This window comes from Limnohabitans sp. Rim11, assembly GCF_001269365.1.
Lineage (GTDB): Bacteria > Pseudomonadota > Gammaproteobacteria > Burkholderiales > Burkholderiaceae_C > Limnohabitans_A.
Genome location: NZ_CXOM01000002.1, coordinates 340,161 through 397,831, shown reverse-complemented (window position 1 = coordinate 397,831; position 57,671 = coordinate 340,161). Strand labels below are relative to the sequence as shown.

Annotated in this window: 50 protein-coding genes and 1 pseudogene (2 of these 51 cut by a window edge); 34 read left to right on the top strand and 17 right to left on the bottom strand. The window is 53.7% G+C overall.

The genetic code is table 11. From position 1 onward, the window contains the following. Window positions 1-399: the 5' portion of an NUDIX hydrolase gene (locus AMM03_RS06600; RefSeq protein ID WP_090129745.1), read on the bottom strand. 93 nt of this gene lie to the left of the window's left edge; only the first 399 of its 492 coding nucleotides appear in the window; it begins with the start codon at window positions 397-399; its stop codon lies off the left edge, out of view. A gap of 131 nt (window positions 400-530) precedes the next feature. On the opposite strand from AMM03_RS06600, the gene AMM03_RS06595 reads away from it, so the two are divergent. Continuing rightward, window positions 531-2,216: a long-chain-fatty-acid--CoA ligase gene (locus tag AMM03_RS06595; RefSeq protein ID WP_090129743.1), complete on the top strand. Its 1,686-nt coding sequence runs from the start codon at window positions 531-533 to the stop codon at window positions 2,214-2,216. Next, window positions 2,203-2,931 (top strand): 5'-methylthioadenosine/adenosylhomocysteine nucleosidase, encoded by a 729-nt coding sequence (locus AMM03_RS06590; protein WP_090129741.1) that lies wholly within the window; start codon window positions 2,203-2,205, stop codon window positions 2,929-2,931. The genes AMM03_RS06595 and AMM03_RS06590 overlap by 14 nt, the downstream gene beginning before the upstream one ends. Window positions 2,932-2,961: 30 nt before the next feature. Here the strand turns inward: AMM03_RS06590 and corA are convergent, their stop codons facing one another. Next, window positions 2,962-3,948 (bottom strand): magnesium/cobalt transporter CorA, encoded by a 987-nt coding sequence (corA, locus tag AMM03_RS06585; protein WP_090129740.1) that lies wholly within the window; start codon window positions 3,946-3,948, stop codon window positions 2,962-2,964. Between the two features lie 300 nt (window positions 3,949-4,248). On the opposite strand from corA, the gene AMM03_RS06580 reads away from it, so the two are divergent. From AMM03_RS06580 to hprK, 4 genes are all read left to right on the top strand, one after another. Next, a complete protein-coding gene (locus AMM03_RS06580; RefSeq protein ID WP_090129738.1) occupies window positions 4,249-5,478 on the top strand; it encodes an MFS transporter in 1,230 nt (409 codons plus the stop codon). A gap of 174 nt (window positions 5,479-5,652) precedes the next feature. Further along, window positions 5,653-5,982: a ribosome hibernation-promoting factor, HPF/YfiA family gene (hpf, locus tag AMM03_RS06575; RefSeq protein ID WP_090129736.1), complete on the top strand. Its 330-nt coding sequence runs from the start codon at window positions 5,653-5,655 to the stop codon at window positions 5,980-5,982. Window positions 5,983-6,083: 101 nt separating this feature from the next. Next, window positions 6,084-6,545, top strand: a complete 462-nt coding sequence (locus tag AMM03_RS06570; RefSeq protein ID WP_090129735.1) for a PTS sugar transporter subunit IIA — start codon at window positions 6,084-6,086, stop codon at window positions 6,543-6,545. A gap of 36 nt (window positions 6,546-6,581) precedes the next feature. After that, complete coding sequence (gene hprK / locus AMM03_RS06565) at window positions 6,582-7,526, top strand: HPr(Ser) kinase/phosphatase (RefSeq protein WP_090129733.1); 945 nt, start codon at window positions 6,582-6,584, stop codon at window positions 7,524-7,526. A gap of 47 nt (window positions 7,527-7,573) precedes the next feature. Here hprK and fur read toward each other — a convergent pair whose 3' ends face one another. Beyond that, the gene (fur, locus tag AMM03_RS06560) at window positions 7,574-7,996 is read right to left on the bottom strand and encodes a ferric iron uptake transcriptional regulator (protein WP_090130697.1); all 423 of its coding nucleotides are present in this window, start codon (window positions 7,994-7,996) and stop codon (window positions 7,574-7,576) included. A 104-nt stretch (window positions 7,997-8,100) separates the two neighbouring features. Here fur and AMM03_RS06555 point away from each other — a divergent pair, with 104 nt between their 5' ends. The 10 genes from AMM03_RS06555 (at window position 8,101) to AMM03_RS06510 (ending at window position 19,861) form a co-directional block, all read left to right on the top strand. Beyond that, the gene (locus AMM03_RS06555) at window positions 8,101-8,706 is read left to right on the top strand and encodes an outer membrane protein assembly factor BamE (RefSeq protein WP_228764594.1); all 606 of its coding nucleotides are present in this window, start codon (window positions 8,101-8,103) and stop codon (window positions 8,704-8,706) included. An 8-nt stretch (window positions 8,707-8,714) separates the two neighbouring features. Beyond that, complete coding sequence (dapB, locus tag AMM03_RS06550) at window positions 8,715-9,551, top strand: 4-hydroxy-tetrahydrodipicolinate reductase (protein ID WP_090129731.1); 837 nt, start codon at window positions 8,715-8,717, stop codon at window positions 9,549-9,551. 13 nt (window positions 9,552-9,564) lie between these two features. Next, a complete protein-coding gene (locus AMM03_RS06545) occupies window positions 9,565-10,209 on the top strand; it encodes a MotA/TolQ/ExbB proton channel family protein (RefSeq protein WP_090129729.1) in 645 nt (214 codons plus the stop codon). A gap of 8 nt (window positions 10,210-10,217) precedes the next feature. Further along, entirely contained in the window at window positions 10,218-10,658 is a 441-nt protein-coding gene (locus AMM03_RS06540) for an ExbD/TolR family protein (protein ID WP_090129727.1), read from the top strand. A gap of 93 nt (window positions 10,659-10,751) precedes the next feature. Further along, window positions 10,752-13,424, top strand: a complete 2,673-nt coding sequence (leuS, locus tag AMM03_RS06535) for a leucine--tRNA ligase (protein ID WP_090130692.1) — start codon at window positions 10,752-10,754, stop codon at window positions 13,422-13,424. A gap of 20 nt (window positions 13,425-13,444) precedes the next feature. Further along, a complete protein-coding gene (gene lptE, locus AMM03_RS06530) occupies window positions 13,445-14,002 on the top strand; it encodes an LPS-assembly lipoprotein LptE (RefSeq protein ID WP_369793670.1) in 558 nt (185 codons plus the stop codon). 49 nt (window positions 14,003-14,051) lie between these two features. Then, on the top strand, window positions 14,052-15,107 hold the full coding sequence (gene holA / locus AMM03_RS06525; protein ID WP_090129725.1) for a DNA polymerase III subunit delta: 1,056 nt from the start codon (window positions 14,052-14,054) through the stop codon (window positions 15,105-15,107). A gap of 165 nt (window positions 15,108-15,272) precedes the next feature. After that, window positions 15,273-16,526 (top strand): glutamate-5-semialdehyde dehydrogenase, encoded by a 1,254-nt coding sequence (locus AMM03_RS06520; RefSeq protein ID WP_228764629.1) that lies wholly within the window; start codon window positions 15,273-15,275, stop codon window positions 16,524-16,526. Window positions 16,527-16,543: 17 nt separating this feature from the next. Further along, a complete protein-coding gene (gshA, locus tag AMM03_RS06515; protein WP_090129720.1) occupies window positions 16,544-17,839 on the top strand; it encodes a glutamate--cysteine ligase in 1,296 nt (431 codons plus the stop codon). 153 nt (window positions 17,840-17,992) lie between these two features. Further along, window positions 17,993-19,861, top strand: a complete 1,869-nt coding sequence (locus AMM03_RS06510) for a potassium transporter Kup (protein ID WP_090129718.1) — start codon at window positions 17,993-17,995, stop codon at window positions 19,859-19,861. A gap of 7 nt (window positions 19,862-19,868) precedes the next feature. Here AMM03_RS06510 and asd read toward each other — a convergent pair whose 3' ends face one another. Together asd and AMM03_RS06500 are read right to left on the bottom strand one after the other, a co-directional pair. Then, on the bottom strand, window positions 19,869-20,711 hold the full coding sequence (gene asd, locus AMM03_RS06505; RefSeq protein WP_090129716.1) for an archaetidylserine decarboxylase: 843 nt from the start codon (window positions 20,709-20,711) through the stop codon (window positions 19,869-19,871). A gap of 64 nt (window positions 20,712-20,775) precedes the next feature. Next, window positions 20,776-21,831, bottom strand: coding sequence for a cupin domain-containing protein (locus AMM03_RS06500; RefSeq protein ID WP_090129714.1), 1,056 nt, complete (start codon window positions 21,829-21,831; stop codon window positions 20,776-20,778). A 136-nt stretch (window positions 21,832-21,967) separates the two neighbouring features. Between AMM03_RS06500 and AMM03_RS06495 the strand changes: the two genes are divergently transcribed. From AMM03_RS06495 to AMM03_RS06465, 7 genes are read left to right on the top strand one after another with little or no spacing between them, the layout of a single operon-like run. Next, the gene (locus AMM03_RS06495; RefSeq protein ID WP_090129712.1) at window positions 21,968-22,897 is read left to right on the top strand and encodes an ATP-binding cassette domain-containing protein; all 930 of its coding nucleotides are present in this window, start codon (window positions 21,968-21,970) and stop codon (window positions 22,895-22,897) included. Then, the gene (locus AMM03_RS06490; RefSeq protein ID WP_090130687.1) at window positions 22,897-23,709 is read left to right on the top strand and encodes an ABC transporter permease; all 813 of its coding nucleotides are present in this window, start codon (window positions 22,897-22,899) and stop codon (window positions 23,707-23,709) included. Before AMM03_RS06495 ends, AMM03_RS06490 begins: the two co-directional genes overlap by 1 nt. Window positions 23,710-23,759: 50 nt before the next feature. Next, entirely contained in the window at window positions 23,760-24,608 is an 849-nt protein-coding gene (locus AMM03_RS06485; RefSeq protein ID WP_090129710.1) for a 3-hydroxybutyryl-CoA dehydrogenase, read from the top strand. A 54-nt stretch (window positions 24,609-24,662) separates the two neighbouring features. Further along, a complete protein-coding gene (locus AMM03_RS06480; protein ID WP_090129708.1) occupies window positions 24,663-25,466 on the top strand; it encodes a crotonase/enoyl-CoA hydratase family protein in 804 nt (267 codons plus the stop codon). 4 nt (window positions 25,467-25,470) lie between these two features. Next, complete coding sequence (locus AMM03_RS06475; protein ID WP_090129707.1) at window positions 25,471-26,223, top strand: metallophosphoesterase family protein; 753 nt, start codon at window positions 25,471-25,473, stop codon at window positions 26,221-26,223. Next, window positions 26,220-27,686 (top strand): bifunctional serine/threonine-protein kinase/universal stress protein, encoded by a 1,467-nt coding sequence (locus AMM03_RS06470; protein WP_090129705.1) that lies wholly within the window; start codon window positions 26,220-26,222, stop codon window positions 27,684-27,686. The genes AMM03_RS06475 and AMM03_RS06470 overlap by 4 nt, the downstream gene beginning before the upstream one ends. Then, window positions 27,676-28,806 carry a serine/threonine protein kinase gene (locus AMM03_RS06465; RefSeq protein ID WP_228764593.1) on the top strand — a complete coding sequence of 377 codons (1,131 nt, stop codon included), beginning with the start codon at window positions 27,676-27,678 and terminating at the stop codon, window positions 28,804-28,806. The genes AMM03_RS06470 and AMM03_RS06465 overlap by 11 nt, the downstream gene beginning before the upstream one ends. Window positions 28,807-28,868: 62 nt before the next feature. Here the strand turns inward: AMM03_RS06465 and htpG are convergent, their stop codons facing one another. The 3 genes from htpG to AMM03_RS06450 all read right to left on the bottom strand — a co-directional run bounded on the left by htpG (window position 28,869) and on the right by AMM03_RS06450 (window position 32,561). Beyond that, window positions 28,869-30,836 (bottom strand): molecular chaperone HtpG, encoded by a 1,968-nt coding sequence (gene htpG, locus AMM03_RS06460; protein WP_090129703.1) that lies wholly within the window; start codon window positions 30,834-30,836, stop codon window positions 28,869-28,871. Window positions 30,837-30,966: 130 nt separating this feature from the next. After that, the gene (locus tag AMM03_RS06455; protein ID WP_090129701.1) at window positions 30,967-31,821 is read right to left on the bottom strand and encodes a pseudouridine synthase; all 855 of its coding nucleotides are present in this window, start codon (window positions 31,819-31,821) and stop codon (window positions 30,967-30,969) included. Next, window positions 31,818-32,561 carry a Crp/Fnr family transcriptional regulator gene (locus AMM03_RS06450; RefSeq protein WP_090129699.1) on the bottom strand — a complete coding sequence of 248 codons (744 nt, stop codon included), beginning with the start codon at window positions 32,559-32,561 and terminating at the stop codon, window positions 31,818-31,820. The genes AMM03_RS06455 and AMM03_RS06450 overlap by 4 nt, the downstream gene beginning before the upstream one ends. Window positions 32,562-32,728: 167 nt before the next feature. Between AMM03_RS06450 and AMM03_RS06445 the strand changes: the two genes are divergently transcribed. The 8 genes and pseudogenes from AMM03_RS06445 to AMM03_RS06410 all read left to right on the top strand — a co-directional run bounded on the left by AMM03_RS06445 (window position 32,729) and on the right by AMM03_RS06410 (window position 42,263). Continuing rightward, window positions 32,729-34,675 (top strand): AMP-binding protein, encoded by a 1,947-nt coding sequence (locus AMM03_RS06445; protein WP_090129697.1) that lies wholly within the window; start codon window positions 32,729-32,731, stop codon window positions 34,673-34,675. A gap of 31 nt (window positions 34,676-34,706) precedes the next feature. Then, window positions 34,707-35,489, top strand: coding sequence for an ABC transporter ATP-binding protein (locus tag AMM03_RS06440; protein WP_090129695.1), 783 nt, complete (start codon window positions 34,707-34,709; stop codon window positions 35,487-35,489). Between the two features lie 10 nt (window positions 35,490-35,499). Beyond that, window positions 35,500-36,429 carry a branched-chain amino acid ABC transporter permease gene (locus tag AMM03_RS06435; RefSeq protein WP_090129693.1) on the top strand — a complete coding sequence of 310 codons (930 nt, stop codon included), beginning with the start codon at window positions 35,500-35,502 and terminating at the stop codon, window positions 36,427-36,429. Between the two features lie 11 nt (window positions 36,430-36,440). After that, a complete protein-coding gene (locus AMM03_RS06430) occupies window positions 36,441-37,517 on the top strand; it encodes a branched-chain amino acid ABC transporter permease (protein WP_090129691.1) in 1,077 nt (358 codons plus the stop codon). 45 nt (window positions 37,518-37,562) lie between these two features. After that, window positions 37,563-38,900: pseudogene (locus tag AMM03_RS06425) on the top strand (ABC transporter substrate-binding protein). Window positions 38,901-39,042: 142 nt separating this feature from the next. Further along, window positions 39,043-39,852: an ABC transporter ATP-binding protein gene (locus AMM03_RS06420; RefSeq protein WP_090130675.1), complete on the top strand. Its 810-nt coding sequence runs from the start codon at window positions 39,043-39,045 to the stop codon at window positions 39,850-39,852. A gap of 28 nt (window positions 39,853-39,880) precedes the next feature. After that, a complete protein-coding gene (locus AMM03_RS06415; RefSeq protein ID WP_090129690.1) occupies window positions 39,881-41,143 on the top strand; it encodes a phenylacetate--CoA ligase family protein in 1,263 nt (420 codons plus the stop codon). Between the two features lie 136 nt (window positions 41,144-41,279). Beyond that, window positions 41,280-42,263: a tripartite tricarboxylate transporter substrate-binding protein gene (locus AMM03_RS06410; protein ID WP_090129689.1), complete on the top strand. Its 984-nt coding sequence runs from the start codon at window positions 41,280-41,282 to the stop codon at window positions 42,261-42,263. A gap of 81 nt (window positions 42,264-42,344) precedes the next feature. Here the strand turns inward: AMM03_RS06410 and AMM03_RS06405 are convergent, their stop codons facing one another. From AMM03_RS06405 to AMM03_RS06385, 5 genes are all read right to left on the bottom strand, one after another. Beyond that, window positions 42,345-43,310, bottom strand: coding sequence for a glucokinase (locus AMM03_RS06405; protein WP_090129687.1), 966 nt, complete (start codon window positions 43,308-43,310; stop codon window positions 42,345-42,347). A 19-nt stretch (window positions 43,311-43,329) separates the two neighbouring features. Continuing rightward, window positions 43,330-43,761: an ExbD/TolR family protein gene (locus tag AMM03_RS06400; RefSeq protein ID WP_090129685.1), complete on the bottom strand. Its 432-nt coding sequence runs from the start codon at window positions 43,759-43,761 to the stop codon at window positions 43,330-43,332. Window positions 43,762-43,774: 13 nt separating this feature from the next. Beyond that, complete coding sequence (locus AMM03_RS06395; protein WP_090129684.1) at window positions 43,775-44,188, bottom strand: ExbD/TolR family protein; 414 nt, start codon at window positions 44,186-44,188, stop codon at window positions 43,775-43,777. 23 nt (window positions 44,189-44,211) lie between these two features. After that, window positions 44,212-45,072, bottom strand: a complete 861-nt coding sequence (locus tag AMM03_RS06390; protein WP_090129682.1) for a MotA/TolQ/ExbB proton channel family protein — start codon at window positions 45,070-45,072, stop codon at window positions 44,212-44,214. Window positions 45,073-45,204: 132 nt separating this feature from the next. Beyond that, a complete protein-coding gene (locus tag AMM03_RS06385; protein WP_090129680.1) occupies window positions 45,205-45,855 on the bottom strand; it encodes an energy transducer TonB in 651 nt (216 codons plus the stop codon). A gap of 289 nt (window positions 45,856-46,144) precedes the next feature. Here AMM03_RS06385 and AMM03_RS06380 point away from each other — a divergent pair, with 289 nt between their 5' ends. Then, window positions 46,145-47,533, top strand: coding sequence for an MATE family efflux transporter (locus AMM03_RS06380; protein ID WP_090129678.1), 1,389 nt, complete (start codon window positions 46,145-46,147; stop codon window positions 47,531-47,533). A gap of 233 nt (window positions 47,534-47,766) precedes the next feature. Then, window positions 47,767-49,065 (top strand): hypothetical protein, encoded by a 1,299-nt coding sequence (locus AMM03_RS06375; RefSeq protein ID WP_090129675.1) that lies wholly within the window; start codon window positions 47,767-47,769, stop codon window positions 49,063-49,065. A gap of 87 nt (window positions 49,066-49,152) precedes the next feature. On the opposite strand, the gene AMM03_RS06370 is transcribed toward AMM03_RS06375, so the two are convergent. Next, window positions 49,153-51,258: an ATP-dependent helicase gene (locus AMM03_RS06370; RefSeq protein WP_090129673.1), complete on the bottom strand. Its 2,106-nt coding sequence runs from the start codon at window positions 51,256-51,258 to the stop codon at window positions 49,153-49,155. Between the two features lie 109 nt (window positions 51,259-51,367). Here AMM03_RS06370 and AMM03_RS06365 point away from each other — a divergent pair, with 109 nt between their 5' ends. Next, window positions 51,368-52,333 carry an AEC family transporter gene (locus tag AMM03_RS06365; RefSeq protein ID WP_090129671.1) on the top strand — a complete coding sequence of 322 codons (966 nt, stop codon included), beginning with the start codon at window positions 51,368-51,370 and terminating at the stop codon, window positions 52,331-52,333. A 10-nt stretch (window positions 52,334-52,343) separates the two neighbouring features. On the opposite strand, the gene priA is transcribed toward AMM03_RS06365, so the two are convergent. The 3 genes from priA to AMM03_RS06345 all read right to left on the bottom strand — a co-directional run. Then, complete coding sequence (gene priA, locus AMM03_RS06360) at window positions 52,344-54,446, bottom strand: replication restart helicase PriA (RefSeq protein ID WP_090129669.1); 2,103 nt, start codon at window positions 54,444-54,446, stop codon at window positions 52,344-52,346. Between the two features lie 430 nt (window positions 54,447-54,876). Next, a complete protein-coding gene (gene hemE / locus AMM03_RS06350) occupies window positions 54,877-55,992 on the bottom strand; it encodes a uroporphyrinogen decarboxylase (protein WP_090129666.1) in 1,116 nt (371 codons plus the stop codon). Between the two features lie 55 nt (window positions 55,993-56,047). Next, window positions 56,048-57,671, bottom strand: the 3' portion of a protein-coding gene (locus AMM03_RS06345) for a protein-disulfide reductase DsbD family protein (protein WP_228764628.1). Its footprint extends 416 nt past the window's final position; only the last 1,624 of its 2,040 coding nucleotides appear in the window; its start codon lies beyond the right edge, outside the window; its stop codon occupies window positions 56,048-56,050.

Below are 57,671 nucleotides of genomic sequence, written 5' to 3'. Positions count from 1 at the left end.
GCTGCGGTGCCTTTCAGCGCAGGCCCGCACTTCTTCTAAGCTGAGCCACAAAACGCGCACGATGCCTTGGTCTAGGGCTTGATCTTCAATCTGATTTGAAACGGGCCCCGAAAAGGCAAAACGGAGATACGTGATTTCTTCTGCGGCAAGGCCATTTTTGGCTTCCCGGTGAAATCTGGATTGGTAAACGCCGACCAAATGTTGGGGCTGAAACGGGTGTGCCGTTTCTTCTAGGCATTCACGCGCGCAAGCTTCAATGAGTGACTCTCCCGGGTCGAGGTGGCCAGCAGGGTTGTTAAGGCGCAGGCCTTCTTGGGTATGTTCTTCAATCAGCAGGTAGCGGCCGTCTTTTTCGACAATGGCGGCTACCGTGACACTGGGACTCCAACGATCACTCATATTTCAGAATACAAAAATAGGTTTCATCGACTTTGATAAATCTAGCAAGCCATACAGAACTAAAGGTTTATACAGCACAATAGCAAACATTGTAAGGATTGTAAGTTTTCAAGCACAGGGGGCAGTGAAGAATGACCGAAACGCGCATTTGGCTAAGCAGCTACCCGGAGGGTGTGCCTGCTGAAATAGATTCATCACAGTACGACTCTTTGGTCAGTTTGATGGAGGAAAGTTTCTCCAAATACGCTGACCGAACAGCTTACAGTTTCATGGGCCAAAACATCGGTTACCAAGAAACCGATGCCAAAAGCCAAGCCTTTGCTGCGTACCTCCAATCACTGGGCTTAGAGAAGGGCGACCGCGTTGCCATCATGATGCCCAACGTGCCGCAGTACCCGGTTGCTGTGGCTGCTATCTTGCGTGCCGGTTTGGTCGTCGTCAATGTCAATCCGCTTTACACACCGCGCGAACTTGAACACCAACTCAAAGACTCTGGTGCCAAAGCCATTGTCATCATTGAAAACTTTGCCATCACACTGCAAAAGTGCATGGCACAAACCCAAGTGAAGCACGTGGTGCTGTGCGCCATGGGTGACATGCTCAGCATGCCCAAGGGCGCTGTGGTCAACTTCGTGGTTCGCAATTTCAAGAATTTGGTGCCCGAATTTTTCTTGCCTGGCGCTGTGAAGTTCAATCAAGCCCTCCGTCGCGGCCAACGCGTCAAGTTTGTCAAACCCGTTGTGAACAGCGACGACATTGCTGTCTTGCAATACACAGGTGGCACCACAGGTGTGTCCAAGGGTGCCGTGCTTTTGCATCGCAATGTGATCGCCAATTTGTTGCAATCAGAAGCTTGGAACGATCCCGTCATGAAACGGGTGCCAGCCAACGAGCAACCCACGTCGGTGTGCGCTTTGCCGCTGTATCACATCTTTGCATTTACTGTGAACATGATGTTGGGCCTGCGCACAGGCGGCAAAAACATTTTGATTCCCAACCCACGCGATTTGCCAGCGGTGTTGAAAGAGTTATCCAAACAAACCTTTCACAGTTTTCCTGCAGTCAATACCTTGTTCAACGGTTTGGCCAATCACCCTGACTTTGACAAAGTCAATTGGAAAAACCTCAAGGTGTCGGTGGGTGGCGGCATGGCGGTGACCAGCGCAGTGGCCGCCTTGTGGTTGCAAAAAACCGGCTGTCCTATTTGCGAAGGTTATGGATTGTCCGAGACCAGTCCGTCGGCCAGTTGCAACCCCACCACCAGTACGCAATTTACAGGCACCATTGGTGTTCCTTTGCCCAGTACTTCCATGAAGTTACTAGACGATGAGGGCAATGAAGTGACCGAGTTGGGTCAGCCTGGCGAAATTGCCATCAAGGGACCACAAGTCATGGCGGGCTATTGGCAGCGCCCTGATGAAACGGCTCGTTGCATGACACCCGATGGGTATTTCAAATCAGGTGACATTGGCATTCGCGATGCGAGAGGTTTTTTCAAAATTGTCGATCGCAAGAAAGACATGATCCTAGTCAGTGGCTTCAACGTCTACCCCAACGATGTCGAAGAAACAGTTTCCTTGTGCCCAGGCGTTTTAGAGTGCGCAGCGGTGGGTGTGCCTGACGAAAAAACAGGCGAAGCTGTCAAGTTGGTCATTGTCAAAAAAGACCCTTCACTGACAGAGAGCGCAGTGCGAGAGTATTGCCGCGCCAACATGACAGGCTACAAACAACCCAAGCTCATTGAGTTCAAAACAGAACTCCCGAAAACTGCGGTAGGCAAAATCTTGCGCCGCGAATTGCGTGATGCACCTAAGTGATCGCGCGCCAAGCATTGCCCTGATGGGGGCAATGCAAGAAGAGTTGTCCGCTGTTCTGGCACTCATGCAAGATGCCAATTGCGAAACAGTGGCAGGCCGCCATTTTTGGCACGGCCATCTCCATGGCCATTCAGTGGTGGCGGTGTTGTCTGGCATTGGCAAAGTGGCCGCCGCTATCACAGCCACGGTCCTCATTGAAAAGTATCAAGTCCAAAAAATCTTGTTCACGGGTGTAGCAGGCGGCTTAGCGCGCCACGTCAAGATTGGTGATGTGGTGGTCGGTGCAGCGCTGCTGCAGCACGACATGGACGCTTCGCCTTTGTTCCCTCAGTACGAAGTGCCCTTGCTGGGCCGTGCACGTTTTGAAGCCGATAAGGACATGACGCAGTGTTTGATTGAAAGTGCCCAACAAGCCTTGCCTCAAGTCCAAGTGCATTCCGGCCTCATCATCAGCGGCGATCAATTTGTGTCCAGCGCATCTGAAAGCCAGCGCTTGCAAAAAGACATTTCAGATGCTTTGGCCGTTGAGATGGAAGGTGCCGCGCTGGCGCAGGTGTGCCATGCGTATGGCATGCCTTTGGCGGTGGTGCGAACCTTGTCCGACCGTGCTGACGACGATGCGCACACCGACTTCACGCAGTTTGTGAAAGACGTGGCCAGTCCTTATAGCGCGGCGATTGTGTCTGAGTTTTTGAGGCGCCTGCCCAAAGCTTGAAGCGCCTCTGGTTGAAGCGCTTCAAAGCTTTTACTTCAACCAACCGCGCCTGCGGAAATACCACATCGGCACCACTGCACTTGCCACCATCAGGCACAGTGCATACGGATAGCCCCAAGTTTGCGACAACTCGGGCATGTACTGAAAGTTCATGCCGTACAAGCTGGCAATGAGCGTGGGCGGCAACAATGCCACACTGGCCACCGAGAAGATCTTGATGATCTTGTTCTGGTTGATGTTGATGAAACCGACGGTGGCGTCCATCAAGAAGTTGATCTTTTCAAACAAGAACTCGGTGTGTGAGTCGAGCGAGTCAATGTCGCGCAAAATTTGTCGCGCTTCCTCAAACTGCTCGGCATTCAGCATCTTGCTGCGCATCATGAAGCTCACCGCGCGGCGGGTGTCCATCACGTTGCGGCGAATGCGGCCGTTCAAGTCTTCTTGGCGCGCAATGGCGCCAAGCACTTCACCGGCCATGGCGTCGGTCACGTCGCCTGACAGCACCAGCTTGCCAGCCGTTTCTAACTTGTCGTAAATGTTTTCCAAGGTGTCGGCAGAGTACTCGGCGTCGGCATCAAACAACTTCAACAAAACTTCTTTGGCGTCTTCCAGAAGGCCGGGGGCACGGCGTGCGCGCAAGCGCAGCAAACGAAACACGGGCACGTCTTCGTCGTGAATGGAGAACAACACACCGCGGCTGCGTAAGTCGGCATTGTGTTGGTTCAAGATGAAAGCACAGCGAACCGTCCGCGGCTCGTCTTCGTCGGCAATCAAGAAGTCTGAGCGAATGTGCAACTCGCCATTGTCTTCTTCGTAAAAGCGCGCAGATTCCTCGATGTCCTCGTCCATCGCATCTTCTGGAATGGACAGGCCGTAGTATTGTTTGATCCAGCGTTTTTCGTCCAAGGTGGGCGATTCAAGGTCCACCCAAATAGGCTGGAACTTAGACAGCTCTTCCAGAGATTCAATCTCTTCCTGGACGAGTCGGCCGTTGGCCAATGTAAAGATGTTGAGCATGGCAGATCTCCTTCAGCCCCAAATAATTCGGGGGGCCAAGTGTTCGATAAGGCGGCAATGGGGGCAAGCAGCTTTCGAACGACTGGCATGGCTACAGCAGGGTGTGTAGCAAAGAGACCATCTCATTCGAAAGCTACCAACTAGGGTGGCTTTCCACGGAGCAAACTCCAAAATAATGATGGGTCGGATTATGGCACCGAATCGGCGCTGTGCGGTATCTACCGTCTAGAGGGACTTCTTGCATGAAGTCATCAAGGTGATGGCGCGAATGATAGAGTCAGTGGTTCAGGAAAACCATTTATGACCACTCATTTGTCGCCCAAGCGCGAACGCTGGCTGCTGTTCACTTTGGCCGGCATCCAATTTACCAGTGTGCTTGATTTCATGATCATGATGCCGCTGGGCCCACAACTCACCCAACTCTTCAGTATTTCTGCAGGGGAGTTTGGATTTTTGGTGTCGGCCTATACCTTCTCGGCCGGCCTTTCTGGCTTGCTGGCCGCCACTTACATCGACCGCTTTGGCCGCAAGCGCATGATGCTGACTTTGTACCCCTTGTTTGGTGCAGCGGCCTTGGCCTGTAGCTTGGCGCCTTCCTATGCTTGGCTGATCGTGGCCCGCATCGCCTCCGGTTTTTTTGGCGGCGTTTTGATGGCCATCTCCCAGACCATCGTGGCCGAAGTCATTCCATTTGACAGACGTGGCCGGGCCATGAGTGTGGTCATGACCTCTTTCTCTGTTGCCACGGTGGCGGGTGTGCCCTTGGCGCTTTTCCTGGTCTCGCATTTCAATTGGCATGCGCCGTTTTTGGCCATCGCTGGCATGGTCGCCTTCTTGGTGGTCGTTGCCTTCAATACCTTGCCCAGCCTCAAGGGCCATTTGCAAGTCCAGGCGGCAGGAGATGCGGCGGTGGGTTTGTTCGCCAATTTGCGCTCGGTGCTGGTCGATCCCAACCACCTCAGAGCATTTGCCATGTCGGTCAGCATGGTTTTTGCTGGCTTTGTGGTGGTGCCTTACATCACGATTTATTTGCAAGACAATGCGGGCTTTAAAACCGAAGACATTCCCTATGTGTATTTGTTTGGTGGTGTCGCCACCCTCATTTCTGCGCGCTTGATTGGCCTTTGGTCAGACCGTGCAGGAAAGGCCCATGCCTTTCGCCGTTTGGCGCTGCTGATGCCGCTGCCCCTGCTGGCCATGACCTTGTCTGCGGGCTTGCCTCAATGGGCCGTCCTGGTCATTTCATCGGTGTTGTTCGTGGTCATGAGTGGGCGCATGATTCCTGGCATGGCGCTCATTGGCGCCTCTGCCGATCCACGCCGACGTGGCAGCTTCATGACCCTGAATTCAGCGGTTCAATCCTTGTCGATGGGTTTGGCGGCGATGGTGGGGGGACAAATATTGGGCAGAGATGGCGCGGGTAACCTGACCTATTACTGGGCGGCTGCGCTCATCGGCGGCAGTGCCAGTTTGTTGAGCTTTGTCATGGCTTCCAAACTCAGACTTCATGGGGCTAACCCAGCTTCTTGAAGTGCTTCAGGATGGGAATTTATCAGCTTTTCTCTTAAAAAAGCGGACTACTTGATGATTTCAGAGGGTTTATGCAGCTTGGCTTGCTTTTACGCGAGGCCAGGCGCATAGTGGATTCAACCCATCCCCCAAAAGGGGTGGTTGTTTAACCGAGAGTACATCAGGAGGCTTTTTATGAATTTGACAATCAGTGGTCACCACCTCGAAGTCACGCCAGCCCTCAGAAGCTACGTCACAGGCAAGTTAGACCGAATCACTCGACATTTTGATCAGGTGGTGGATGTGAAAGTTTTGCTCACGGTTGAAAAGCAAAAAGAGAAAGAAAAGCGCCAACGCGCAGAGTGCAATATCCATGTCAAAGGAAACGACCTGTTTGCGGAAAGTGCCCACGAAGATTTGTATGCCGCCGTGGACGATCTGGTCGACAAATTGGACCGCCAAGTGGTGAAGCACAAAAACCGCATCACTGACCATCACCACATCGCGCCCAAGCGCATGATGTGAAGTAAAGCATTCCTTTTTGTAACAAAGAAGACAGCCGCACCCTAGGGTGCGGTTTTTTTATTGGGGTTGCCCCTAACATGGGTGCATAATCCGCCCTCGATATGAACAGACTTGCAAACATCCTTCCCGTTGAACAAGTTCTGGTGGGCGTTGACGCCACCAGCAAGAAGCGCGCTTTTGAAGAGGCGGGCTTGTTGTTTGAGAATTTGCACGGTCTTTCTAGGGCGCTGGTCACAGACAGCTTGTTTGCGCGAGAGCGTTTGGGCTCGACCGGTTTGGGCCACGGCGTGGCCATTCCCCATGGCCGCATCAAGGGCCTCAAGTCGCCCATGGCCGCTGTTTTTCAGCTGGCGCAAAGCATTGGCTTTGATGCGCCCGACGAGCAGCCCGTCAAAATTTTGATCTTTTTGTTGGTGCCCGAGGCGGCCACCCAAAAACACTTAGAAATTCTGTCTGAAATTGCCGAGCTGCTCAGCAATGCTTCCGTGCGCGATGGCATGCTGGTGAGCCCCACGGCCCAAAGCCTGCATGCGCTCATTGCCCACTGGGCCCCTGCAAACTGACCCCCCGCATTAGCCTATCAACAAGTTGAGGTTGCGATGAAGCCTACCGCCGTCAGTGCCGACGCACTGTTTGAAGACCACCGAGGCAAACTCAAGTGGCAGTGGATCGCGGGCCTTGGCGCCTCAGAGCGCCGGTTTGACGAAGTCGCCGTTCGCGCCGCTAGGTCTGGCGCCGATTTGGTGGGCTATTTGAATTACATCCACCCTTACCGCGTTCAAATTTTGGGCGAACGCGAAGTGGCCTATTTGGTTCGCGGCAACGAAGAAGACTGCGTGCGCCGGGTCTCACGGATCGTGACTTTGGAGCCGCCAGTCTTGGTCTTGGCCGACGGACAAACCGCGCCTGAGGCATTGTTGAGGGTTTGTGAACGTGCCCAGATCCCCATGTTTGCGACACCTGAGTCTTCGGCTTTCGTGATCGATGTGTTGCGTGCCTATCTGTCAAAACACTTTGCCGACCGCACCACCATGCACGGTGTGTTCATGGACATTTTGGGCTTGGGCGTCTTGATCACGGGTGAATCTGGCCTGGGAAAAAGCGAGTTGGGCCTCGAATTGATTTCGCGGGGCAACGGCTTGGTGGCAGACGATGCCGTCGATTTATTCCGCATCAACCAAACCACCATTGAGGCGCGCTGCCCCGAGCTCTTACAAAACTTGCTGGAGGTGCGCGGCATTGGCTTGTTGGACATTCGGGCCATTTTTGGAGAAACCGCGGTACGCCGCAAAATGCGCCTGAAACTCATTGTGCATTTGGTCAGACGCGAAAACTTTGAGCGCGATTACGAGCGAATTCCGAGTGAGCCCCTGATGCAGGATGTGCTGGGCATTCCCGTACTCAAGGTGGTCATTCAGGTGGTGGCTGGCCGCAACATTGCTGTGTTGGTAGAGGCTGCGGTTCGCAACACCATTTTGCAAATGCGCGGCATTGACACTTACCAAGACTTCATGCAACGCCAGCGTTTGGCCATGGGCAACTGAGCCCAACAAAGTGCCGCGTTACTCAGGTGCCGTTACTTAGGTGCCGTTTAGGCAGAGTTTCTGTGTGGGCAAGGTTTGCGTGTGCAATGGGCGTACAAACTGAGGGCATGGTCGGCAATGACAAAGCCCTTGGCCAGCGCCACATCGTGCTGGCGCTTTTCAATTTCTGCGTCGTAGAACTCTTCCACTTTGCCGCAATCTAGGCAGACCATGTGGTCGTGGTGCTGCCCCTCGTTCAACTCATAAACCGCTTTGCCACTTTCAAAATGGTTGCGGCTTAGCAGCCCGGCCTGTTCAAACTGGGTTAGCACCCGGTAGACCGTGGCCAAGCCTATGTCGGCGTTGTCCTTGAGAAGGTGCTTGAAAACATCCTCCGCCGTCATGTGCCTTTGCAAGCCCTTTTGAAAGATCTCCAGAATCTTTTGTCGAGGAACAGTGGCTTTGAGTCCAGTGCTTTTAAGTTCGTCCATGAAAATTGGCTTGCAAATGAAAGAGAGGGGCTTTGGTGATTTTGACGCAACAGAGCCAAATGCTACCGCTACAATGACTTCATCATATGGCCTGCTGAGCATCCATGAACAAACAAACTCAAATTTCCCAGTCATTACACAGCCTTCTTGAAGGTCAATTCAGCGCTCTGCCCCATTCAGGCCTTGGCCTGCGCATGCTGTGTGTGCTTGGCCTCACTTGCTTGCTCAGTGCATGCAGTTTGCCGCGCTTCAACCTTCCATCGGCTGCAAGCTCTATCTTGTACATCCCCGAGGTGGTTCAGGGCAACTTTGTTTCCCGCGAACAAAAAGAATTCCTCAAGCCAGGGATGTCGCGTCAGCAGGTCAAAGAGGTTTTGGGTACGCCACTGGTCTCGAGCATCTTCCATGAGCAGCGCTGGGACTATGTCTTTACCATTCGTCGCCAGGGTGTGCCACCCCAAAGCTTCAGCTTGAATGTGTGGTTCAAAGGCGATGTACTGGACCGCATGACAGGCGATGAATTGCCCAGCGAAACCGAATTTGTAACCCAGTTGGTGGCCAAAAAAGAAGCCCCCAAAGTGCCTGAACTTCAGGCCAAAGAAGAAGACCTTCGCAAATACCCTCCCCCCGTGCGCAAAGCCGAGCCAACTTCAAACCCTGCGCTTCCTTTGCCCAGTTCGTACCCCCCGCTTGAACCAGCCGCACGCTAAGCACGCCCATGACATCCCTTTCCTCACTTTCCAAAGGCACCGCTTCGCACGCCATTGCGGTCGCTGGCGCCTCTGGCCGCATGGGTCAAATGTTGATCGAGGCCATCAGTCAGTCTGACGACTGCCGTTTGTCTGGCGCTTTGGATTTGGCCACCAGCCCATCCGTTGGCGCCGATGCTGGCGCCTCAATGGGCAAGCCAAGTGGCATCTTAGTTACAGGCGACTTAAAGCGCGGCTTGCAAAACTCTCAGTACCTGATTGATTTCACCCGACCTGAAGGCACGCTGGCGCACCTCAAGGTCTGCCAAGCTTTGGGCGTCAAAGCGGTCATTGGTACCACCGGTTTTTCCGAAGCCGAAAAAGCCGAAATCAAAGCCATCTCCAAAGACATCGCCATTGTCATGGCCCCCAATATGAGCGTGGGCGTCAACGTCACACTCAAATTGCTCGAAATGGCCGCCAAAGCTTTGGCGACGGGCTACGACATCGAGATCATTGAAGCGCATCACCGTCACAAAGTGGATGCCCCTTCCGGTACCGCGCTCAAGATGGGTGAGGTCATTGCCGACGCTCTGGGCCGCGACCTTAAAGATTGCGCCGTGTATGCCCGCGAAGGCGTCACAGGTGAGCGCGATCCCTCCAGCATCGGCTTTGCCACCATTCGGGGCGGCGACATTGTGGGCGACCACACAGTCTTGTTTGCCGGTACGGGCGAGCGCATCGAGGTGACTCACAAGTCTTCAAGCCGTGCTACCTACGCCCAAGGCAGTTTGCGTGCAGTTCGCTTCTTGGCAAGCCAACAAAACGGCCTTTTCGACATGTTCGATGTCCTGTCTTTGAAGTAACCGGACCCGACGCATGAGCCTGCTGACTTTTTGGCTGCAAGGTGACTTTGTCACTCGCTTTGTGGCCATTGCTTTGTTGGCCATGTCGGTCGGCACTTGGGTGGTCATCCTCTGGAAGTTCAGTTTGCTTCGGCGCGTCAAGGCCGATGTGCTCCAATCGACTGCGGCTTTTTGGCAGGCTGCTCAGTTTGAAGATGCGCATTCGCGTGTGACCCAGTTCGATCGCGACCGCTCTGTTTTGCCCATGTTGGAGGCCACCTTGTTGCCTTTGGGGGGCACCTTGGCGGCATCTGGCGAACGCCAACACCAGCTGACCCGCGTGCTTCGTGACAGCCTGCAAAACACCCTCAACCGCCTGCAATGGGGCCAATTGTTGTTGGCCACCACGGGTGCAATTTCGCCATTCATCGGTTTGCTTGGCACAGTTTGGGGCATCTTCAACGCTTTGAGTGGCATGGCCGAAGTTGGTCAAATTACTTTAGACCGCGTGGCGGGGCCCGTGGGCGAGGCTTTGGTCATGACTGCAGCAGGACTGGCTGTGGCCATTCCCGCCGTGTTGGCTTACAACGTGTTTGGCCGCACTGTGTCCCAAATTGAGGTGGTGCTGGAAGGCTTTGCCCAAGATCTTTTGAACCTGCTCACAGGTCGCCAAAGTTAAGCATCGCCATGGCATTTGGTCGCTTTCCCAGAACGCCTCAGGCCAAGCCCTTTAGCGACATCAACGTCACGCCCCTGGTCGATGTCATGTTGGTCTTGTTGGTCATTTTTATCCTGACGGCCCCATTGCTTACCAGCGCCATCCGCCTCGACTTGCCTCAGTCGCAGGCGGCCCAAGCTGGTGAGGCGCCAGAGTCCATCAATCTCAGCCTCAGTTCGGCTGGCGAGATCTTTCTCAACGACAAGCCTATCACCCTAGAAGATTTGCCCAACGCCTTGAACCGCGTGGCCATTCAAAAACCCCAGGTCGAAGTTCAGCTCAGGGCTGATCAAGCGGTGCCTTATGGCCAAGTCTTGAATTTGATGGGTTTGGCGCAACAAGCTGGCCTGTGGCGCATTGGTTTTGTGACGGCGCCAGGTGCCCCCCAAGGTGCATCTCAAAGCCCCTGAGCCACTTAGTTTCTGACGGATTCAGTCAGATCCAGTCATTTGCACACTGTCAGAGGCATGAGCCCTCTGCAAACCCCTACAATTTGCACCATCATGCAAGACAAGTACAACCACCTCGAAGTTGAGCCCGCGGCGCAAAGCCAGTGGAACGCTCGCGATGCTTACCGCGTTACCGAAGACGCCAGCAAAAAGAAGTTTTACGCCTGCTCCATGCTGCCCTACCCCAGCGGCAAGCTGCACATGGGCCACGTGCGCAACTACACCATCAACGACATGCTCACGCGCTATTTGCGCATGAACGGCTACAACGTGCTCATGCCCATGGGCTGGGATGCGTTTGGTTTGCCCGCCGAAAATGCCGCTTTGAAGAACGGCGTACCGCCCGCCAAGTGGACCTACGAAAACATCGCTTACATGAAGAAGCAGATGCAGGCCATGGGCTTGGCCATCGACTGGAGCCGCGAGGTGGCCACGTGTGATGCCAGCTACTACAAGTGGAACCAGTGGTTGTTCTTGAAGATGTTAGAGAAGGGCGTGGCCTATCGCAAAACACAAGTCGTCAATTGGGACCCGATTGACCAAACCGTGTTGGCCAACGAACAAGTGATCGACGGCAAAGGCTGGCGCACTGGTGCGGTGGTTGAGAAGCGCGAAATTCCTGGCTATTACTTAAAGATCACAGACTACGCCGAAGAGTTGCTCGACTTTGTCACCGGCGACAAGTTGCCCGGCTGGCCCGAGCGCGTGAAGCTCATGCAAGAAAACTGGATTGGCAAATCCACCGGTGTGCGCTTTGCGTTCCCGCACGACATTCGCGGTGCCGACGGTCAGCTCATTCAAGACGGCAAGATGTATGTGTTCACCACACGTCCCGACACCATCATGGGCGTGACGTTTTGCGCGGTGGCACCTGAGCATCCTTTGGCAGCGCATGCAGCGCTCACGCAACCCGCCTTGGCCACTTTCATTGAAACCTGCCAAAAGGGCGGCACCACCGAAGCCGAGTTGGCTGTCAAAGAAAAAGAAGGCATGCGCACGGGCTTGTCCGTTACGCACCCGCTTACAGGCAAGCCTGTCGAAGTGTGGGTGGGCAACTATGTGCTCATGAGTTACGGTGATGGCGCCGTGATGGGCGTGCCAGCGCACGACGAGCGCGATTTTGCGTTTGCCCTCAAATACCAATTGCCCATTCAGCAAGTGGTGGCCTCCAAAGGCGTGACCTTCAGCCACACCGAATGGCACGATGGCTTTGGCGACAAAGTCAACGGCGTGTTGGTCAACTCTGGCCAATACGACGGCCTGAATTTCAAAGACGCTTTAGAAACGGTGGCTGCCGACTTGGCTGCCAAAGGTTTAGGCGAGAAGAAAACCACTTGGCGTCTGCGCGACTGGGGCATTAGCCGTCAGCGCTATTGGGGCACACCGATTCCAATCATCCATTGCGATGAACACGGCGCTGTGCCCGTGCCCGAAAAAGATTTGCCCGTGGTGCTTCCGCAAGATTGCATTCCCGATGGCTCAGGCAATCCGCTCAACAAACACGATGGCTTCCACGCTGGTGTAGTGTGTCCTGTCTGCGGCAAACCCGCGCGCCGCGAAACCGACACCATGGACACCTTTGTCGATTCGTCTTGGTACTTTATGCGCTATTGCGACCCCAAGAACACCGAGCAAATGGTGGCCGAGGGTGCCGACTACTGGATGCCGATGGACCAGTACATTGGTGGCATTGAGCACGCTATTTTGCACTTGCTCTATGCGCGCTTCTGGACCAAAGTCATGCGCGATTTGGGCTTGGTCAAAGTGGACGAGCCTTTCACCAAGTTGCTCACGCAAGGCATGGTGCTGAACCACATTTACTCGCGTCGCACCGACAAAGGTGGCAAGGATTATTTCTGGCCCCACGATGTGGAGCACGTGTTGGCCGACGACGGCAAAGTGATTGGCGCGCGTTTGAAAAACGCTGTGGGCGAATTGCCTGTGGGCACCGCCATCGATTACGAAGGCGTGGGCACCATGTCCAAGTCGAAAAATAATGGCGTCGATCCGCAAGACCTGATTGAAAAATACGGTGCAGATACGGCGCGTTTGTACACCATGTTTACTGCGCCCCCCGAAGCCACGTTGGAGTGGAACGATGCAGCCGTGGAAGGCAGCTACCGTTTTGTGCGCCGTGTTTGGAACTACGCGGTCAAAGTGGAAGGCGCATTGAAAGTGGGCTTGGGCGTTGACCGCTCGCAGCCCATCACCTTCAGTGCCGAGGCCAAGAAGTTGCGTCTCGAAATTCACTCGGTGCTGCGCCAAGCCAATTACGATTACGAGCGCATGCAATACAACACCGTGGTGTCGGCGCTCATGAAGATGCTCAACACGCTGGAAGATTCTCCGCTGTCTAATTCAAGCGATGTGAATGACAACGCGGCCCTGGCCGAGTGCTATTCCATCTTGCTGCGCGTGATGTACCCCGCCTGCCCACACCTGGCTTTCCAGTTGTGGAACGAGTTGGGCTATGGCGCAAGTCAAGGCGATTTGCTAGATACGGCTTGGCCCGGCGTAGACGAAACTGCATTGCAGCGCGACGAGATTGAACTCATGTTGCAAATCAATGGCAAGTTGCGTGGCTCGCTCACGGTACCTGCCAATGCAGACAAAGCTGCCATTGAACAAGCGGCTGCTTCGCATGAGCAAGTGACCAAACAAGGTGCTGGCGCTGTACCCAAGAAAATCATTGTGGTGCCTGGGCGTTTGGTCAACGTGGTTCTTTAAGTTCACTTGCGAATCGACTGATGACCGTTCAACACAAGGCCAATCAAAACACATCGCAAGGTGTGAAGCGCCGCTTTGCGTTGCAAACTTTGATGGGAGCCTTGGGCACTTCGGTGTTGGCGCTTTCGGGTTGTGGGTTTCAGTTGCGACAAGCGGCCAGCCTGCCTTTCAAAACGGTGTTCTTGATCACACCGCGTCAATCCGCTTTGCAGGCTGATTTGCGCAGAGCCTTCACGGCCAATTCAGAACTCAAAGTCTTAACAGAAGCCAATGACATGGCGTCGGCCGAGGTGGTTTTGGATGTGATTTCGGAGCAGCGCGAACGTGTGGTGGTGGGCTTGAACGCATCAGGCCAAGTGCGTGAATTGCAACTGCGCTTGAAAGTGAAATTTCGACTGCGCACGCCACAAGGCAAGGACCTGATTCCAGAAGTTGAATTGCAGCAGCAACGCGATTTGAGCTTTTTGGAAACCGCCGCCTTGGCCAAAGAAATTGAAGAAAACATGATGTACCGCGACATGCAAATCGACATCGTGCAGCAAATGATGCGCCGCTTGGCAGCCGTCAAAACGCTTTGATGGCATGCAAGCACGCGTGACTCATGTTGATTTGAAGCGGCTTTAATTTATGCAATTGGCTTTGCCTCAACTTCAAGCGCATTTGCAAAAAGGCTTGCGCAGTTTGTACACCCTGCACGGGGATGAAGCCTTGCTTGTGCAAGAGGCTGCCGATGCCATTCGCGCCACAGCGCGTGCACAGGGCTACACCGAGCGCAGTGTGCATGTGGTCTCGGGTGCTCACTTCGATTGGAGCGAGGTTTTGGCGGCAGGTGGCTCTTTGAGTTTGTTTGCCGATCGACAGATGTTGGAAGTTCGCATTCCAACGGGCAAGCCTGGCAAAGAGGGCAGCCCCATGATTCAGCAGTTGGCGCAAAGTGCAGAGGGCAATGACAGCACCTTGACCCTGTTCATCTTGCCAAAACTGGACAATGCCACCAAGAAAGGCGCCTGGTTTGGCGCCTTGGACCAGTTTGGTGTCACCTTGCAAGTTGAATCTGTAGAGCGAGCGCACTTGCCACAGTGGATTGCCCAACGCTTGAAAATGCAAAATCAAAGTGTGGCGGCAGGCCAAGAAGGCCAAGCTTGTTTGCAGTTTTTTGCCGATCGGGTGGAAGGCAATTTGCTGGCCGCTCATCAAGAAATTCAGAAATTGGGCTTGCTGTATCCCGAAGGGGAGTTAAGCCTCGAACAAGTCGAAAGCGCCGTCTTGAATGTGGCGCGCTATGACGTTTTCAAATTGTCAGAAGCCGTTCTGTCTGGCCAAGTGGCCCGGGTCCAACGCATGTTGGATGGGCTTCAAGCCGAAGGCGAGGCCGCCGTGCTGGTGCACTACACCTTGGCCGAAGACATCCGGGCTTTAAAACGCGTCAAAGATGCCATTGCAGAAGGCAAACCGATGCCCATGGCTTTGCGAGAGCAGCGCATTTGGGGTGTTCGTGAAAAGCTGTTCGAGCGTGTTTTGCCCAGGCTGTCGGGCTCAAGATTGGCCCAATTGCTGCAAAACGCCCATCAGGTCGATGGCATTGTGAAGGGTCTGAAAGTAGCCGATTGGCCCGCCGATCCATGGCAAGCCTTGCAAAGACTGGCTTTGAGAGTGGCCAGTGCCTGCACAGCCAAGGTCTAAACCTAGACTTAAACTTAAACCTAGACCCCCATCAAAGACTTCACTCAAAGTCTGAAGGCCATTTCCCACATCTGCCCGCAAGAGTGCGAAAATGTCGGCATGAACGCGCCTTTAACTGCCACCCCCCAAACTGCCGATGTTTTGCATGGATCGGTGCAAGACCAAATGACAGCGCTGGGTCAACGCGCCAAAACAGCTTCGGCTGCCATGGCACGCGCCTCCACTGCGTCAAAAAATCTAGCACTCAAACGCTTGGCCGCATTGCTGTGCGACAACACCCAAGCCTTGCAGTCTGACAATGCCAAAGATTTGGCTCGCGCCGAAGCTGCAGGCTTGGCGGCACCCATGGTGGACCGATTGCGTTTAACACCCAAGGTGCTGGCCACCTGTGCAGAAGGCTGCGAGCAATTGGCCGCCATGCCCGATGTGATTGGTGAAATCATTGGCATGAAGCAACAGCCTAGTGGCATTCGGGTCGGTCAAATGCGGGTGCCCATCGGTGTGTTCGGTATGATTTTTGAGAGTCGCCCCAACGTCACCATTGAGGCGGCCAGTTTGTCGATCAAAAGCGGCAACGCATGCATTTTACGTGGCGGCTCTGAAGCCATTGAGTCCAACAAAGCCTTGGCTTTGTTGGTGCAGCAAGCCTTGCAAGAGTCTGGCTTGCCTGCCGATGCGGTTCAGTTGGTTCAAACCACCGACCGAGAGGCTGTGGGTCATTTGATTGCCATGCCCGCGTATGTCGATGTCATCATTCCTCGTGGTGGCAAAGGCCTGATTGAGCGCATCAGCCGCGACGCCAAAGTACCCGTCATCAAGCACCTCGATGGCAACTGCCACACCTATGTGGACGACCCTTGCGATGTGGCCATGGCCGTCAAAGTGGCCGACAACGCCAAGACCCACAAGTACAGCCCCTGCAATGCCAGCGAAGGTTTGTTGGTGGCCCAGGGTGTGGCAGCTGAATTTCTGCCGCTGATTGGCAAAATTTACGCCGACAAAGGCGTAGAAATGCGTTGCTGCCCCAAGTCAAAGGCCATCTTGTCGCAAGTCGCTGGCGCTCAATTGGTCGATGCCACCGAGCAAGATTGGTTCGAAGAATATTTGGCGCCCATCATCAGCATCAAAGTGGTGGAAGGCCTCGATCAAGCCATTGCGCACATCAATCACTATTCAAGCCATCACACCGATGCCATCCTCACGCGCCATCACATGCATGCGCAGCGCTTCTTGCGCGAGGTCGATTCAGCCAGCGTCATGGTCAACACCAGCACCCGGTTTGCCGATGGCTTTGAGTTTGGCTTGGGTGCCGAAATTGGCATCTCCACCGACAAGTTTCACGCCCGTGGACCGGTTGGTATAGAAGGACTCACTTCGCTTAAGTACGTTGTACTGGGCGAGGGTGAAGTTCGCAACTAATTAATTACAAGGCGCTTATGGTTCCGCACTTAGTCACGGCCTTGAATGGCCCCATCAACGAACTCGAGCAACGCGTGCTCGACTCCATGCCTGCCATTGAGCGCTGGTTTCGCCTTGAATGGATGGAGCACACGCCCCCCATTTACACCTCGGTGGACATTCGCAATGCCGGCTTTAAGTTGGCGCCTGTGGACACCAATTTGTTTCCAGGTGGCTGGAACAATTTGTCGCCCGAAATGTTGCCTCTGGCGGTGCAAGCAGCCCAAGCGGCCATTGAAAAAATTTGCCCCGAAGCCAAGAACCTTTTGATCATTCCCGAGAACCACACGCGCAATACGTTCTATTTGAGCAATGTGGTGCAGCTGCAGCGCATCTTCCACATGGCTGGCTTGAATGTGCGCATTGGCTCCATCAATCCTGAGATCAAAGAAGTCACCACCATTGACCTACCAGGTGGCGAGCAAGTGACCTTAGAGCCAGTGCTTCGCACCAAGCACCGCGTGGGCCTGAAAGACTTTGACCCCTGCACCATTTTGCTGAACAACGATTTGTCGGCAGGCGCCCCTGGCATTTTGGAAGAGTTGCACGAGCAGCACCTGCTGCCGCCTTTGCATGCGGGCTGGAGCGTGCGACGCAAAACATTGCACTTCCAAAGCTACGAAGAGGTGGCCAAACGCTTTGGCAAATTGTTGGGCATCGACCCATGGCTCATCAACCCCATGTTCAGCCAATGCGGCGATGTCAATTTTGCAGAAGGCATTGGCATTGAGGCCTTGCGCAGCAACGTCGATGCTTTGCTGACCAAAATCAAACGCAAGTACAAAGAGTACGGCATCAACGAGAAGCCCTTTGTGGTGGTCAAAGCCGACAACGGCACCTACGGCATGGGCATCATGACCGTGCGCGATGTGGCCGACCTCGATGTTTTGAATCGCAAGACGCGCAACAAAATGAGCGTCATCAAAGATGGCCAAGTGGTCAGCGATGTCATCATTCAAGAGGGCGTTCTAACCAACGAGCGCATGAACGATGCGGTGGCAGAGCCTGTGGTGTACATGATGGACCGCTACGTGGTGGGCGGTTTCTACCGCGTGCATGCCGAGCGTGGTGTGGACGAAAACCTCAATGCCCCAGGCGCCAGCTTTGTGCCCTTGGCCTTTGCTGACACGCCTCACTTGCCCCAACCTGGCATGAAACCCGGTGCCAGTGTGCCCAACCGCTTCTACATGTACGGCGTGATTGGTCGCTTGGCCATGTTGGCTGCCAGCTATGAGATGGAAGCCACCGATCCAGAGGCTGAAGTTTACGACTAAAGTATTCTGAATGGCTGTCAAGTTGCTGCGGTGCAACATTCCCAGACAGCGCTGTCTTTTAGAGCTTGGCCTCCATGGCAATCTTTTGAAAACAAGCGCAGAATCGCGGTCATTCTGAACAAAAGCCCAGACTTGCTGCTGGGCTGATTTTTTGTGTCTTCTAGCAAATCTTCTATCGCCGCTCTGACCCTGGGCGCCATCGGTGTGGTCTACGGCGACATCGGTACCAGTGTGTTGTATGCCATGAAAGAGGTCTTCGGATCTGGGCATGTGGATTTCACACCTGAAAATGTTTACGGCATCCTCTCGATCTTCTTCTGGACGCTGACAACCATTGTTTCGATCAAATATGTGAGCTTGGTTCTGAAGGCAGACAACCACGGCGAGGGAGGCTTGGTTGCGATGCTGGCACTGGCTTCTCAGTCTGTCAAAGACAAACCTAGATTGCGCAAAGTGCTTTTAATGGTGGGTATCTTTGGCACGTGTTTGTTTTATGGCGACGGCGTCATTACGCCGGCCATCTCTGTGCTGTCTGCGGTGGAAGGTTTGGAGGTCATTTCACCGGCCTTCAAGAAGGCTGTGATTCCGCTGACCCTGATCATTTTGTTTTGTTTGTTTGCGGTGCAAAAAAGAGGCACGGCGGGCATTGGCAAATTTTTTGGCCCCATCACGCTGGTCTGGTTTGTAGCCATTGCTGTTTTAGGCGTGTACCACATTGCTACCCAGCCTGAAATCTTGTGGGCCGTCAGTCCTCACTATGCCGTGATGTTCATGTGGGAGAACCCCGGCACCACCTTCATCATTTTGGGTGCGGTGGTCTTGTGCGTCACGGGCGGTGAAGCACTGTATGCCGACATGGGCCACTTTGGCAAAAAGCCTATTCGCATGGCTTGGTTCACTGTGGTGATGCCTGCGTTGACCTTGAATTATTTTGGCCAAGGTGCGCTGCTCTTGACCAACCCCGCTGCCGTTAAAAACCCTTTCTACATGATGGCGCCTGATTGGGCGCTCGTCCCCTTGGTCGGCTTGGCCACCATGGCTACCGTGATTGCGTCACAAGCTTTGATCACAGGGGCGTTCAGTGTGACCAAGCAGGTGATTCAGTTGGGCTACTTGCCCCGCTTGCAGGTTTTGCATACCAGCGTCAAAGAGATGGGCCAAATTTACATCCCGTTTGTGAACTGGGGCTTGTTTGTTTTGATCGTGTTGGCGGTGGCCTTGTTCAAATCGTCCAGCAATTTGGCGGCAGCCTACGGCATTGCGGTGTGCACCGACATGCTCATTACCACGGTGCTGACCTTCTTTGTGATTCGTTACAACTGGAATTTGCCGCTGTCACTTTGTATTGGCGCGACTGGATTCTTCTTTGTCGTTGACTTTGCATTCTGGGCCTCCAACTTGCTCAAGTTGTTTGAGGGCGGTTGGTTCCCCTTGGTCATTGGCGGTGGTATTTTCTTGCTCATGGTCACTTGGAGTGATGGAAGGCGCTTACTGAACAACTCTATGAAAGCGGACTCGTTCAGTTTGGTCGATTTCTTGGAAGCTATATTTGTGGCGCCACCGGTGCGTGTTGAAGGTACTGCGGTCTTTTTAACCGCTGAACCTGGCAACGTGCCCAATGCGTTATTGCACAACTTAAAGCACAACAAGGTGTTGCACCGTCAAAACTTGTTTGTGACCGTGCGCAGCCAAGAAGTGCCTTGGATTGGCATGAACAAGCGCTTGGAAATTGAACCGCTGGGCCACGATTGCTGGCAAGTGATTGTCAATTACGGTTTCAAAAATGATCCCGATTTGCCCAAGGCTTTAGAAAGTCTCAAAGGCCATGGTGCCGAACTCGACCCCATGACCACCAGCTACTTCTTGTCGCGCGACATTGTCATTCCCACCATTGGCGGCGGCATGGCCACTTGGCGTGAAAAGCTGTTTGCCCAAATGCACTTGAACGCCAGCGCGGCGGCCGAGTTCTTGAAGTTGCCCAACAACTCTGTGGTGGAGTTGGGTTCTAAGATCGAAATTTAACGGACCGTTAAACCGTGCTCATCGCCTCGCCCATGTTCAGTGGGCGGGTGCTGAGCCAATCAGTGGGAAACTGAATGCTGTTTTGTGGAAACAGCATCACCACGGTTGAGCCCAACAAGAAGCGGCCCATCTCTTCACCTTTTTGAAGCTGTACGTCTTGCGTGTCGTAGCGCCATTCACGCACCATGCCGGGACGAGGTGGGTTCACTTGACCATGCCACACCGTGGCCATGCTGCCCACAATGGTGGCGCCCACCAACACCAACACCATCGGGCCTTGCTCGGTTTCAAACTCGCAGACCACGCGTTCGTTGCGTGCAAACAAGCCGGGCACGCCGCGCGCGGTGGTGGGGTTCACCGAAAACAAATCGCCCGGCACATGAATCATGCGCAGCAACTTGCCAGCAATGGGCATGTGAATGCGGTGATAGTCGCGCGGGCTTAAGTACAAAGTGGCGAACTGACCATTTTGAAATTGCGCCGCCAAGTTTTCATCGCCACCCACCAAAGCGCGGGTGCTGTACTGATGGCCTTTGGCTTGAAAGATTTGGTCTTTGTCGATGGGGCCGCACTGGCTAATGGCGCCATCGACCGGGCAAACCCAAGTGCTGGAGGCCAAAGGACGTGCGCCATCTTTCAAGGGTCTTGTGAAAAACTCGTTGAAGCTTTTGTAATGTGCGGGATCGGCATGCACGGCTTCGGCCATGTTGACGTTGTAGCGCTTCACAAAGCGCTTGATCACCCAGGTGGTGAAACTGCCCCACTCGGCGCTGGCCAAACGGCCGGCCAGGCGGGTCATGGCCTGCTTGGGCATGAGGTATTGCGGCAGTACTGCCAGTTGATCAGACACAGGGGCTCCCTCGTTTCACATGGGGACCTATTGTAGAGAGGAAGATCGTGCGATCGATGGGCGCTCAGAACTCTTGGTAAAAGCCCAAGGCGCGATGTGTGGGGGCGTCGTCCACATGGAACAGATAGGCGTTGCCGTTGCTGGCGCGGTGCTTAATTTGGGCATGCGTGGGAATGGCCACCGTGTCGCCTTCTGACCATTTCAAAGTGAGGCCGTCAATGTCAGATTCACCGCAACCTTCAATCACATGCATGACCGAGCTGGCCGAACGGGGCCGTGGGCTGAAGTCCAAGCCATCTCTGAGCAGTTGTGCCGAGAAACCCAAAGTGGGCAAGCAGGGCGCGCCAGTTTCGGGGTTCACATAGGCCAATTGAACGGCTGCGTCTTTGGGTGTGCCCTTGTCGAGGGCATTCAAGGCCTCGCGCACATCCACCCAGGGGTAGCGAATTTGCGGATAGGGCGCGCGTGCTGCTTGGCTAAGTGAGCCAAAGGGCACCAAACCTGCACGGCGGTATTTGGTTTGGGAGGCGTCCAAATCGGGGCCAGCGTTTTGTGATGGGCCTTCAATGGCATAAGACGCTTCCATGCTGTAGACCATGGGCAAGTCGAGGGCATCTAGCCACACAACGGGGCCTGTGCCTTCGTGGCCATGCTCGTGCCACAAACCGGCAGGGGTCAGAATCAAATCACCCTTGTGCATGGGGCATTTTTCGCCTTGCACGGTGGTGAAGCCGCCTTCGCCTTCCACCACAAAGCGCACGGCGCTGGGGGTGTGACGGTGGTTGGGCGCTACTTCGCCCGGCAAAATCAGTTGCATGCCCACGTAAATGGTGGGCGTGGCCACCAGTTTTTCAATGCCGTGACCGGGGTTGCACAGCACCAAAACTCGGCGCTCGGCTTTTTCGATGGGGGTCAACTCACCAGCGCGCATCAGTTGGGGACGAACATCTTGGTAATGCCAAACGAAGGGCTGAGTCGCGCGGGATGGTTTTCCTCGGGGCAGTAGTCCGCGCAATTGAGGCCATAGGGGCGCAATCGACAGGGCCGTCATGTCAGCGATGTAATCGGCAGGCAGGTCTTCTAGTCGGCCTAAAGCGTCGGAGTGCTTGGTGGGGTTCATGGTATGGGCACGATTTTTTAATTTGTCTTTAATAAGTATACATATCGATTTCAAATTCACAAGCCCTTGAAACCTAGCGGACACAAAATCAGTCCGCGGTAGCCAAGCCGAAGGATGAGCGAGGCACAATCAAGGGATGACAGATTTACTCAACGTTAAAAACCTCGTTAAACGCTTTGGCGACAACACTGTGGTGAACGATTTGTCGTTTCACATTGCCCCTGGCGAATGTTTAGGCGTGATTGGCCCCAACGGCGCTGGCAAAACCACCACCTTGCGCATGTGCTTGGGCTTGACCACGCCCGATGCGGGCAGCATCACCTACTTTGACAACTTGTCGATGCCGAAAGATGCGTTGGCCATCAAGTCACGCTTGGGTGTTGTGGCGCAGATGGACACGCTAGACCCCGACTTCACGGCAGAAGAAAACTTGTTGGTCTATGGTCGCTATTTCGGCATGAAAGACCGTGACATCAAGGCACGCATTGCACCCCTGTTGGAATTTGGCGCCTTGACCAGCAAAGCCAAAGCCAAACCCGGTGAATTGTCGGGCGGCATGAAGCGTCGTTTGAGTTTGTCGCGTGCACTGATCAACGAACCCCAGATGTTGATGCTCGACGAACCCACCACAGGCCTAGACCCACAAGCTCGGCACTTGATGTGGGAGCGCTTGCAGATGCTGATGCAAGAAGGCAAATCGATTTTGCTGACCACCCACTTCATGGACGAAGCCGAGCGCTTGTGCGATCGATTGCTGGTGATTGACCACGGCAAAAAAATTGCTGAAGGCAAACCACGTGATTTGATCGCTCAGCATTTAGAGCCCGATGTGGTGGAGCTCTATGGTCAAGGTGCTTTGGCAATGGCTGCAGAAGATTCACCACTCAGAAAACACGCGGCGCGTGTCGAAGTCAGTGGCGAAACGGTATTTTTCTACACTTCACAAGCAGAGCCTTTGCTGGTGGCATTGCAAGCCTGGCCGCACATTCGCAGCTTGCACCGCCCCGCCAATTTGGAGGATTTATTTTTGAAACTCACAGGTCGACAAATCAGGGAGAACGCATGATGTCTCAACTACATGTGACCCCTTCTGTTTGGGCGCCACCGCAACTCTCGATGCGTTGGTGGCCTGTGTTTTTGCGCAACATGTTGGTGTGGCGCAAGTTGGCGCTTCCTAGCTTGGTGGGCAACATTGCCGAACCCCTGATGTGGTTGGTGGCCTTTGGCTATGGCTTGGGTGCTTTGGTGGGCGAAGTCAACACGGGCGGACAGCAAGTGTCGTATATCTTGTTCTTGGCCAGCGGCAGCATTTGCATGAGCGCCATGAATGCCGCTTCCTTTGAAGCTTTGTACTCAGCTTTCTCCCGCATGCACATGCAAAAAACCTGGGACGGCATCATGAATGCGCCGGTGCGCCTGGACGATGTGGTGATGGCCGAAATGCTGTGGGCCGCCTACAAGGCCTTGTTTACCGTGACGGCCATTTTGGGCGTCATGTTGGTTTTGGGTATCAGTCACAGTTGGAAACTGTTGTTGGCCTGGCCCGTCTTGTGGTTGGTGGGCGTGACTTTCAGTTGCATTGCACTCATTTTCAATGCCTTGGCCAAAGGTTACGACTTCTTCACGTATTACTTCACCTTGTTTCTCACGCCCATGATGTTTTTGTCGGGCATTTATTTTCCGCGAACGCAACTGCCTGAATGGTTGCAAGTGCTCACGTCTTTCTTACCCTTAACAGCCGCCGTTGAAATGGTGCGGCCTTTGTTTTTAGACCAGTGGCCGCAGCAGTTTGTGAGCAACCTCTGCTTGCTGTTGATCGTTGCGGTTGTGGCGTTTTGGGTGGCACTGGCCTTAACGCGCAAACGCTTTAGGGCATAAAGTAAGTCACTAGATTTTTTTCCTTTTCTTAACTTTTCACTTTTCAAATCATGATCATTCAAAAAGTAGGCATCATTGGCGCAGGCACCATGGGCAACGGCATTGCACAAGCATGTGCCGTGGTAGGTATTCCCGTGGTGATGGTGGACATCTCTGAAGCGGCTGTGGCCAAAGGCATTGCAACAGTTTCAGGCAGCTTGGACCGCTTGCTGAAAAAAGAAAAAATCACAGAAGCCGACAAAGCGGCAGCATTGTCCAAAATTCAGGGCAGTACAAAGTACGAAGACCTGATGAGCGCAGACCTGGTCATAGAAGCTGCCACCGAAAACCAAGACCTCAAAGTCAAAATCTTGAAACAGCTGGATGGCATGTTGGCGCCTGACGTCATCATTGCTTCCAACACTTCTTCTATTTCTATCACGCAGTTGGCTGCTGTGACCAGCCGTGCAGACCGTTTCATCGGCATGCACTTTTTCAACCCTGTGCCCATGATGGCATTGGTGGAAATCATTCGCGGTTTGCAAACCAGCGACGCAACGCACGATGCGGTGCATGCCCTGGCCACTGCCTTGGGCAAGACACCCATCACTGTGAAGAACGCGCCAGGTTTTGTGGTCAACCGCATCTTGGTGCCCATGATCAACGAAGCCTTGTTTGTGTTGTCAGAAGGCTTGGCCACACCCGACGACATTGACGCTGGCATGAAGCTCGGTTGCAACCAACCCATTGGACCTCTGGCTTTGGCCGACATGATTGGCCTCGATGTGTGCTTGGCGGTGATGGAGGTTTACCTCAAAGAATTTGGCGACAGCAAATACCGCCCTTGCCCCTTGCTCAAAGAGTTGGTGGCAGCCGGCCGTTTAGGCCGCAAAACGGGCCACGGTGTGTACCAATATTGATTTAAAGCAAGTTCGTTGAACGCGTGACTCTTTAATCTGCTGAGAAGGTTCTCTATGACAACAATTCACCCAGAAGGCAGCATCGACTTGGAATTACAAGACGGCGTGTTGTTGATCGGTATCAACCGACCCAACAAGCGCAACGGCTTTACGCCCAAGATGTACCGTGAGTTAGGTGAGGCCTACACACGCCTAGACGATGAGCCTGCCTTGCGTGTGGGTGTGTTGCATGCCATGGGGGACCACTTTACGGCAGGCCTTGATTTGCCAACCATTGCACCCCTCATGCAGCGCGGCGAAAAAGCCGTGCCGCTGGGTTTGGTTGACCCTCTCAATTTGGGCATGGAGGGCTATCGCCGCCGTACCAAACCCATGGTGGTGGCGGTGCAGGGCATCACCTACACCCTGGGCATTGAGTTGATGTTGGCCGCCGACATTGTGGTGGCCGCAGATAACTGCCGCTTCTCGCAATTGGAAGTGAAGCGAGGCATCATGGCCACCGGCGGTGCTACTTTGCGCATGGCTGAACGTGCTGGTATGGGCAATGCCTTGCTGCATTTGCTCACCGGTGATGAGTTCAACAGTGCAGAAGCTTTGCGTTTGAATTTTGTGCAGCGTGTGGTGCCTGCAGGTGAGCAGTTGAACGAGGCAATCAAGATTGCAAAAGCCATAGCCGCGCAAGCCCCACTGGCCATCGTGGCAACGCGTCAAAATGTGTTGAAGGCTGTAGAGCAAGGTCCTTTGGTGGCCATGCACGAATTTATTTCGGTACAAAAAACCTTGTCCAACAGCGAAGACGCCAAAGAAGGTGTGCAGTCGTTCGTTGAAAAACGCGACGCACGCTTCACTGGAAAATGATGTTGTGAAAATTGCATTGCTCTCGGATATCCATGCCAATTTGCAAGCCTTGAACGCTTGCATGGCACATGCCAAGACGCAAGGCATTGACCGTTGGGCTTTGCTGGGTGATTTGGTCGGTTATGGCGGCAACCCGCAAGAGGTGGTTGACGTCGCCATTCAGTTGGTCGATGAGGGTGCTTGGGTCATTCAAGGCAACCACGATGCCATGGCCGTTAAGCCGCCTGTCGATGATCAGAGCTTAGGCAGCAGTACGACACAGTGGACCTTTGATCAGCTGAGTGCCTCGCAGCGTGAGTTTTTAAAGTCTTTGCCTTTGACCGCTTTGTCGGGACCTTTGTTGTTGGTTCATGCCAGCGCGCATGCCCCAGAGCGTTGGCACTATGTCGACTCAGAGCGTGCGGCAGATATGTGTGCCGACCATGCGCTTCAAAACTTCGATGCACGCCATGTGGTGGTGGGGCATGTGCATCAGCAAACGGTGTATTACCGCGGCACGGGACACAGCATGATGCGCTTCGAGCCGACTGCGGGCGTACCTGTGCCCATGCCCTCGCATCGCCGATGGGTGGCCACTGTGGGGTCGGTGGGGCAGCCGCGCGATCACAAGCCGGAAGCCATGTATGCCCTCTACGATGATGTGGCGGGGCGCATGACGTTTCACCGTGTGGCCTATGACCATCAGGCGGCTGCAAATGCCATTCGTGATGCCTGCTTGCCCGAATTTTTTGCTGAGCGATTGGCGTTAGGGCGATGAAACTTTTAAATCCTGGCCATGTCATTGATGGCTTTGAAATTGAAGAATGCCTGCATGCCGGCGGTATGGCGCACATCTACACCGTTCAATATGCCTTGAGCGAAGACGGTACGCGCCGCGAATCAGAGTTTCCCATGGCCATGAAAATTCCGCGTATGACTGCGGGAGATGGCGCTGAGAACATCGTGAGCTTTGAGGTGGAGCATCAAATATTGCCAGCCCTCTCTGGCTCGCATGTGCCACGTTTTGTGGCGGCCGGTGATTTGTTGCGAACGCCCTATTTGGTCATGGAGTACGTGCAAGCGGCAACCCTTGAAACTTGGGCCGAAAACTTTCACAAAGAAACATTTCAAACCGGCTTGCATGACCGAGCCATTGCCCGCTTGGGGACTGAGTTGGCCCATGCGGTGCACAGCTTGCACAAACAAAATGTGTGTCACTTAGACCTCAAGCCAGCCAATGTCTTGATCCGCCCCAATGGCAAAGTGGTGTTGCTAGATTTTGGCTTGTCATGCCACGCACATTACCCCGATTTGTTGGCGGAAGAATTGCGCAAGGCTGTGGGTTCTCCCGCGTGGATTGCGCCCGAGCAAGTGGTGGGTGTGCGCGGCGACCCTCGCTCTGATATTTTTGCCATCGGCGTCATATTGTATGAACTGGCCACAGGCGAGTTGCCCTTCGGGGAGCCCGCCACAGCAGGGGGCATGCGTCAGCGTTTGTGGATGGACCCTGTGCCGCCTCGCAAGCGCAACCCTCTGGTGCCAGAGTGGTTACAAGAAGTGATTTTGAAATGCCTGCATCCCGAGGCGGTCAAGCGATACCCTTCGGCGGCGCACTTGGCCATGGACTTGAGTCACCCCGATCAAATTCGCATCACCGAGCGCGGTCGGCAAATCAAGGGTACTGGCTTCAAAGAACATTTCAAGCGCTGGCTGAAAGCCGCCGGCATGCACTACCAGCCTAGCCCGTTACCATCCCAACAAATCAAAGAAGTACCCATTTTGATGGTGGCCTTGCCGCACGCAGATGTGAGCGATGCCACTTGGTATTCCCTGCGTGAAGCGGTTGCCAGATCTTTGGGCATTCGGCCTGGCGCGCGCCTGGCGTGTGTCACCGTGATTTCCTCGGGTGACATCAGCAGCACAGAATCGAGTCAAAGTGAAAGCAGCGTGCACCGCATGCACTTGGCGCGCATGCAACAATGGTCGCAAGGGCTTGATTTGCATGACCATCAAGTTTCTTTCCATGTATTGGAGTCGGGCGATGTCGCCGATGCCCTGGTCAAGTATGCACAAGGCAACGAAGTCAGCATGATCATCATGGGCGCAGCCACCCATGGCTTGCAGATGCAACGCTTTGTGGCCACGGTGCCCATCAAGGTGGCCATGGAAGCGCCTTGCACGGTCATTCTGGTGAAGCAAGATGTGCCGTTTGAATTTTTAGGAACACTGAATGATGAATGATCTCCCACAAGGGCCTGCCGAGTGGGACGCTTTGCATCCTTATGCTTCGCTCACGCCCGACGCTGTTCTAGATGCCTTGGCCGACATTGGACTGATGGGAGATGGCCGCCTCACAGCGCTCAGCTCTTACGAAAACCGCGTCTATCAAATCCAACTTGAAACTGAGCGAGCCCCGACACAAACCGATGGCACGCCCGTGCCGGACAGCGTCGTTGCAAAGTTTTATCGGCCTGGCCGGTGGACTGATGCACAAATTCAAGAAGAGCACGACTTTGCGGCAGAGTTGGTTGCGGCAGAAGTTCCTGTTGTGCCTGCATTGAATTTGCAAGGCCGGACTTTGTATCACAAGCCTTTCATGGCAAGTGGCTCAAACGATGCTTCACATGATCCAGCGTTTCAAGGCTTCTCTTTTTCCGTCAGTGAGCGCCGCGGGGGACGCCCACCAGAATTGGATGACGACGAAGTGTTGGAATGGATTGGCCGATTTTTAGCGCGCATTCACACAGTGGGGGCTGCCAAGCCTTTTCACAACCGACCTACGCTCAGCATCGACACCTTCATGCAAGAGCCCAAGGATTGGTTGTTCAGCAACAAAGCCATTCCGATGGAAGTCGAGCGTGCATGGCAAGACGCGTGGCAGCAAGCCATGGAGGTGATGCACGCCGCTGGCTTAGGTTCTGCGCATGGCAGCGATTGGCCCCATTTTCAAATGCTGCGTTTGCATGGTGACTGTCATCCTGGCAATATTTTGTGGACACCTGCAGATTTGCCAGGCGGTGGTCCGCACTTTGTCGACTTGGACGATGCGCGCATGGGTCCTGCGGTGCAAGACTTGTGGATGCTCTTGTCTGGTGATCGCAAACAACGCTCAGGTCAGATGAGCATGTTGCTAGAGGGGTATGAGCAAGTACGCGATTTTGATCGGCGTGAACTGGCCTTGATTGAGCCTTTGCGCACCCTGCGCTTGGTGCATTACAGCGCATGGCTTGCACGTCGCTGGGACGATCCCATCTTCCCCATCAACTTCCCGTGGTTTGGTACGCCTGACTATTGGCGCGGGCAAGTTCAAATGTTGGAAGAGCAGATTGAACAAATGCAGGAGCCGCTGCTGGTGGTCTAAGCAGACATGAACAAGCCGCCTTCGGGCGGCTTGTTCATTGAAATGCCAATGGTTTAATTGAGTTAAACCAACAAAGCATTCACACGGCGCACATAAGCCGCTGGGTCTTCTGGCATGCCGCCTTCAGCCAGCAAAGCTTGGTCAAACAAAATGTTGGCCAAATCGTGGAAGTGCACAGAGCCCTCGAGCTTCTTCACCAACGCATGCTCAGGATTTACTTCCAACACAGGCTTAGACTCAGGCGCTTGCTGACCCGCTTGCTTCAGCATGCGCGCCAACTGCATGCTCATGCCGTTGTCCGTCACCACCAAACAGGCAGGTGAGTCCACCAAGCGGCTGGTCACGCGCACGTCTTCGGCTTTGTCTTTCAATGCTTCTTTTAGTTTGGCCAGCAAAGGCTTGAAAGTTTCGGCAGCTTCTTCAGCGGCTTTCTTTTCTTCTTCGTCTTGCAAGCTGCCCAAGTCAAACGCGCCTTTGGCCACGCTTTGCATGGGGGTGCCATCAAACTCGTGCATGAAGTTCAGAGCCCATTCGTCCACGCGGTCGGTCATGAGCAAAACTTCAATGCCCTTTTTCTTGAACACTTCCAACTGAGGGCTGTGCTTGGCGGCGGCCAGTGTGTCGGCGGTGATGTAGTAGATGGCTTCTTGGCCTTCTTTCATGCGGGCTTTGTAGTTGGCCAAAGACACACTCACTTCGTCGGATGAAGTGGAGGCAAAGCGCAAGAGTTTGGCCAAGCGTTCGCGGTTGCCAAAGTCTTCGCCCAAGCCTTCTTTGAGCACGGCACCAAACTCTTTATAGAAGTTTGTGTATTGGCCTTGCTTCGCTTTGTCTTCTTCACTCACCACGTCGGTGACACCGTCTTCAGAAGCCGCAGGTGCTTCATTGTGTTTGGCCAAGTCTTCAAGCATGGACAAGACACGCTTGGTGCAACCTTCGCGAATGGCTTTGACGTCGCGGCTTTCTTGCAGCAATTCGCGGCTCACGTTCAAAGGCAAATCAGCAGAATCCACCACGCCTTTGACAAAGCGCAAGTAGCTGGGCATGAGCGCTTCGGCGTCGTCCATGATGAACACGCGCTTGACGTACAACTTGATGCCTGCTTTTTTGTCGCGGTTCCACAAGTCTTGGGGCGCTTGCGATGGAATGTACAAAAGCTGTGTGTACTCGGTGCTGCCTTCCACACGGTTGTGCGTCCAAGTGAGGGGCTCGGCAAAGTCTTTACTGATTTGCTTGTAGAAGTCTTTGTACTGCTCTTCGGTCACGTCTTTTTTAGGACGTGTCCACAAAGCTGTCGCCTTATTGATGGCTTCCCACTCGCCGGTCTTCACCATGCTGCCAGGTTGACGGCCTTCACTTTCGTCTTTGCCAATCAGCTCGCCATCTTGCCACTCTTCTTTTTCCATCAAGATGGGCAAGCTGATGTGGTCGGAATATTTGCCAACGATTTCTTTCAGCTTCCAAGTGTTGGCGTATTGCAGCGCGTCTTCGCGCAAGTGCAAGATGATGCTGGTGCCGCGTGTGGCGCGCTCGATGGCTTCCACTTCAAAGTCGCCGGTGCCGCCGCTGATCCAGCGCACGCCTTCGGAGGTAGGCGCGCCTGCGCGGCGTGTTTCAACGGTAATCTTGTCGGCCACAATGAAACCAGAATAAAAGCCCACGCCAAATTGGCCAATGAGCTGGGCATCTGACTTTTGATCGCCCGACAATTTGCTCATGAAATCTTTGGTGCCACTCTTGGCAATGGTGCCCAAGTTGTCGATGGCTTCTTGCGCCGTCATGCCAATACCGTTGTCGGCAATGGTCAACGTTTTGGCTTCGGTGTCAAACGACAAACGCACTTCCAGATTAGGCTGGTTCTCGTAGAGCGCGTCATTGTTCAAAGCTTCAAAGCGCAATTTGTCGCAAGCGTCCGATGCGTTAGAGACCAATTCACGGACAAAAATTTCGGGGTTGGAATACAGGGAGTGCGTTACCAAGTGGAGCAGCTGGGCTACTTCGGCCTGAAAGGCATGGGTCTTTTTTGTCATTTTCAAATCGATACAAAGCGGTTAAAAAGAAAGCTTGCCCGTGCATTTACAAATTTAAAAGAGGGCAAAACAGGGCCGGAGCGGCCCACCACCTCCAGAATTGGGGGTGGGTTTTGAAATTTCAAGGGGCTTAAAAGGTCTCTTTGGGGCCTAGATAACGCCACTGCCCCACAGGCAATGCGCCCAAATGCACACGACCCATGCGAATGCGTTTCAGGCCCACCACTTTCAGGCCCACTTGCTCGCACATGCGTCTAATTTGGCGCTTCTTGCCTTCTTTTAAGACAAAGCGAAGTTGCTCGGGGTTTTGCCATTCCACTTGCGCGGGCTTGAGGGGCTTGCCATCCAAACTCAAGCCATGGCGCAAACGTTGCATTTGGGCCGCAGGAAAGTGAGCCTGCACATTGACAGCAATATCGCCCTGCGGGCCGGCACACGTGACCCGCACCAAATATTCTTTCTCCATGTCGGAGTCTTCGCCAATCAATTGGCGTGCCACTCGGCCGTCTTGCGTCATGACCAGCAAGCCCACCGAGTCAATGTCCAAGCGGCCTGCAGGTGCCAAGCCTTTGAATTGCGCGGGGCTAAAACGAATGCGGGTGGTGTCGCCCGACCACTGGTTGCGGGCTTGAAACAAAACCATGGCGGGTTCGTGACCATCCTCGGCTTGACCGCTCACATAGCCCATGGGTTTGTGCAGCAGCACCGTCACTTGTTGCTCTTGCTGCGCTTGGGCAGCACGCTCTACGGTGATGCGATCGGACGAGCCCACTTGCATGCCCATCTCGGCCACTTTGCCGTTGACCAACACCCAGCCTTGCTCAATCCATGCATCGGCTTCGCGGCGTGAACACAAACCCAATTCGGCCATGCGTTTGTTCAGGCGGACTGTGGTGGCACCCGTTGCGCTGGGGTGCGCGGTAGACACTGCGTTGGCAGGTCGGGGTGCGCGGGAGAAAGTAGGTTTGGCTGGAGGCTGGTTCATATCGCTTTTTCTTTGGACTGATTGTCCCTGTTTCTGCGGTCAATCATGCGGGTGCGCAATGCATGCAAGTCCAATATTCGCAAGCCGCCGTATTCCACCCGAATGAGTTCTTCTTCTTGCAAGTGAATCAGGGCTTCGTTCACGCGCTGCCTCGACAGGCCCACCAAATAAGCCAGCTCCTGCTGGGTAATGCGCAGCAGGTCGCCCACCCCCGAAAACAAAACGGGGTTGAACAGGGCTGCCAAGTTGCGGGCCACGCGCAAGTCGGGGTTGTTCAAGCGGTCAAACTCTCGGGCAGCAATGAACTGCGCCAAGCGCTCGTTCAATTGGTTCATCACAAAGCGGTTAAAGCCCAAAGAGTTGTCAATCAGCCAATGGAAGTTGTCCAAAGGCAAACCCGCCACCACACTGGCTCTGAGGGCTTGGATGTTGTATCTATAAACCTCGCGCTTGAGGGCGGTGCCTTCCCCAAACCAGCCGCCTGGTGGTACGCCCGTGAAGGTCATGGTTTGGCCATCTTCGTTGTCGCTGCTCATTTTGAGCAAGCCCGAAACGGTGCCAAACCAATAGGTGACAGGTCGACCGACTCGGCATACAAAATCGCCCTTTTTTGCGTCACCAACGCGCAAAGCATTGATGGCGCGGTCGCGCTCTTTGGGCAAGAGCAAAGCCAGCCAAGGAATGCTGGCCAATTCCTCTTCTGTGGGCGGTCGCCTTCTTTGATGCAGATCAGATGACATGTCAATTTGCTGTAAGACGTTGAAAATCCTAGGGAAAATCCTAGTGGGTGTCGCAACAGATTGTCGTCGAAACGACAACTTAACGTCAAATGAGAGTCTAGCATCCAGTCTAAGAAATCAACAAGTCTCTCTTTAGTGGATGAGACGGTGACTCAACCAGGACCCGTATGCAGACGACCTTTCCTCAATTGCTCCTGTCGCATGCCGCACAGCGCCCCAGCGCGCCGGCCATGCGTGAAAAAGAATATGGCATTTGGCAAACCATCAGCTGGCAAGATATGGCCACCATGGTGGCCAATATGGCCTGTGGCCTGCATCAGGCAGGTTTAAAGCGCGGTGAGCACATGGTCGTGGTGGGCTCTAATCGCCCCCGCCTCTATGCCACCATGTTGGCGGCGCAATCGCTGGGCGCCATTCCAATTCCCTTGTATCAAGACGCTGTCGCAGCCGAATGTGTTTTCCCCATGACCAACGCCGAAGTGCGTTTGTGTGTGGTCGAAGACCAAGAGCAGGTCGACAAAATGCTGGAGGTGCGCGAAACCTACGCCGCACTGACCCACATTTATTACGATGACCCGCGCGGTTTGCGCAAATACGACGAACCTGGTCTGGGCTCCGTCGATGAGCTGTTGGCTGCAGGCGAAGTCTTTGCCAAACAGCACCCTAACTTTTACAAAGAACAAGTGGAGATGGGGGCCAAAGAAGACGTAGCCGCCATGTTCTTCACATCTGGCACTACAGGCAACCCCAAAGGTGTGGTGCACACACACGGCACTTTAATTGACAGAGCGCAAGCTGGCGCAGAATTCGATCGTCTTACATCCAATGAAGACGTGTTGGCCTATTTGCCACCCGCTTGGATTGGTCAAAATATTTTCAGCTACGCGCAGTGGTTGGTCGCCGGTTATGTGGTCAATTGTCCAGAATCTTCGGCAACTGTCACCATCGACTTGAAAGAAATCGGTCCTACGTATTACTTCGCACCCCCCCGCGTTTTTGAAGGCATGCTCACCAGCGTCAGCATTCGCATGGAAGACGCCAGCAGCCTCAAGCGCAACATGTACAAATACTTCATGCGCTTGGCCAAAGAAGTCGGCCCTAAGCGCATGGATGGCGAGTCCATTGGTTTGTTCAATAGTCTGATGTATGGCCTCGGCAACTTGTTGGTCTACGGCCCCTTGCGTAACAATTTGGGATTTAGCCGTGTGCGCGTGGCATACACCGCGGGTGAAGCCATTGGTCCTGACCTCTTCACTTTCTACCGCTCCATTGGCGTGAACTTGAAGCAGTTGTATGGCTCCACAGAAACCGCCGTGTTTGTCTGCTTGCAACCCGACAACCAAGCGCGTGCCGACACCGTAGGTGTTCCTTGCCGCGGTGTTGAAATCAAAGTGGCCGACAACGGCGAAATCTTGGTGAAGTCGCCCGGCTTGCTCAAAGGCTATTACAAAAACCCAGAAGCCACAGCCGAAGTGTTGACGGCCGATGGTTGGTATCACACCAGCGATGCCGGCTTCTTAGACAGCCATGGCCATTTGAAAATCATTGACCGCGTCAAAGACGTGGGCCGCATCAAAGGCGGCAGCAACGACGGCGCCATGTTTGCGCCTAAGTACGTTGAGAACAAACTCAAGTTCTTCCCGCACATCAAAGAAGTGGTGGCCTATGGCGACCAGCGCGAAAAAGTATGCGTCATGATCAACATCGACTTTGATGCAGTGGGCAACTGGGCTGAGCGTCGCAACTTGCCTTATGCCGGTTACACCGACTTGGCGCAAAAGCCAGAAGTTTATGAGTTGATCAAAGAGTGCGTGGAGCAAGTCAATGCCGACTTGGCCGAAGACGATTTGCTGGCGGGCAGCCAGGTCAGCCGCTTCTTGGTCTTGCACAAAGAACTGGATGCCGATGATGGTGAGTTGACTCGAACCAACAAGGTCCGCCGCGGCTTCATTGCTGAGAAATATCTGCCCTTGGTGGATGCTTTGTATGGCGGCTTGACCACCCAGTTCATTGAAACCGTGGTGAAGTTTGAGGACGGTCGCACAGGCAGTGTGAGCGCGACCCTCAAAATTTCCGATGCCAAAACATTTGTCCCCGTGAAGGCTGCGGCTTGAACCCGTCGGGTCTCAACACAGAGAAATCAACATGAGCAAAAAAATCGGTGACGTCATATTGGATGTGAACAACATCAGCTTAAGGTTTGGTGGCGTGAAGGCGCTGACAGACATTTCCTTCAATGTCAAAGAGCATGAGATTCGCGCCATCATTGGCCCCAATGGTGCTGGCAAAAGTTCTATGCTCAATTGCATCAATGGTGTTTACACACCCCAAGAAGGCAGCATCACATTCCGTGGTCAAACCTTTGACCACATGGACAGCCGCCAAGTGGCCGAGATGGGTGTGGCCCGTACGTTCCAAAACTTGGCCTTGTTCAAAGGCATGAGCGTGATTGACAACATCATGACCGGCCGCAACTTGCGCATCAAAAGCAATTTGTTTTTGCAAGCTTTGCGAATTGGTCCTGCTCAAGCAGAAGAAGAACGCCATCGCGATTTTGTCGAACACATCATCGACTTCTTGGAAATTCAAGCCTACCGCAAAACACCCGTTGGCCAATTGCCCTATGGTTTGCAAAAGCGTGTCGACTTGGGTCGTGCTTTGGCCATGGAGCCACAAGTCTTGTTGCTAGATGAGCCCATGGCCGGTATGAACGTGGAAGAAAAGCAAGACATGAGCCGTTTCATCTTGGATGTGAACGACGAATTTGGCACCACCATTGTGTTGATCGAACACGACATGGGGGTGGTGATGGACATTTCAGACCGCGTGGTGGTGCTGGACTATGGCAAAAAAATCGGCGACGGGACTCCCGAAGAAGTGCGTAACAACGAAGAAGTGATCAGTGCCTACCTTGGCACCAATCATTGAGGAGAACAACATGGCATTTTTCTTGGAAGCTCTACTGGGTGGCCTGATGGCCGGCATGCTCTACGCTTTGGTGGCGCTCGGCTTCGTGCTGATCTTCAAAGCGTCTGGCGTGTTCAATTTTGCGCAAGGCGCCATGGTGCTGTTTGCGGCATTGGCCATGGCCAGGTTTGCTGAATGGGTTCCCGATATCTTGGGCCTGGACAACAAAATCCTCAGCAATACCATTGCATTTGTATTGGCCGCCGCTTTGATGTTTGTCTTGGCGTGGCTCATTGAGCGATTTGTGTTGCGTCACTTGGTCAACCAAGAGGGCGTCACACTCCTCATGGCCACACTGGGTATCACGTACTTCATCGACGGCTTGGGCCAAACCATCTTTGGCAGCGACATTTACAAAATTGATGTGGGCATGCCCAAAGAACCCATCTTCCTGTTCGAATCTGTATTCCCAGGGGGTGTGTTGGTCAACTTGGAAGACATCTATGCTGCGTTGATTGCTGCCTTGCTGGTAACCGCCTTGTCTTTGTTCTTTCAAAAAACCAGCACAGGTCGTGCCCTGCGGGCTGTGGCCGATGACCACCAAGCGGCCCAGTCAATTGGTATTCCTCTGAATCGAATCTGGGTCATTGTTTGGTTTGTGGCAGGCATCACCGCTTTGGTAGCTGGCATTATTTGGGGCTCCAAAATGGGTGTTCAGTTCTCCTTGACCACGGTTGCTTTGCGCGCACTGCCCGTCATTATTTTGGGCGGCTTGACGTCTGTGCCAGGCGCCATCATTGGTGGCCTGATCATTGGTGTTGGCGAAAAATTGTCCGAAGTTTTTCTAGGCCCTTATGTGGGCGGCGGCATTGAAATTTGGTTTGCGTATGTCCTTGCATTGGTCTTCTTGCTGTTCCGACCCCAAGGTTTGTTTGGCGAAAAAATCATTGATCGCGTCTAAGGAAAAACAACATGTTCTACAGAGAAAACGGTCAATTCAAAACTTCTTACAGAAGCGACCAACAAATTTTTGCGATTGCGCAAGATCGCTGGGCCATCTTGGCACTGATTGCATTCGCTTTCGTGGGTGTGCCATTTTTGGTCGATGAGTACATGTTCCGTGCCATCTTGATTCCCTTTTTGATTTTGTCTTTGGCGGCATTGGGTGTGAACATCCTGGTGGGTTACTGCGGACAAATCTCATTGGGTTCGGGTGCCTTCATGGCGGTCGGCGCCTACATGGCTTACAACACCTACATTCGAATTGATGGCATTCCCCTGATCGTTGCGCTTCTAAGCGGAGGCTTCTTTGCAACCTTGGTGGGTATCTTTTTTGGTATTCCCAGTTTGCGCGTGAAAGGCCTTTACTTGGCCGTTGCGACCTTGGCGGCTCAGTTCTTTTGTGATTGGGCATTCCTGCGCGTGGGCTGGTTCACCAACAACACAGCCTCAGGCTCCGTGTCTGTTTCTAACTTGAATGTGTTGGGCTTTGCCATCCAAACACCCGTCGAAAAATATTTGTTCTGCTTGGTTTTCTTGGTGGTCTTTGGTCTGCTTGCAAAGAACTTAGTTCGCTCTGCCATTGGCCGTGAATGGATGGCCATTCGCGACATGGACGTCGCAGCTGCGGTCATTGGCATTCGACCGATGTATGCCAAGCTCAGTGCTTTTGCTGTGAGCTCTTTCATTGTGGGCGTGGCAGGTGCTTTGTGGGGCTTTGTTCACTTGGGTTCTTGGGAGCCTGCTGCCTTCTCTATTGACCGTTCATTCCAGCTCTTGTTCATGGTGATCATCGGCGGCATGGGCTCCATCATGGGTAGCTTCTTTGGTGCGGCATTTATTGTGGTTTTGCCCATCTTTTTGAACCAGTTCTTGCCTTCGATCGGCGCGCTCGTAGGTGTCACCATTTCAACTGCCGCCATTTCGCACGCCGAGTTCATGATCTTTGGCGCCTTGATTGTTTGGTTCTTGATTGTTGAGCCACATGGCTTGGCCAAGCTGTGGTCCGTTGCAAAGCAAAAGCTTCGCCTCTGGCCTTTCCCTCACTGATTTTTCCCTAGTGCTTCACACTTTTACTTTTTACAGGAGACAACCATGAAGCTTCGTCAACTCGCTCTAGCCGTTACAGTGGCTGCTGCAGGACTTTCCAGCGCGCTGGTCAGCACTGTTGCAACTGCACAAACCAAAGAGCAATTCTTCCCAGTGCTCGTTTACAGAACAGGTGCTTACGCGCCTAACGGTGTGCCATTTGCCAACGGTTACGTTGACTATCTCTAACTTGTCAACGCACGTGGCGGTATCAATGGCGTGAAAGCAAGTTTCGAAGAATGCGAAACTGGCTACGCCACAGACCGTGGTGTTGAGTGCTATGAGCGCTTGAAAGGCAAAAACGGCGGCGCCACAGTATTCCAGCCTTTGTCAACCGGCATCACTTTTGCCCTGACTGAAAAAGCCCCTGGCGACAAAATTCCTTTGATCACTGCAGGCTATGGCCGCAGTGAATCAGCTGACGGTGGCGTCTTCAAATGGAACTTCCCATTGGCTGGCACATACTGGGTGGCTGGCGATGTGATCATTCAAGACATTGCCAAAAAAGTAGGCGGTGCTGACAAGCTCAAAGGCAAGCACATTGCCTTGGTGTACCACGACAGCCCCTTCGGCAAAGAAGCCATTCCAATTTTGCAAGAGCGTGCAGCCATGCACGGTTTCAAGTTGAGCTTGTTGCCCGTGACACACCCTGGTGTTGAGCAAAAATCTACTTGGTTGCAAATTCGCCGCGATCGTCCTGACTACGTCGTCAACTGGGGTTGGGGTGTGATGAATTCCACCTTGGTTAAAGAGGCTCAAGCCACAGGCTACCCCCGTGAGCAAATTTACGGCGTGTGGTGGGCAGGTGCCGAACCCGATGTCAAAGACATTGGTATGGGCGCTAAAGGTTACAACGCCATCACGATGCAACACGGCGCCGAAAAAGGTTCTGCTGTTGTGAAAGAAGTTTTGGAAAAGTTGCATGCCAAGGGCCAAGGTACAGGTCCTAAGGACGAAGTCGGTGAAGTGCTTTACATGCGCGGTTTGTTCAGCGCCATGTTTGCAGTTGAAGGCGTTCGCCAAGCCCAAGAAAAATACGGCAAGGGCAAAGTCATGACTGGCGAGCAAGCTCGTTGGGGTTATGAGAACTTGAACTTGACACAACCTAAGCTCGATGCGTTGGGCTTCAAAGGCGTGTTGCGCCCTGTCTCTACTTCATGCGCTGACCACATGGGTGCCAACTGGGCCCGTATCCACACATGGAACGGTAGCAAGTGGGAATTCACCAGCGACTGGTACCAGGCCGATGAGCAAATCATCAAGCCAATGGTCAAAGCCGCTGCTGACAAATACGCTGCTGAGAAAAAGCTGACACGCCGCACACCGGCCGATTGCCAGTCTTAATCAGACGCTGCTTGTAGCGATGCAAGTTTTGGCAACTGCTTCGGCAATTGCCAATTGAAAGTTTGGTAACTGCTTCGGCAGTTGCCAAATGAAAGCTTCGAAGCACACTCGAAGTTTTCATTTGGTCAAAGGGGCAAAGTCCATGAGCGAGAAAAAAATAGTTTTGAATGTCAATGGCATCGAAGTCATTTACAACCACGTGATCTTGGTTTTAAAAGGTGTTTCATTGCAAGTGCCCGAGCAAGGCATTGTGGCCATTTTGGGCGGCAATGGCGCTGGCAAAACAACCACCCTGCGGGCCATTTCCAACTTGCTCAAAGGCGAGCGTGGCGAAGTTACCAAGGGCAGCATTGAGTTGCGCGGCGAGCGTATCGAAAATTTGTCGCCAGCAGATTTGGTCAACCGCGGTGTGGTTCAGGTCATGGAAGGTCGTCATTGCTTTGCTCACCTCACCATTGAAGAAAACCTCATGACTGGTAGCTACACGCGCACAGACAAAGGCGAGATTGCAGCCAACTTGGACAAGGTCTACACCTACTTCCCCCGTTTGAAAACACGCCGCACCTCTCAAGCCGCGTACACCTCCGGTGGTGAGCAACAGATGTGTGCCATTGGTCGCGCGCTCATGACCAATCCCAACATGGTCTTGCTCGACGAGCCCTCTATGGGCTTGGCACCACAAATTGTGGAAGAGGTTTTCAACATCGTCAAAGACTTGAACGAAAAAGAAAAAGTCACCTTCTTGATTGCCGAGCAAAACACCAACATGGCTTTGAAGTACGCAGACTATGGCTACATCATGGAAAGCGGCCGCATTGTGATGGACGGCGCCGCCAAAGACTTGGCCACCAATGAAGACGTTAAAGAGTTCTATTTGGGCATGGGTGGCGGCGAGCGCAAGAGCTTCAAAGATGTGAAGAGTTACAAACGCCGCAAGCGCTGGTTGGCCTAATTCATCCAAACACATTCAAAGGATTTTTATGAATACGCATCTGGATGCATTGGAAAAACGCGCCCCTGCTGAACGTGAAGCCGCCTTGCTGGCGGCCTTGCCTGCGCAAATTTCACACGCACAAAAGAATGCACCGGCCTTTGCCGAGTCACTCAAAGGCATCAACGCCGTAGACATCACAACGCGTGCTGCCTTGGCTAAATTGCCAGTGGTGCGCAAATACGAATTGCTCGAAAAACAGAAGGCCTCGCGTGCTGCGGGCGCCAGTGTTTTCGGAGGCTTCAGTGCAGTTGCCTTTGGCAAGCACATGCCCCGCGTGTTCTCAAGCCCGGGCCCTATTTATGAGCCCGAGGGCGCGCGTGCAGATTATTGGCGCATGGCGCGAGCCATTGCGGCAGCAGGTTTTAAGTCTGGCGAGCTCATTCACAATTGCTTCAGCTACCACTTCACACCTGCAGGCTCCATGATGGAGACAGGCGCACATGCTTTAGGCTGCACAGTATTTCCAGGTGGCATTGGCCAAACTGAGCAACAAGTCCAAGCCATGGCCGAGTTGCAGCCAGCCGGCTACATTGGTACGCCCAGCTTTTTGAAAATCATCATCGAGAAAGCGGCAGAAATGGGCGTGGCCCTGCCTTCCGTCAAAAAAGCCTTGGTCTCAGGCGAAGCCTTTCCGCCTAGCCTGCGCGATTGGATGACCGCCAAAGGCGTCGATGCGTACCAGTGCTACGCCACAGCCGATGTGGGTCTCATTGCCTACGAAACCAGCGCACGCCAAGGTTTGGTGGTGGACGAAGGCGTCATTGTTGAAATTGTTCGCCCTGGCACTGGTGACCCAGTGCCCGAAGGCGAAGTGGGCGAATTGGTCATCACCAGCTTGAACCCTGACTACCCATTGATCCGTTTTGGCACGGGCGATTTGTCAGCCATTTTGGCGGGTCCTTGCCCTACAGGCAGAACCAATCAACGCATCAAAGGCTGGATGGGCCGCGCCGATCAAACCACCAAGGTGCGCGGTATGTTTGTGCACCCCGGTCAAGTGGCTGAAGTGGTGAAGCGCTTCCCCGCCGCCTTGAAGGCCCGTTTGGTGGTGCAAGGCGAGATGGCCAACGACAGCATGGCCTTGCACGTTGAAACACAGGCAGCAGGCAATGGCGAAGAACAGCTCAAAGCGCAAATTGCAGAGGCCATTCGGGACATCACCAAGCTGCGCAGCGACGTGCACTTGGTGGCGCCAGGCTCATTGGCCAACGACGGCAAGGTCATTGAAGACGCCCGAAGCTATCAGTGATTTAGTTTGATTTGACACAAAAGGGCTTCATTCTTTAAGGAATGAAGCCCTTTTTCTCTTTGGGCCTTAGTGTTTCTGCGGGGGTGCGGGGGATAATGAGCCGACTACACTAAACGTTCTAGATAAGGAGTTTTAGATGAAACGCATGCTCGTAATTGCAGCCGCCGCTTTGACGCTGGTGGCGCACGCTCAAAATTTCCCGGGTTCTAAGCCCATTTCCATTGTGGTGCCCTTTGCGGCCGGTGGACCTACTGACAAAGTTGCACGCGATTTGGCTGTTGCTATGGCCAAGACTTTGCCAGGTGGTAACTTTGTGGTTGAAAATGTGGCAGGCGCAGGCGGCACCATTGGCGCTAGCAAAATCGCACGTGCCAACCCTGATGGTCATTCTTTGTTGTTGTTCCACATTGGCATGGCAGCAACCCCCGCTTTGTATCGCAAGCTGTCCTACAAGCCTTTAGAAGACTTTGAATTCTTGGGCATGGTCAATGATGTGCCTATGACTTTGATTGGCAAGCCCCAGTTGCCTGCCAACACTTACCGCGATTTTGAAAACTACATTCGCGCCAATGCTGGTAAGTTGAACATTGCCCACGCCGGTTTGGGTTCTGCTTCACACATCTGCGGCATGCTGTGGCAAGCCCAATTGCAGTCCAAAGAAGCCATGACCACCATTCCTTTTGGCGGTACAGCACCTGCTATGAATGCTTTGGTTGGCGGTCAAGTCGATGTCATGTGCGATCAAACCACCAACACCACAGCGCAAATTGAGTCGGGTCGCGTCAAGGCGTTTGCTGTGACCACGGCCAAGCCATTGGCAGATCACAAATTGCTTAAGTACTATCCTTCTTTGCAAGAGATGGGCATGAAAGGTTTTGACCTGACTATTTGGCACGGCCTCTATGCACCTAAAGGCACACCCGCAGCCATCACCACTGCTTTGAACGATGCCATGAAAAAAGCACTGAAGGACCCTGAGTTCATCAAAAAGCAAGAAGCCTTGGGCGCTTTGGTGGTCACCGACAAACGTGTTGATCCCGCAGAACACAAAAAGTTTGTGGCAGCCGAGATTCAAAAAATCAAGGTGGCTGTTGACGCCAGTGGCAAGTACGCCGACTAAGTCTTCTCGAGACCCACAAAAAAACCGCATTCGTGCGGTTTTTTTGTGTCTGCAAATGGCGGTTGATTGAAGTTTGTGCGCCTATTGCAAAGATCGTGCGGCACCAAGCAGGGCAGGCGATTCCGCGGCATTGATGATCCACACCGGAATGTCTTTGAGATAGGCACTGAAGCGGCCCTTGGCTTCAAAGCGCGCTCGAAAGCTGGAGGTTTCAAACCAACCCAACCAACGCGGTACAACGCCGCCACCAATGTAAACGCCACCGCGTGCGCCAAGCGTCAAAGCCAAATCACCCGCCACCGAACCCAAGAAGCCCGCAAACATTTCAATGCTTTGAGACGCCAGAGGATCTTTGTCTTGCAAGGCCCAAGCCGTAATTTCGGCGGCACCCGCAACTTCGATGGGCGCTTGTTTTTGCAATTGGCGCAATGCCAAATACAAGTCGACCAAACCCGGACCCGACAAAACACGCTCAGCAGACACATGCCCATAGCGTTGTCGAATGATTTCAATCACGCGGTATTCGGTTTCAGTTTGTGCGGCCAAAGTGGTGTGACCCCCTTCGCCTGCAATGGCCATCCAATGATCGTTTTGATCCGTTGGCAACAAACCAGAAACACCTAAACCAGTGCCAGGGCCAATGAGCGCTTTGGGCGAAAAAGCCTGAGCACTTTGGCCACCCACTTGAATTAAATTTTCTGAAGGGATAGAAGGCAAAGCCAGCGCCAAAGCGGTGAAGTCGTTGATGACGTTCAAGCGCTTAAGTCCAAGGCTATTTTGCATTTCAGAAATCGAAAACGACCAATGGTGATTGGTCATGCGAACCACATCCCCGGTGATGGGATTGGCAATGCCCAACGCACAGGCTGCGGGGCGCGGCAGTTGTTTCAGATTCAGATACTGACGGATGGCCGCTTCAAGTGTTTCGTGTGCTGCGCAAGGCAATACCAACACATGATCGATGCCGCTTTGAGGCGAAGCTTGCCATCCAAACCTAGCGTTGGTGCCGCCGACATCACCTAGCAGTCGCGGAAAAGTATCTGCCACAGATCAATACTTTGGATGATTAATTGACAAACTGCTCAGAGCCCACAATGCCCAGCTTGTTCAGTCCCAAGCGCTGTGCACTGGCCATGACCAGCGCCACAGACTCGTACTTGGCTTTGGCGTGCGAGCGAATGTGAAGTTCTGGCTGCGGCTGAATGGCTGCAGCTTCCACCAACTTGGCTTCCAAGTCGGCACGGCCCGCAATGGGCTTGCCGTTCCAGTTGATCACGCTGCTAGCGTCCACATCAATCTTGATGACCACTGGCTCTACCTTCTTGGTAGGTGGTGTCGAGATTGGCATGTCCAAGTTGACTGAGTGCAACTGCGCTGGAATTGTGATGATCAACATGATCAAGAGCACCAACATCACGTCAATCAATGGCGTGGTGTTGATGTCCATCATCACTTCTGGCTCGTCACTGCCCGAGCCTGAGCCTACGTTCATTCCCATGATCTTCTTCCCTTTATTGCGGCTCAGTGATGAACCCGACCTTGGTGATGCCGGCGCGCTGCACCGCATACATCACCCGGCCCACCGACTCAAAGTCGCTCTTGCCATCGCCCCGAATCTGAACTTCAGGCTGGGGCTTCATGACCGCAAACTTCTTCATGCGGTTGAGCAGGTCTTCTGAATTTTTAATGGGCGTGTCGTACAAGAAGATCTTGCCCTTCACGTCCACCGAGATGATCACGTTCTCTGGCTTGGTCTCCCGCACCATGTTCTTCTCTTTGGGCAAGTCCACCTTGATGGACGTTGTTACCACCGGAATTGTGATCAAGAAGATGATCAACAGAACCAACATCACGTCCACCAAGGGCGTGGTGTTGATCTCATTCATGATCTCATCGTCTTTGTCTGAACCGACGCTCATTGCCATAATTGGCCTCTCAGTATTTTGAGTTACTTGTTGCTAGAAGCCAGCAACACAGAGTGCAAGTCAGAACCAAAGGCGTTGACGTCTTCCATCACAGCCTTGTTGCGACGCACCAGCCAGTTGTAACCCAGCACAGCAGGCACCGCCACCGCCAAACCAATGGCCGTCATGATCAAGGACTCGCCCACGGGGCCGGCCACTTTGTCAATGGACGCTTGGCCAGACATACCGATCTTGACCAGCGCGTTGTAGATACCCCAAACCGTGCCGAACAAACCAACGAAGGGAGAAGTAGAGCCCACAGTGGCCAACACGGCTAAACCGTCTTGCATGCGGCTTTGAACGTTGCCAATGGCGCGCTGAATGCTTTGTGTGGTCCAGGTGTTGAAGTCCACGGCGCCCAAGAGGCCTGTGTGCTTGTTGGCGCTCTCCAGACCTTTTTCTGCAATGAAGCGGAAGGGGCTGTCTTCGGCCAAGCCGTCAGCGCCTTGACGCAGTGAAGAAGCAGACCAGAAGTTGTCTTTGGCTTGCGTTGCAAACTTGGCAGCCTTCGATTGCTCAAAGAACTTGGTGATGATCACATACCAAGAGCCCATGGACATCAGCACCAAGATGAGCAATGTGCCCTTGGCCACCACGTCGCCTTGGGCCCACAAGGCGCCCAAGCCATAAGGATTCTCTTCGTGTGCAGAAGGTGCTGCAGCGGGGGCGGCAGGCGCGGCCACAGCGGCCACAGGTGCGGCTGGTGCTGCTGCTTCAGGAGCAGGTGCTGCAGGTGCTGCAGCAGGCGCTGCTTCTTTGGGCTTGGCCGCAAAGCTGGTGCTGGCCAGGCCCATGCCGGCCACCAAACCGATGGCCAGGACGAGAGTTTTGAGTTGCTTGATCATGGAAAGACTCCTGTGAAACGTATTCAATTAAATTTAAAAAAGGTTCAACAAAATGTTGGATGCTTTGTTTGGGTTTATTTGGCTCTATTTGGCTCTATTAGCTCTATTTAGTTTTAGTGCTTGGCAGTTTATTTATTCCAAGCGCCACGTGTACTTCATGCTCGCCCAGCTTTGCTGTGGCTTGCCGTCCACCGTGCCGGGCTTGAACTGGCATTTGGACAGGCCAGCACGTGCAGCCTCGTCCAAACGCCTAAAGCCAGACGACTTCTCAACGGCAGACTCAATCACCTTGCCATCTGCGCCCACCAAGAACTTGAGCTGCACTGTGCCCTCTTCTTCCAAGCGCTTGGACGCGCTGGGGTAATCGGGCTTCTCGCAGCTGGAGGCGCTAATGACAGCGGCCGTGACCACGGGAGGCGCTGGCGGTGCCGGTGGCGCCACTGGCGCAGGCGACGGCGGCGCCACAGGCTGGGGTGTGTTGGACACCGCGGCAATGGCGTTAACAGGTGCAGGCGCAGACACAGCCACTTCCACCGGCGGCACATAGGCGGGCGGTGGTGGTGGCAGGTTCTTTGGCGGAGGAGGAGGAGGCGGCGGCGGCGGAATGTCTGGCTTGGTCTCTTCCAAAAGAACGGCCTCAACCGGTCCCTTGATTACCTTCACAAACTTGCGCGCAAGTCCGGAGTTGATGGCCCAAAACAGCAAACCGTGCAGCACCACCACAACCGTGATTCCAATCACGTGCTTGCGCGGTGTTCGTTGCCGGCTGGCGTAGTCAATCATTTAGCAAGTACTCCTTCTTCGGTGGGGGATGACGCATATTGTTGGCGCGTCAAAAGTCTTGAAATCAAAGTTTGATGGCTCAGTATTGTAATAAAGTTACATTGTTTTTGGGTAATTTTCAAATAAATTACATTAGGGTTATCCCTGAAATCTGGCGCCTAACGCCAATATGGCGTCGTCTAATATCGGTTAAATCTATATGCACAGGAGGCTTTTCGGTTTAAGTAGTAAACCTCCAAATTTAACCCTGCCCATGCTTGCCCAAGAGGCCTTAAATTGAGTTAATCGGATGAAGTTGAAATTTGGCGCCATCGCTGCGCCCTTGTTTTTTGAGCTGGGCATTGGCATGGCTGTTGGCATGTTGGGAACCAGCTTCGCAGCCCACATCTCAGACGCAGCTGGTGGTGCCTTTGCCTTAACCAACCATTTGTTTGGTTTGTTGTTCATGGTCTTTCGCCTGGTGGGCGCAGGCATTGGCGTGGTGGTCAGCCAAAACTTAGGCGCACAGCACCGCGGCGAAGCAGACCTGGTCGCGCGTGCCGCATTGGCCGCGGGCACCTGGATGGGCGGCAGCATGGCCGTAGTGGCCTTGCTGTTTGCACAGCCATTGCTTCAAGCGCTCAATGCGCCAGCCGATGTCTTGGCGTTGGCAACACCTTTGCTCCAAGCGCTGTCTTTGGCTTTGTTGTTGGATGCTTGGAATGCCTGCATGGCCAGCGTCATGCGGGCCCATTTGCGAACCAAAGAAACGATGTGGGTCATGGGCGTGATGCATGCCGTACATGTGAGTTTGGCGTGGCCCTTGATGCATGGGGTGCCATCAAGCTTAGGGATCACGTGGTTGAACAATGGGTCAGACTGGTCTGGTTGGGGACTGCCAGGCTTTGCCATTGCCTTGGTCATCAGCCGCGTGGTCGGTTTGTACTTGCACTGGTACTTGTGGCGCCGCCGTCTGAACATTGTGCCTGTGACCGCCGATTTTTGGCGCGTGCGCATGACACAAATGAAACACATCTTGCACATTGGTTTGCCAGGTGCTGCAGAAAATTTGTCCTGGGAATTGGCCTTCATGGTCAGTGTGGCTGCTGTGGGTGTTTTGGGCACTCAGGCCTTGGCCACTCAAGCCTATGTGTTGCAATTCAATATGTGGATTTTGATGAGCGGCGCGGCCATTGGCATGGCCGTTGAAATGGTGGTGGGGCATTTGGTGGGCGCACGCAAATTGCGCGAAGCGCATGTCTTGGTCAAGCGAGCCCAAACCATTGGCTTAGCCGTCACCACCGTGGTGGCGGTGCTCATGGCTTGGAAGGGTGCAAGTTTGTTGCGTTGGTTTACAGACGACCCCCAAATCTTAGAGCTCGGACAAGAATTATTTTGGTGGTCCATCCTGTTGGAAACAGGGCGCACTTTCAATCTCATCGTGATTTCTGCTTTGCGCGCCACAGGCGACTCTCGTTATCCGTTCTATGCCGGCGCAGGATCTATGGCGGTGGTCCTGGCGGGCGGCAGTTGGCTATTGGGCGTCCATTGGGGCTGGGGTCTGACGGGTGTTTGGATTGCTTATGCCGCCGATGAATGGATTAGGGGCTTGATGATGTGGCACCGTTGGGTGACGCGCGGGTGGATTCCTCATGCGCGGGCCACGCACGCCAGAATGCGGCATCAAGTTAAAACATAAACCCGGGCTTCCCAAGCAGCCAAGGTGTCAGCGGCCAAAGACCATTCTTCTTGGGCAAAAACAAATTGTCGTTGCCCTCGACCAAAACAGGCCACGCTTGTCGCGGCACAATTTTAGAGATGCTGTGTACTTTAATTTGGCTTCAAATCAGTAGAAAATGAGAATTCTTGTACCAAAATTACATTTCCTCTTTTTTTATAGCACGCAGTCTTCCAATTGCTTTCACAAATCCCATGAGCCGTATCCAATTTTTCAAATTCAAGCCCTTACTGAAACGCAGCATTGCCAACAATTTATTGCGGACTGCGTTGGGTATGACCATGGCTTTGGCGATTCCTTTGATGGCCGTCACAAGCGCCCCACTGCACGCACAGACCGCCAACGCACAGGCCCCCGTCCTTCGACCTGAAATGGTCAAGCTGCTTCAAGCGTCGCAAAGTGCTGGCAAAGAAAGCCAGTTTGAAAAGGCTTTTTCCTTGGCGCAGCAGGCCATGAGCATGCCCAACATCACCAAAGATGAAAAGCCCTATGTGCTCCGCACTTTGGCGGCCTCTGCCATACAAGTCAAAAAATTTGGATTGGCCGTCAGTACCTTGGAAACATTGATTCAAGAGCTGCCCGACACCACGCCACCCGATCAAAAGTTAGCGCTCCTCGAATCGCTCTTGAGTGCCTCCCAACAAGCTCAGGAACTAGAGCGTTTTGTCAAATGGGCGCGTGTCTATTTAGATTTGGGAGGTCGCAATACATCAGTTCGATCGGTTCTCATTCAGACTTTTTCTGTTTTAAAGAAACACGAAGAGGTCATCAAGGAAGTCAATGCCAAGATCAAATTCGACGAGGGGCTGAAAGTTAAAACGCCTGAAAACGAACTCCGGCTGATGGCATACGGCCATCGTATGTTGAAAGACGATGCGGGTTACAGCGCTTCTCTTAAGCTTCTTTTACAAACGTATCCAAGCAAAGCCTATTGGGCCGAGGTCATTCCCCGTGTGGCGAGGCAAGCCAATTTCAATCCTCGATTCGATCTAGACTTGTATCGCTTGTTAGAAGTCACAGGCAACCTCGAAGACGTCAGTGAGTACTCCGACATGGCTTCACAGGCCCTTAAAAATGGCTTCCCAGCCGAGTCCTTGCGTGTAGTTGAGCTGGCATACAGTGCTGGCATCTTTGGCAAAGGCAGCGACGCTGCCAATCAACAAAAATTGCGTCAACAGGCTCAACAAAAATTGGCTGAAGACGAAAAGGCTTTGCCCGCTTTGGAAAAGTCCGCCAAAGACGCCAACACCATTTCAAGCTTGGCTGATGTCTACGCCTCTCAACAGAAATGGGAATTGGCATCAACCACTTACAGCAAAGCCATCGAGATGGGGGGGCTGCGCCGTGAAGCTGAAGTCAGATTGCACGCAGGCATCGCCTTGAGCAAACTGGGCAAAAAAGCCGAAGCGGAAAAAATGTGGGACCAGGTCCAGGGCGAACCTACGGCGATGGAAGTGGCGCAGCTTTGGAAAATCTGGCAAAAAGCCAACTGAAAAATCTAAACTGGATCAATGGGACCATCACGATCAAACCAAAGCGTTGGCAAAACGTCGCGTCCCCTTGGTGGTTCGCGCTTCCACTCAGTCTTTGTGATTGGCCGCTGTAGCAGCAGCTTTTAAAGCAAACTCCGCTCTCAGTGCGCGCAACTTTTCTCTTGGATCTTCTTTAATCGTATTTTTGTCCAAAGCCATTTCTTGAATGAATCGGCTGGGCAAAGCCGCAATGGTGTCTCGGCCTTTTTTGCGTCGCTTGGTCCAACTCACCGCCAAAGTTCTTTGCGCGCGCGTAATGCCCACATACATCAAGCGACGCTCTTCTTGAAGACGCGTCAGCTGCCCGTCGGCATGCACTTGCGCATCGATCGACTCTTTGTTGTCTTCGTCCATCTTGAAGGGCAACAAACCTTCGTTCACGCCCACCAACATCACATGCGGCCACTCCAAACCCTTGGAGGCGTGCAAGGTTGAAAGGGTGACTACATTGGGGTCGGTTTCGCGCTCATTCAAAGTGGACAGCAAAGAAATGGTTTGCGCCACTTCCAATAGCGATTTGGTTTCTGCTGCCACACTCACACCTGCTGCATCGTCGATGGTGCCACCGCACCGCCCCGACATCCAATCGACAAATTCCAAGACGTTGGTCCACCGCGCGGCGGCTACAGCTTCGTTGTCTTCGCCGTCGTACAAATGTTTTTCGTAACCAATTTCTTTCAGCCATTGCAACAAGAATGCCTTGGCATCTTCTGCGCCATGCGTGCGCTTGGCGCGGTATTCCAAATCATTCATGTAGCGGCCAAATTCATGCAGGCTGCCCACTGCTCGCGCCGACAGTTTGGCGCCCAAGCTGTTGGAGAACAAAGCTTCAAACAAGCTGAGTTTGTATTGACTGGCCAAAGTACCCAGCCCAGCCAGCGTCTGATGGCCAATGCCGCGCTTAGGGCTAGTGACAGCACGCAAGAAAGCCGGGTCGTCGTCGTTGTTGACCCACAACCTGAACCAGGCGCACAAGTCTTTGATTTCTGCGCGATCAAAAAAACTTTGTCCGCCAGAAACCTTGTATGGAATTTGTGCACGCCTTAGGGCTTTTTCAAATGGCTTGGCCATGTGATTGGCGCGGTACAAAATTGCAAACTCTTTGTAGTCCCTAAATTGCACGCCACCTGCGCTGGTGGCGGTGCCTGCGCGCAAAGATTGAATGCGCGCCACCATGCGGTCGGCTTCGTGCTCTTCGTTGTCTGCATCGACCACACGCACCGGTTCACCTTCACCCAATTCTGAAAACAAAGTTTTGGGAAACAGCTTGGGGTTGGGGCCAATCACGTTGTTGGCTGCGCGCAAGATGGCGCTGGTGGAGCGGTAGTTTTGTTCTAGCTTGACCACCTTCAATTGCGGAAAGTCTTGCGGCAATTTTTTCAAATTGTCCAAGGTGGCACCGCGCCACCCATAAATCGATTGATCGTCATCGCCCACTGCTGTAAAGCGTGCGCGTTCGCCCACCAAATGTTTCAGCACTTCGTATTGCGTGGCGTTGGTGTCTTGGTATTCATCGACCAGCACATGCCCCATGGCGGCTTGCCAGCGCTCCCGCACTTCAGGAAACTGTGCCAATAATTTCAAGGGCAAGCCAATCAGGTCATCAAAGTCGACGCTTTGATAAGCCGACAAGCGCTCTTCATAACGGCCCATGATTTTGGCGGTCATGCGCTCGATGTCTGTTTTGGCTTGGGCCTCGGCTTGCGCGGCATTCAGACCGCTGTTTTTCCAAGCACTGATGGCCCATTGCCATTGGCGTGCGGTGTTGGCATCGGTGGTGCCGCCGCAGTCTTTCAATATGCTGGTCACATCGTCCGAATCCAAAATGCTGAATTGCGGTTTAAGACCTAGGACATGGCCGTCTTGGCGCATGATGCGGACACCCAAAGCGTGAAAGGTGCAAATCATCACTTCTTGCGCGCCCCTGCCAATGAGTTTCTTGGCGCGTTCGCGCATTTCGCTGGCGGCTTTGTTGGTAAACGTGATGGCAGCAATGCGTTTGGGCTCAAGCCCGACTTCAATCAGCCTAGCTATCTTTTGGGTAATAACGCGCGTCTTGCCCGAGCCCGCACCCGCCAAAACCAAACAAGGGCCTTTGACGTAATTGACTGCTTCGAGTTGAGCGGGGTTTAAACCAAACGTGGGGGAGGACATGCAACAAAAAAAGAATTGCCACGCTTTGAATCACACGCGGCAAGAACTTCAATCATAGCGGGCAAACGGGTGCCATTTCAGGGCCCAATTCCAAGGCACAATGTGACCCATGCTAGATGTCTTGCGAGTCACCTTTCCATTTTTTGCGCTGGTCCTTTGCGGCTATTTGGCAGCGCGTCGCCAAATGCTGCCTTTTGAAGCCATTCCTGGGCTCAACGGCTTTGTGTTGTACTTTGCCCTGCCTTGCATGTTGTTCAGGTTTGGCGCCAGTACGCCCATTGCACAACTTTTAGACGCCAGCGCGTTCTTCATGTATTTGTTTTGCGCATTGGTCATGGTTGCCTTTGTGGTGGCTGTCACGCTCAATCAACGCATTGGCTGGAACGATGCCGCCTTTGGTGCTTTGGTCGGTGCCTTTCCCAACACGGGATTTATGGGCGTGCCCTTGTTGGTCGCTTTATTGGGTACTGCGGCAGCAGGCCCTGCCATTGTTACGATCGTCATCGACATGGTCATCACCACGTCTTTGTGCATTGCCTTGTCTAGGCTCGATGGCGCTGGTCAAAACGGGGTTGGCAATGCCGCCAAAAACGCGCTGTTAGGGATGACCAAAAATCCAATGCCTTGGGCCATCTTGTTAGGCACTTTATTCTCAGCATTCCAGGCCACTTTGCCTGGCCCTGTTGAAAAAACGGTGGCCTTATTGGCTGACTCTGCCTCACCAGTCGCCTTGTTCACCATCGGCGCTGTTCTGGCTCGTTCTCAAAAGATTGCACACCACCCACAGCATGGTCCACTGACTTGGAAAGATTACGTGCCAGTGGCACTCATCAAATTGTTTTTGCATCCCTTGTTGGTGTTGGCGGTGGGCTTGGCTGTCATTTCTATGGGCGTCCCCATCGATGTGTTTGCACTCAAGGTGATGGTCTTGGTAGCGGCCCTGCCCAGTGCCAGCAATGTGTCGATGTTGGCCGAACGCTTTGACGCAGACAACGGCCGCATTGCGCGAATTATTTTGGTTTCAACAGCTGCAGCGTTTTTAACATTTTCAGCGGCCGTGGCACTGCTGAAATAAAGCGCATTGTTCAAATGGCCAAAGGATCCACATCCACCAACCACCGAATCAAACCTTTGTGAGCGGGGTCAGACTTTGATTCATGCAACAGTTGCTGCAACACATCCAAGGCTTTGTGCAAGGCTTTTCTAGAGGTGCTTTCCATCAGCATTTGTGCCCGCTCCACATTGGCCACACGTTGAATGCTCATGGGTACTGCAGGGTACACACTCACCTCAGAGAGTAAGGCCGCATCGGCTTCATTAAGCGCTGTCAAAAGAGATTGCATTTGAGCGTTGCCCTGATTCAAAAAAGCTTGCGCCACCGCTTGCGTCCTAGCGTCACTTCGAATCAGCGCCTGAAAACTGTGCGGCGGCAAGCCAGCTTCGAGTCGCTCTTTCAATTGTTGTTCTGCAAACGCTGGGTAGTCGTGTTTTTTCAGCGCTTCAAACAGCGCGTGCGAAGGATGAAATGTTTGCACCCACATTTCACTGCGGGCGCTTTGCGCGGCATCGCGGCCTGCGCGGCCACCCGCTTGCATCAGCAAGGCAAACAAACGTTCTGGCGCCCTGAAGTCACTAGAAAATAAAGCGCCATCCGGGTTAATGGCTGCCACCAGCGTAATGCGCCTAAAGTCATGGCCTTTCGCAATCATTTGCGTGCCCACCAGCACATCGACTTCGCCGCTGTGCACATCCGCCAACTGCGCTTCTAGGGCGCCCTTCAGTTTGGTGCTGTCGGCATCGATGCGCATCACGCGCACGGCTTGTCCATCGGGGCGCTTCACATCTACCAACAACTCTGACAAGTGTTCTTCCAATTGCTCGGTGCCGCGGCCCATGGGTGCAATGTCGGCATTGCCGCAGGCTGGGCATGCGCGGGGCACCCGCTCGGTAAAGCCGCAGTGATGGCAGCGCAGGGTTCGGTCTATTTTGTGAAACACTCTGAATGCACTGCAATGCGAGCATTCACTTTTCCAGCCGCAATCGGCGCAGTGCAATACCGGTGCATAGCCGCGCCGGTTCAGCAGCAACATGCTCTGCTCGCCTTTGGCGACACGCTCTTGAATGGCGGCAATCAAAGGTGTAGACAGCACTGTTTTGCGCGGCTGATGGTTCATGTCCACACGGCGCACAAATGGCAACTGCCCTTCACCAATGCGGGACGGCATTTGCAGCCGCAGGTATCGGCCGCCTTCAATTGCAGGGCGGCTTTGATGCCAGCTTTCTAAGGAAGGCGTGGCCGATCCCAAAATGACTTTGGCGCCTTCAAGCCTTGCGCGGTACACCGCCAAATCGCGCGCTGAATATCGCGCGCCTTCTTGTTGTTTGTAGCTGGCATCGTGTTCTTCGTCGACCACAATCCATTTCAAATGGGGCATGGAGGCAAACACGGCCATGCGGGTGCCCAGCACAATGCGCGCGCTGCCGTTGTGTGCGGCCAGCCAACTTTTTAAACGTTGTGGCCCCGTCATGCCGCTGTGCATAGAGACCACACCTTCTGCCCCAAAGCGCGCTTTGACGCGCTCTTCCAATTGGGGCGTTAGGTTGATTTCGGGCACCATCAAGAGGGCTTGTGCTTGCGGGTCCTGCGCCAGGCCGCGCGCAATGGCTTGTAAATAAACTTCGGTTTTGCCACTGCCTGTGGCGCCATGAATCAAAAAGGGACCTGAAGCTTGGTCTATTTGAGCCAGCACTTGCTGTTGTTGCTCAGACAAAGGCCAAGGCGATTGCAAAGCCGCCATGGGTTGGTCGTTGCTGACGCTTTTCTTTTTCAAGCGCCTCGCCAATTGCACCGGTGTCATGTCGCGAAGCTGCGGGGGCAGTGCCGCCAATGCCACTTCGCCAATGGCGCGTTGGTAATACTGCGCCGCAAACTGTACCAACTGCCGCCAGTGCGCACTCAAAGGCGGCACACCTTCTAGCGCGCCGGCAATGTCCCGGACCTTGTGCCCCCCTGAGTTTTCTGGCGCCGTGTCATGCACGTTCCAGACCACGCCTAAAACTTCTCGATTGCCAAAAGGCACGCGCACCAACTGACCCAGTGCCAAGTCCGTATCGGAGGCGTAGGTGAGCAAACCACCCACTTGGCTGTGGGCTGGAACAGAAACAGCAATGTCAAGCCACTTTGGCATTCAAAACTTGGGGTCGGTGGGTTGAAACAATAGAAACGTCAATTTTGACAGCTTGTAGCTCATAAATTTTCTTGAAAACACCGATAAGTTGTTGTTTTTCAAGCCCTTTAGAAGCAGTCCCAAGAAACTGTGGATAACTTTGTTGAAAACCTTGCTCGATGGCCCGCAAAGCCTTGAAAAATAAGGCTTTGATTGGATTGCTTGCGAACTGAGCAAAAAATAAAATATCAACAAAATCAAAGACTTAAGGTGTTTGTGGATGCCGCACCTGCGACCCGGAGTGTCAGCAAATTTTAAAATCTAACAAAAGAACTTTTGTGCATAAGTCAATAGAAAAAACCCAAAAATATTTAAATTTTTGGGCTTTTTTCAGGGATTTTCTGTGCAATGCCTTTATCAGTTCAAGACCGTCACAAAATACAACCCAAGCTTAGCGCCGAAGCGCTTTGGAATGGCTGTGGACCGCCTCCACCAAGGCCGAAACGTGTTCTGGCGGCGTAAATTGGCTAATGCCATGGCCCAAGTTAAAGATGTGCGTGGGGCCCGTGCTGTTGACGTCGGTATGTGGCTTGCCAAAACTGTCCAAAACCCGAATGACTTCTTTTTGAATTTGGGCGGGGGGCGCAAACAAAACATTGGGGTCAATATTGCCCTGCAGGGCTTTGCCAGGGCCATTCACAGCACCGCCCACCATTTGGCGGGCACGTCCTAAGTTCATGGTCCAGTCCAGGCCCAATACCTCGCAGTCGAGTTGCCCCATCTGGTCCAGCCACAGCCCGCCGCCCTTGGTAAACACAATGCGCGGAATTTTGACGCCGTTGTGCTCTTTCTTTAAAAGTGCCAAGACCTGCGCTGTATAGGCCAAGCTGAACTCTTGAAAGGCTGCATCGGCCAACACACCGCCCCAGCTGTCAAAAATCATCACGGCCTGCGCACCGGCTTCAATTTGGGTATTGAGGTATGTGGCCACAGCTTGCGCATTGACGGCCAAAATGCGGTGCATCAAGTCGGGCCGGCTGTACAACATCGACTTGACCAATCGGTAGTCGTCCGAGCCTTTGCCTTCCACCATGTAACAAGCCAGTGTCCAGGGGCTGCCCGAAAAACCAATCAGGGGCACTCGGCCATTCAAGGCTTTGCGGATGGACGTCACGGCATCAAACACGTAGCGAAGTTGGGCCATGTCGGGTACTTGCAAGTCGGCCACTGCGGCTTCGTCGCGCACAGACTTGGCAAACCTGGGGCCTTCGCCTTGCTCAAAACTCAGGCCCAAACCCATGGCATCGGGCACGGTCAAGATGTCGCTGAACAAAATGGCGGCATCGAGGGGGTAGCGGTCTAGCGGTTGCAGCGTCACTTCGGTGGCAAAGTCGACGTTGGTGGCCAGCCCCATGAAGCTGCCCGCTTTGGCGCGGGTGGCGCAGTATTCAGGCAAATAGCGACCCGCTTGGCGCATCAGCCAGACGGGCGTGTGATCACTGGCTTGTCGCCAGCAGGCGCGCAAAAAGTTGTCGTTTTGAAGCGGCGCAAATGAAGCAGTGGTCATGAAGATAAATGATTTCAATAGAACAGCTGCATTCTCGCAGAAGGCTTCAAGGGCCTTAATTTGTTGTCACTTGGCTCAAGGCTTTTTGAACTTCTTGAACCGAGGGCAGCTCCGACAAAATCAGTACCTCTTTGCCAGGCGCATACCAAGCGTAAACCGGCAAGCCATTGCGGCCTAAATTGTTCAATGCCTTGGTAATGGCGGGGTCGTAGCGCGTCCAGTCGGCGCGAAGCAGCAGCACATTCTTTTGCGCAAAGTCTTTCAACAAATTGGCATCTGCAAAGGTGGTCTTCTTGTTAAATTGACAAGTCACGCACCACGCGGCCGTAAAGTCGATGAACACAGGACGGCCAGCTAGTCTGGCTGTGCGCACCTTGTCATCAGACCACGCTTCCCAAACAATCGATGGGCGCGTTGCAGTGTCTTGATTTGACGCTGCGCTCACAGAAGTTGGCGCAGGTTCTGGGGTGTTGTCCCACCAACCCGTTTGCAAGCCCAGCACCCACACCAACCAAAGGGCAGTGGCATACATGGGGATGGCCATGACGTGGCGGAAGGTGTTCATCCAAGCGCCAGGTTTGGGCAAAAACTTTAGCCAACCCGAGCTAATCGTAACCAGCAAGAAGGGCAAGGCCATGCCCAAGCCCATGGCACCAAAAATAGGCAAGGCCTGCCAAGTCGGAAAACCAATGGCCAAGCCCAAAGATGCCCCCATGAAGGGCGCGGTACATGGCGATGCAATGACCACCGCAAACACACCAGACCACAAAGAATTGGTGGCGGGGTTGGCAAACTGAAAACTGGCCACTGAGCTGGGCACAAAATGGCCAAACTCAAACAAGCCAGACAAATTCAAACCCATGACAACAAACAGGAAGGCCAAGGCGCCCACCACCCAAGGGGACTGCAGCTGAAAGCCCCAACCCATTTGCGAACCTGCTGCCCGCAATGCCAACATCAGGCCGCCCAGCAGCAAAAACGAAATCAAGACGCCTACGCTGAATGCCCATGCCGAAAGTCGCATGGTGCGCTGATTGCCTGAGTGCTGCGTGATGCCCAGCAACTTGATGGCCAGCACCGGAAAAACGCAAGGCATGAAGTTCAACAACATGCCGCCCAAGAAGGCGCCCAAGACCGCCAACATCCAAGTAGCCCAGGGCGCGGCAGAAACACTTGCAGGTGCCGAGCCCAATTGCAGATTGACATTGCCAGCGCTCAACGCCTCAGGCGTTTCGGTCCATTCTTGCCACTTGCCTTGAACGGGCGTTTCAAAAACCCATTGTTTGCCAGTGGGTGCATTGGCCGTGCCTTGTACCAACAACCAGGCCATGCGTTGCGGGCTGTCCATTCTTTCGCTAGAAATAGGCAGCGTGACCCGCCCAGCTTGGATGCTGGGCGATGCATTGTTTTGCATCACATTGGCCGTTTGGGGAAAGACAGTCCAGGGGCCCGTACCCAATTCAGGGGGGAGTGCACCTAGTTTCAAGGACATTGATCGGCCGTCTTCCGAAATGACCGCTTCGTGATTGCCCTTTAAAGCTTGAGCTTGATTTGCCAAGGTCGTCTGAAAAGCCTCGGGCGCCATGACCGTGCTGCCTTTGATGGGCACATGCACCACAAAATCACCTTCTTGTGGAATGCATTCTTGTTTGCAAACCAACCATGTGGCGTGAAGCTGG

What these genes read in the sequence shown, in the direction of transcription:
- AMM03_RS06595 (WP_090129743.1), top strand. Translation starts at nt 531, where the DNA reads ATGACCGAAACGCGCATTTGGCTAAGCAGCTACCCGGAGGGTGTGCCT.
- AMM03_RS06590 (WP_090129741.1), top strand. Translation starts at nt 2,203, where the DNA reads ATGCACCTAAGTGATCGCGCGCCAAGCATTGCCCTGATGGGGGCAATG.
- corA (WP_090129740.1), bottom strand. Translation starts at nt 3,948, where the DNA reads ATGCTCAACATCTTTACATTGGCCAACGGCCGACTCGTCCAGGAAGAG.
- AMM03_RS06580 (WP_090129738.1), top strand. Translation starts at nt 4,249, where the DNA reads ATGACCACTCATTTGTCGCCCAAGCGCGAACGCTGGCTGCTGTTCACT.
- hpf (WP_090129736.1), top strand. Translation starts at nt 5,653, where the DNA reads ATGAATTTGACAATCAGTGGTCACCACCTCGAAGTCACGCCAGCCCTC.
- AMM03_RS06570 (WP_090129735.1), top strand. Translation starts at nt 6,084, where the DNA reads ATGAACAGACTTGCAAACATCCTTCCCGTTGAACAAGTTCTGGTGGGC.
- hprK (WP_090129733.1), top strand. Translation starts at nt 6,582, where the DNA reads ATGAAGCCTACCGCCGTCAGTGCCGACGCACTGTTTGAAGACCACCGA.
- fur (WP_090130697.1), bottom strand. Translation starts at nt 7,996, where the DNA reads ATGGACGAACTTAAAAGCACTGGACTCAAAGCCACTGTTCCTCGACAA.
- AMM03_RS06555 (WP_228764594.1), top strand. Translation starts at nt 8,101, where the DNA reads ATGAACAAACAAACTCAAATTTCCCAGTCATTACACAGCCTTCTTGAA.
- dapB (WP_090129731.1), top strand. Translation starts at nt 8,715, where the DNA reads ATGACATCCCTTTCCTCACTTTCCAAAGGCACCGCTTCGCACGCCATT.
- AMM03_RS06545 (WP_090129729.1), top strand. Translation starts at nt 9,565, where the DNA reads ATGAGCCTGCTGACTTTTTGGCTGCAAGGTGACTTTGTCACTCGCTTT.
- AMM03_RS06540 (WP_090129727.1), top strand. Translation starts at nt 10,218, where the DNA reads ATGGCATTTGGTCGCTTTCCCAGAACGCCTCAGGCCAAGCCCTTTAGC.
- leuS (WP_090130692.1), top strand. Translation starts at nt 10,752, where the DNA reads ATGCAAGACAAGTACAACCACCTCGAAGTTGAGCCCGCGGCGCAAAGC.
- lptE (WP_369793670.1), top strand. Translation starts at nt 13,445, where the DNA reads ATGACCGTTCAACACAAGGCCAATCAAAACACATCGCAAGGTGTGAAG.
- holA (WP_090129725.1), top strand. Translation starts at nt 14,052, where the DNA reads ATGCAATTGGCTTTGCCTCAACTTCAAGCGCATTTGCAAAAAGGCTTG.
- AMM03_RS06520 (WP_228764629.1), top strand. Translation starts at nt 15,273, where the DNA reads ATGACAGCGCTGGGTCAACGCGCCAAAACAGCTTCGGCTGCCATGGCA.
- gshA (WP_090129720.1), top strand. Translation starts at nt 16,544, where the DNA reads ATGGTTCCGCACTTAGTCACGGCCTTGAATGGCCCCATCAACGAACTC.
- AMM03_RS06500 (WP_090129714.1), bottom strand. Translation starts at nt 21,831, where the DNA reads ATGAACCCCACCAAGCACTCCGACGCTTTAGGCCGACTAGAAGACCTG.
- AMM03_RS06495 (WP_090129712.1), top strand. Translation starts at nt 21,968, where the DNA reads ATGACAGATTTACTCAACGTTAAAAACCTCGTTAAACGCTTTGGCGAC.
- AMM03_RS06490 (WP_090130687.1), top strand. Translation starts at nt 22,897, where the DNA reads ATGTCTCAACTACATGTGACCCCTTCTGTTTGGGCGCCACCGCAACTC.
- AMM03_RS06485 (WP_090129710.1), top strand. Translation starts at nt 23,760, where the DNA reads ATGATCATTCAAAAAGTAGGCATCATTGGCGCAGGCACCATGGGCAAC.
- AMM03_RS06480 (WP_090129708.1), top strand. Translation starts at nt 24,663, where the DNA reads ATGACAACAATTCACCCAGAAGGCAGCATCGACTTGGAATTACAAGAC.
- AMM03_RS06470 (WP_090129705.1), top strand. Translation starts at nt 26,220, where the DNA reads ATGAAACTTTTAAATCCTGGCCATGTCATTGATGGCTTTGAAATTGAA.
- AMM03_RS06465 (WP_228764593.1), top strand. Translation starts at nt 27,676, where the DNA reads ATGATGAATGATCTCCCACAAGGGCCTGCCGAGTGGGACGCTTTGCAT.
- htpG (WP_090129703.1), bottom strand. Translation starts at nt 30,836, where the DNA reads ATGACAAAAAAGACCCATGCCTTTCAGGCCGAAGTAGCCCAGCTGCTC.
- AMM03_RS06455 (WP_090129701.1), bottom strand. Translation starts at nt 31,821, where the DNA reads ATGAACCAGCCTCCAGCCAAACCTACTTTCTCCCGCGCACCCCGACCT.
- AMM03_RS06450 (WP_090129699.1), bottom strand. Translation starts at nt 32,561, where the DNA reads ATGTCATCTGATCTGCATCAAAGAAGGCGACCGCCCACAGAAGAGGAA.
- AMM03_RS06445 (WP_090129697.1), top strand. Translation starts at nt 32,729, where the DNA reads ATGCAGACGACCTTTCCTCAATTGCTCCTGTCGCATGCCGCACAGCGC.
- AMM03_RS06440 (WP_090129695.1), top strand. Translation starts at nt 34,707, where the DNA reads ATGAGCAAAAAAATCGGTGACGTCATATTGGATGTGAACAACATCAGC.
- AMM03_RS06435 (WP_090129693.1), top strand. Translation starts at nt 35,500, where the DNA reads ATGGCATTTTTCTTGGAAGCTCTACTGGGTGGCCTGATGGCCGGCATG.
- AMM03_RS06430 (WP_090129691.1), top strand. Translation starts at nt 36,441, where the DNA reads ATGTTCTACAGAGAAAACGGTCAATTCAAAACTTCTTACAGAAGCGAC.
- AMM03_RS06420 (WP_090130675.1), top strand. Translation starts at nt 39,043, where the DNA reads ATGAGCGAGAAAAAAATAGTTTTGAATGTCAATGGCATCGAAGTCATT.
- AMM03_RS06415 (WP_090129690.1), top strand. Translation starts at nt 39,881, where the DNA reads ATGAATACGCATCTGGATGCATTGGAAAAACGCGCCCCTGCTGAACGT.
- AMM03_RS06410 (WP_090129689.1), top strand. Translation starts at nt 41,280, where the DNA reads ATGAAACGCATGCTCGTAATTGCAGCCGCCGCTTTGACGCTGGTGGCG.
- AMM03_RS06400 (WP_090129685.1), bottom strand. Translation starts at nt 43,761, where the DNA reads ATGGGAATGAACGTAGGCTCAGGCTCGGGCAGTGACGAGCCAGAAGTG.
- AMM03_RS06395 (WP_090129684.1), bottom strand. Translation starts at nt 44,188, where the DNA reads ATGGCAATGAGCGTCGGTTCAGACAAAGACGATGAGATCATGAATGAG.
- AMM03_RS06390 (WP_090129682.1), bottom strand. Translation starts at nt 45,072, where the DNA reads ATGATCAAGCAACTCAAAACTCTCGTCCTGGCCATCGGTTTGGTGGCC.
- AMM03_RS06385 (WP_090129680.1), bottom strand. Translation starts at nt 45,855, where the DNA reads ATGATTGACTACGCCAGCCGGCAACGAACACCGCGCAAGCACGTGATT.
- AMM03_RS06380 (WP_090129678.1), top strand. Translation starts at nt 46,145, where the DNA reads ATGAAGTTGAAATTTGGCGCCATCGCTGCGCCCTTGTTTTTTGAGCTG.
- AMM03_RS06375 (WP_090129675.1), top strand. Translation starts at nt 47,767, where the DNA reads ATGAGCCGTATCCAATTTTTCAAATTCAAGCCCTTACTGAAACGCAGC.
- AMM03_RS06370 (WP_090129673.1), bottom strand. Translation starts at nt 51,258, where the DNA reads ATGTCCTCCCCCACGTTTGGTTTAAACCCCGCTCAACTCGAAGCAGTC.
- AMM03_RS06365 (WP_090129671.1), top strand. Translation starts at nt 51,368, where the DNA reads ATGCTAGATGTCTTGCGAGTCACCTTTCCATTTTTTGCGCTGGTCCTT.
- priA (WP_090129669.1), bottom strand. Translation starts at nt 54,446, where the DNA reads ATGCCAAAGTGGCTTGACATTGCTGTTTCTGTTCCAGCCCACAGCCAA.
- hemE (WP_090129666.1), bottom strand. Translation starts at nt 55,992, where the DNA reads ATGACCACTGCTTCATTTGCGCCGCTTCAAAACGACAACTTTTTGCGC.